Origin of the sequence: Streptomyces sp. NPDC059900 (assembly GCF_050270335.1) — a bacterium.
Taxonomy (GTDB): Bacteria; Actinomycetota; Actinomycetes; order Streptomycetales; family Streptomycetaceae; genus Streptomyces.
On record NZ_JBNNJZ010000010.1, the window covers coordinates 1 to 57,063 of the forward strand.

48 protein-coding genes (1 of these 48 only partly in view) are annotated in these 57,063 nt (G+C 71.2%); 34 read left to right on the forward strand and 14 right to left on the reverse strand.

Features of this window, described 5'->3' with window-relative positions; genetic code table 11:
- Positions 1–380: 380 nt before the first annotated feature.
- The 3 genes from alr to tsaE are packed head-to-tail and all read left to right on the forward strand — an operon-like array spanning position 381 to position 3,275.
- Positions 381–1,526: an alanine racemase gene (gene alr, locus ACQKIP_RS03285; protein ID WP_365862704.1), complete on the forward strand. Its 1,146-nt coding sequence runs from the start codon at positions 381–383 to the stop codon at positions 1,524–1,526.
- A 13-nt stretch (positions 1,527–1,539) separates the two neighbouring features.
- Positions 1,540–2,751, forward strand: a complete 1,212-nt coding sequence (locus tag ACQKIP_RS03290; protein ID WP_365862702.1) for an alpha/beta fold hydrolase — start codon at positions 1,540–1,542, stop codon at positions 2,749–2,751.
- 11 nt (positions 2,752–2,762) lie between these two features.
- Positions 2,763–3,275 carry a tRNA (adenosine(37)-N6)-threonylcarbamoyltransferase complex ATPase subunit type 1 TsaE gene (gene tsaE / locus ACQKIP_RS03295; RefSeq protein WP_361182302.1) on the forward strand — a complete coding sequence of 171 codons (513 nt, stop codon included), beginning with the start codon at positions 2,763–2,765 and terminating at the stop codon, positions 3,273–3,275.
- A gap of 338 nt (positions 3,276–3,613) precedes the next feature.
- Here the strand turns inward: tsaE and ACQKIP_RS03300 are convergent, their stop codons facing one another.
- The gene (locus ACQKIP_RS03300; RefSeq protein ID WP_361182300.1) at positions 3,614–4,165 is read right to left on the reverse strand and encodes a hypothetical protein; all 552 of its coding nucleotides are present in this window, start codon (positions 4,163–4,165) and stop codon (positions 3,614–3,616) included.
- 108 nt (positions 4,166–4,273) lie between these two features.
- Here ACQKIP_RS03300 and tsaB point away from each other — a divergent pair, with 108 nt between their 5' ends.
- Genes tsaB through ACQKIP_RS03320 form a run of 4 tightly spaced genes read left to right on the forward strand, consistent with a single transcriptional unit; the run spans position 4,274 to position 6,792 of the window.
- Positions 4,274–4,930 (forward strand): tRNA (adenosine(37)-N6)-threonylcarbamoyltransferase complex dimerization subunit type 1 TsaB, encoded by a 657-nt coding sequence (gene tsaB / locus ACQKIP_RS03305; protein WP_365862697.1) that lies wholly within the window; start codon positions 4,274–4,276, stop codon positions 4,928–4,930.
- Positions 4,931–4,959: 29 nt separating this feature from the next.
- A complete protein-coding gene (gene rimI, locus ACQKIP_RS03310; RefSeq protein ID WP_365862836.1) occupies positions 4,960–5,433 on the forward strand; it encodes a ribosomal protein S18-alanine N-acetyltransferase in 474 nt (157 codons plus the stop codon).
- The gene (gene tsaD, locus ACQKIP_RS03315) at positions 5,426–6,538 is read left to right on the forward strand and encodes a tRNA (adenosine(37)-N6)-threonylcarbamoyltransferase complex transferase subunit TsaD (protein ID WP_365862695.1); all 1,113 of its coding nucleotides are present in this window, start codon (positions 5,426–5,428) and stop codon (positions 6,536–6,538) included. The genes rimI and tsaD overlap by 8 nt, the downstream gene beginning before the upstream one ends.
- Positions 6,535–6,792, forward strand: coding sequence for a hypothetical protein (locus ACQKIP_RS03320; protein ID WP_365862693.1), 258 nt, complete (start codon positions 6,535–6,537; stop codon positions 6,790–6,792). The genes tsaD and ACQKIP_RS03320 overlap by 4 nt, the downstream gene beginning before the upstream one ends.
- 18 nt (positions 6,793–6,810) lie before the next feature.
- On the opposite strand, the gene ACQKIP_RS03325 is transcribed toward ACQKIP_RS03320, so the two are convergent.
- Complete coding sequence (locus ACQKIP_RS03325; protein ID WP_365862691.1) at positions 6,811–7,548, reverse strand: TetR/AcrR family transcriptional regulator; 738 nt, start codon at positions 7,546–7,548, stop codon at positions 6,811–6,813.
- 102 nt (positions 7,549–7,650) lie between these two features.
- Here ACQKIP_RS03325 and ACQKIP_RS03330 point away from each other — a divergent pair, with 102 nt between their 5' ends.
- From ACQKIP_RS03330 to ACQKIP_RS03340, 3 genes are all read left to right on the forward strand, one after another.
- Positions 7,651–9,180, forward strand: a complete 1,530-nt coding sequence (locus ACQKIP_RS03330) for an MFS transporter (RefSeq protein ID WP_365862689.1) — start codon at positions 7,651–7,653, stop codon at positions 9,178–9,180.
- Between the two features lie 68 nt (positions 9,181–9,248).
- Positions 9,249–9,605, forward strand: a complete 357-nt coding sequence (locus ACQKIP_RS03335; protein WP_361389630.1) for a YciI family protein — start codon at positions 9,249–9,251, stop codon at positions 9,603–9,605.
- Between the two features lie 49 nt (positions 9,606–9,654).
- Positions 9,655–10,938 carry an RNA polymerase sigma factor gene (locus tag ACQKIP_RS03340; protein ID WP_427742036.1) on the forward strand — a complete coding sequence of 428 codons (1,284 nt, stop codon included), beginning with the start codon at positions 9,655–9,657 and terminating at the stop codon, positions 10,936–10,938.
- Positions 10,939–10,986: 48 nt separating this feature from the next.
- Here ACQKIP_RS03340 and ACQKIP_RS03345 read toward each other — a convergent pair whose 3' ends face one another.
- A complete protein-coding gene (locus ACQKIP_RS03345) occupies positions 10,987–12,207 on the reverse strand; it encodes a THUMP-like domain-containing protein (protein ID WP_365862685.1) in 1,221 nt (406 codons plus the stop codon).
- 82 nt (positions 12,208–12,289) lie between these two features.
- On the opposite strand from ACQKIP_RS03345, the gene ACQKIP_RS03350 reads away from it, so the two are divergent.
- The 3 genes from ACQKIP_RS03350 to groL all read left to right on the forward strand — a co-directional run bounded on the left by ACQKIP_RS03350 (position 12,290) and on the right by groL (position 15,830).
- Positions 12,290–13,255: a polysaccharide deacetylase family protein gene (locus ACQKIP_RS03350; RefSeq protein ID WP_365862683.1), complete on the forward strand. Its 966-nt coding sequence runs from the start codon at positions 12,290–12,292 to the stop codon at positions 13,253–13,255.
- A 521-nt stretch (positions 13,256–13,776) separates the two neighbouring features.
- Entirely contained in the window at positions 13,777–14,085 is a 309-nt protein-coding gene (gene groES, locus ACQKIP_RS03355) for a co-chaperone GroES (protein ID WP_006347174.1), read from the forward strand.
- Between the two features lie 119 nt (positions 14,086–14,204).
- Positions 14,205–15,830 (forward strand): chaperonin GroEL, encoded by a 1,626-nt coding sequence (gene groL / locus ACQKIP_RS03360; RefSeq protein WP_365862681.1) that lies wholly within the window; start codon positions 14,205–14,207, stop codon positions 15,828–15,830.
- Between the two features lie 157 nt (positions 15,831–15,987).
- Here groL and ACQKIP_RS03365 read toward each other — a convergent pair whose 3' ends face one another.
- Both ACQKIP_RS03365 and ACQKIP_RS03370 read right to left on the reverse strand, forming a co-directional pair.
- Positions 15,988–16,761, reverse strand: coding sequence for an SDR family NAD(P)-dependent oxidoreductase (locus tag ACQKIP_RS03365; protein ID WP_365862679.1), 774 nt, complete (start codon positions 16,759–16,761; stop codon positions 15,988–15,990).
- A gap of 9 nt (positions 16,762–16,770) precedes the next feature.
- Positions 16,771–17,484, reverse strand: coding sequence for an MOSC domain-containing protein (locus ACQKIP_RS03370; protein ID WP_365862677.1), 714 nt, complete (start codon positions 17,482–17,484; stop codon positions 16,771–16,773).
- Between the two features lie 79 nt (positions 17,485–17,563).
- Here ACQKIP_RS03370 and ACQKIP_RS03375 point away from each other — a divergent pair, with 79 nt between their 5' ends.
- Positions 17,564–18,460 carry a LysR family transcriptional regulator gene (locus ACQKIP_RS03375; protein WP_361182283.1) on the forward strand — a complete coding sequence of 299 codons (897 nt, stop codon included), beginning with the start codon at positions 17,564–17,566 and terminating at the stop codon, positions 18,458–18,460.
- Between the two features lie 22 nt (positions 18,461–18,482).
- Here ACQKIP_RS03375 and ACQKIP_RS03380 read toward each other — a convergent pair whose 3' ends face one another.
- Positions 18,483–18,851 (reverse strand): WhiB family transcriptional regulator, encoded by a 369-nt coding sequence (locus ACQKIP_RS03380; RefSeq protein WP_365862674.1) that lies wholly within the window; start codon positions 18,849–18,851, stop codon positions 18,483–18,485.
- A gap of 389 nt (positions 18,852–19,240) precedes the next feature.
- On the opposite strand from ACQKIP_RS03380, the gene ACQKIP_RS03385 reads away from it, so the two are divergent.
- From ACQKIP_RS03385 to ACQKIP_RS03400, 4 genes are all read left to right on the forward strand, one after another.
- Positions 19,241–19,852: a response regulator transcription factor gene (locus tag ACQKIP_RS03385; RefSeq protein WP_003948568.1), complete on the forward strand. Its 612-nt coding sequence runs from the start codon at positions 19,241–19,243 to the stop codon at positions 19,850–19,852.
- Positions 19,853–20,118: 266 nt separating this feature from the next.
- Positions 20,119–20,694 carry a sigma-70 family RNA polymerase sigma factor gene (locus ACQKIP_RS03390; RefSeq protein ID WP_190084454.1) on the forward strand — a complete coding sequence of 192 codons (576 nt, stop codon included), beginning with the start codon at positions 20,119–20,121 and terminating at the stop codon, positions 20,692–20,694.
- Between the two features lie 176 nt (positions 20,695–20,870).
- Positions 20,871–22,379 carry an IMP dehydrogenase gene (guaB, locus tag ACQKIP_RS03395; RefSeq protein ID WP_365862672.1) on the forward strand — a complete coding sequence of 503 codons (1,509 nt, stop codon included), beginning with the start codon at positions 20,871–20,873 and terminating at the stop codon, positions 22,377–22,379.
- A gap of 159 nt (positions 22,380–22,538) precedes the next feature.
- Positions 22,539–23,663 (forward strand): GuaB3 family IMP dehydrogenase-related protein, encoded by a 1,125-nt coding sequence (locus tag ACQKIP_RS03400; protein ID WP_266870046.1) that lies wholly within the window; start codon positions 22,539–22,541, stop codon positions 23,661–23,663.
- Between the two features lie 91 nt (positions 23,664–23,754).
- Here ACQKIP_RS03400 and ACQKIP_RS03405 read toward each other — a convergent pair whose 3' ends face one another.
- Positions 23,755–25,011 carry a nucleotide sugar dehydrogenase gene (locus ACQKIP_RS03405; protein WP_365862670.1) on the reverse strand — a complete coding sequence of 419 codons (1,257 nt, stop codon included), beginning with the start codon at positions 25,009–25,011 and terminating at the stop codon, positions 23,755–23,757.
- 238 nt (positions 25,012–25,249) lie between these two features.
- Here ACQKIP_RS03405 and ACQKIP_RS03410 point away from each other — a divergent pair, with 238 nt between their 5' ends.
- From ACQKIP_RS03410 to ACQKIP_RS03445, 8 genes are all read left to right on the forward strand, one after another.
- Positions 25,250–26,956 (forward strand): glycerol-3-phosphate dehydrogenase/oxidase, encoded by a 1,707-nt coding sequence (locus tag ACQKIP_RS03410; protein WP_365862668.1) that lies wholly within the window; start codon positions 25,250–25,252, stop codon positions 26,954–26,956.
- Between the two features lie 267 nt (positions 26,957–27,223).
- Positions 27,224–29,428 carry a serine/threonine-protein kinase gene (locus ACQKIP_RS03415; RefSeq protein ID WP_365862666.1) on the forward strand — a complete coding sequence of 735 codons (2,205 nt, stop codon included), beginning with the start codon at positions 27,224–27,226 and terminating at the stop codon, positions 29,426–29,428.
- 188 nt (positions 29,429–29,616) lie between these two features.
- Positions 29,617–32,661 carry a protein kinase gene (locus tag ACQKIP_RS03420; protein ID WP_365862664.1) on the forward strand — a complete coding sequence of 1,015 codons (3,045 nt, stop codon included), beginning with the start codon at positions 29,617–29,619 and terminating at the stop codon, positions 32,659–32,661.
- A gap of 270 nt (positions 32,662–32,931) precedes the next feature.
- Positions 32,932–34,644 carry a serine/threonine-protein kinase gene (locus ACQKIP_RS03425; protein WP_365862834.1) on the forward strand — a complete coding sequence of 571 codons (1,713 nt, stop codon included), beginning with the start codon at positions 32,932–32,934 and terminating at the stop codon, positions 34,642–34,644.
- Positions 34,645–34,747: 103 nt separating this feature from the next.
- Positions 34,748–36,424 (forward strand): serine/threonine-protein kinase, encoded by a 1,677-nt coding sequence (locus ACQKIP_RS03430; protein ID WP_365862662.1) that lies wholly within the window; start codon positions 34,748–34,750, stop codon positions 36,422–36,424.
- A 103-nt stretch (positions 36,425–36,527) separates the two neighbouring features.
- Positions 36,528–38,285, forward strand: coding sequence for a serine/threonine-protein kinase (locus ACQKIP_RS03435; protein ID WP_365862660.1), 1,758 nt, complete (start codon positions 36,528–36,530; stop codon positions 38,283–38,285).
- Positions 38,286–38,435: 150 nt separating this feature from the next.
- A complete protein-coding gene (locus tag ACQKIP_RS03440) occupies positions 38,436–40,052 on the forward strand; it encodes a succinic semialdehyde dehydrogenase (RefSeq protein WP_365862658.1) in 1,617 nt (538 codons plus the stop codon).
- An 84-nt stretch (positions 40,053–40,136) separates the two neighbouring features.
- Entirely contained in the window at positions 40,137–41,972 is a 1,836-nt protein-coding gene (locus ACQKIP_RS03445; RefSeq protein ID WP_365862656.1) for a GMC family oxidoreductase, read from the forward strand.
- A gap of 144 nt (positions 41,973–42,116) precedes the next feature.
- Here ACQKIP_RS03445 and ACQKIP_RS03450 read toward each other — a convergent pair whose 3' ends face one another.
- Complete coding sequence (locus tag ACQKIP_RS03450; RefSeq protein WP_365862654.1) at positions 42,117–43,226, reverse strand: LPXTG cell wall anchor domain-containing protein; 1,110 nt, start codon at positions 43,224–43,226, stop codon at positions 42,117–42,119.
- A gap of 155 nt (positions 43,227–43,381) precedes the next feature.
- Between ACQKIP_RS03450 and ACQKIP_RS03455 the strand changes: the two genes are divergently transcribed.
- Positions 43,382–43,837: a hypothetical protein gene (locus ACQKIP_RS03455; RefSeq protein ID WP_365862652.1), complete on the forward strand. Its 456-nt coding sequence runs from the start codon at positions 43,382–43,384 to the stop codon at positions 43,835–43,837.
- Positions 43,838–44,008: 171 nt separating this feature from the next.
- Positions 44,009–44,785 (forward strand): hypothetical protein, encoded by a 777-nt coding sequence (locus ACQKIP_RS03460; RefSeq protein WP_365862650.1) that lies wholly within the window; start codon positions 44,009–44,011, stop codon positions 44,783–44,785.
- 754 nt (positions 44,786–45,539) lie between these two features.
- On the opposite strand, the gene ACQKIP_RS03465 is transcribed toward ACQKIP_RS03460, so the two are convergent.
- Positions 45,540–45,827, reverse strand: coding sequence for a chorismate mutase (locus ACQKIP_RS03465; protein ID WP_361389652.1), 288 nt, complete (start codon positions 45,825–45,827; stop codon positions 45,540–45,542).
- Between the two features lie 426 nt (positions 45,828–46,253).
- Between ACQKIP_RS03465 and guaA the strand changes: the two genes are divergently transcribed.
- Complete coding sequence (gene guaA, locus ACQKIP_RS03470) at positions 46,254–47,840, forward strand: glutamine-hydrolyzing GMP synthase (protein ID WP_365862647.1); 1,587 nt, start codon at positions 46,254–46,256, stop codon at positions 47,838–47,840.
- Positions 47,841–47,923: 83 nt separating this feature from the next.
- Here the strand turns inward: guaA and ACQKIP_RS03475 are convergent, their stop codons facing one another.
- Complete coding sequence (locus ACQKIP_RS03475; protein ID WP_365862645.1) at positions 47,924–48,403, reverse strand: pyridoxamine 5'-phosphate oxidase family protein; 480 nt, start codon at positions 48,401–48,403, stop codon at positions 47,924–47,926.
- A gap of 163 nt (positions 48,404–48,566) precedes the next feature.
- Here ACQKIP_RS03475 and ACQKIP_RS03480 point away from each other — a divergent pair, with 163 nt between their 5' ends.
- The 3 genes from ACQKIP_RS03480 to ACQKIP_RS03490 all read left to right on the forward strand — a co-directional run bounded on the left by ACQKIP_RS03480 (position 48,567) and on the right by ACQKIP_RS03490 (position 51,447).
- Positions 48,567–49,352: a class II aldolase/adducin family protein gene (locus ACQKIP_RS03480; RefSeq protein WP_365862643.1), complete on the forward strand. Its 786-nt coding sequence runs from the start codon at positions 48,567–48,569 to the stop codon at positions 49,350–49,352.
- A 172-nt stretch (positions 49,353–49,524) separates the two neighbouring features.
- A complete protein-coding gene (locus tag ACQKIP_RS03485) occupies positions 49,525–50,790 on the forward strand; it encodes a hypothetical protein (protein ID WP_365862832.1) in 1,266 nt (421 codons plus the stop codon).
- 132 nt (positions 50,791–50,922) lie between these two features.
- Positions 50,923–51,447, forward strand: coding sequence for a DoxX family protein (locus ACQKIP_RS03490; protein WP_365862641.1), 525 nt, complete (start codon positions 50,923–50,925; stop codon positions 51,445–51,447).
- Positions 51,448–51,524: 77 nt separating this feature from the next.
- Here the strand turns inward: ACQKIP_RS03490 and ACQKIP_RS03495 are convergent, their stop codons facing one another.
- Together ACQKIP_RS03495 and ACQKIP_RS03500 are read right to left on the reverse strand one after the other, a co-directional pair.
- Positions 51,525–51,785 (reverse strand): hypothetical protein, encoded by a 261-nt coding sequence (locus ACQKIP_RS03495; protein WP_365862639.1) that lies wholly within the window; start codon positions 51,783–51,785, stop codon positions 51,525–51,527.
- Entirely contained in the window at positions 51,772–53,109 is a 1,338-nt protein-coding gene (locus ACQKIP_RS03500) for a PspC domain-containing protein (protein ID WP_365862637.1), read from the reverse strand. Before ACQKIP_RS03500 ends, ACQKIP_RS03495 begins: the two co-directional genes overlap by 14 nt.
- Before the next feature lie 184 nt (positions 53,110–53,293).
- Here ACQKIP_RS03500 and ACQKIP_RS03505 point away from each other — a divergent pair, with 184 nt between their 5' ends.
- Both ACQKIP_RS03505 and ACQKIP_RS03510 read left to right on the forward strand, forming a co-directional pair.
- Positions 53,294–54,583 carry an ATP-binding protein gene (locus tag ACQKIP_RS03505; RefSeq protein ID WP_365862635.1) on the forward strand — a complete coding sequence of 430 codons (1,290 nt, stop codon included), beginning with the start codon at positions 53,294–53,296 and terminating at the stop codon, positions 54,581–54,583.
- A complete protein-coding gene (locus ACQKIP_RS03510) occupies positions 54,580–55,380 on the forward strand; it encodes a response regulator transcription factor (RefSeq protein ID WP_365862633.1) in 801 nt (266 codons plus the stop codon). Before ACQKIP_RS03505 ends, ACQKIP_RS03510 begins: the two co-directional genes overlap by 4 nt.
- A gap of 42 nt (positions 55,381–55,422) precedes the next feature.
- On the opposite strand, the gene ACQKIP_RS03515 is transcribed toward ACQKIP_RS03510, so the two are convergent.
- Together ACQKIP_RS03515 and ACQKIP_RS03520 are read right to left on the reverse strand one after the other, a co-directional pair.
- A complete protein-coding gene (locus tag ACQKIP_RS03515) occupies positions 55,423–56,061 on the reverse strand; it encodes a hypothetical protein (RefSeq protein ID WP_365862631.1) in 639 nt (212 codons plus the stop codon).
- Positions 56,062–56,115: 54 nt separating this feature from the next.
- Positions 56,116–57,063, reverse strand: the 3' portion of a protein-coding gene (locus ACQKIP_RS03520) for a C40 family peptidase (RefSeq protein WP_365862630.1). Its footprint extends 102 nt past the window's final position; the window shows 948 of its 1,050 coding nt (coding positions 103–1,050); its start codon lies beyond the right edge, outside the window; it ends in the stop codon at positions 56,116–56,118.

Genomic DNA, 57,063 nt, shown 5'->3' on the forward strand with positions numbered 1-57,063 from the left:
TGTTCGGGGGGAGTAGCGGCTGGTCCGGTTTGGGCGGGGGACTGGCGTCCGGCTTCAGCGGGGGAGTGTCGCTTGCCGTGCTCCGGGCGGAAATACCGACACGTCCCCTCGCGTCTCGATGCCGGGTGCGGGCGTACGGGGGTTGGGCTGCCACCTGCGCCTGCCGCCCCGCCGCCTGTCCGAGTCGCCCGCCCCACGCCTGTCCGCCGAAGCGCTTGGCTGCCCGCCCTGGCGCTGCGGGGTACTCGGGTGGGTGGGCGGGAAAGGCTTGTTCGTTGCGGGGTGGCTTCGGGGGATCCGGTGGGTGGGCAAGGGGGTTTGGGTAGGGCGGGGCGGCTGCTGACAGGGGGTGGGTGGGCTCTGAGAGACTGGGCGGCGATATGACTGAGACCTTGCGTGCCCGCGCCGAGATTGATCTGGCGGCTCTTCGGGCCAATGTGCGCTCCTTGCGTGCCCACGCGCCGGGCGCCGCCTTCATGGCCGTCGTGAAGGCGGACGCGTACGGGCACGGGATGGTGCCCTGCGCCCGTGCCGCCGTGGAGGCGGGAGCCACCTGGGTGGGCACCGCGACCCCCGAGGAGGCGCTCGCGCTGCGGGCCGCCGGGATCGGGGGCAGGGTCATGTGCTGGCTGTGGACCCCCGGCGGGCCCTGGCGCGAGGGCGTCGAGGCCGATCTCGATATGTCGGTCAGTGGTTTGTGGGCCCTGCGTGAGGTGGTGTCCGCCGCGCGGGACGCGGGGCGCACCGCTCGTATTCAGTTGAAGGCCGACACCGGGCTCGGACGCAACGGCTGCATGCCCGCCGACTGGCCGGAACTCGTCTCGCAGGCCCGGCAGGCCGAGGCCGAGGGCCTGGTCCGCGTCACCGGCATCTGGTCGCACTTCGCCTGTGCCGATGAGCCGGGGCACCCCTCCATCGCCGCTCAGCTCGTCCTTTTCCGGGAGATGGTCGCGGCTGCCGAGGAGCGCGGTATCCGGCCAGAGGTGCGGCACATCGCCAACTCGCCCGGCACGCTCACGCTTCCGGAGACGCACTTCGATCTCGTACGCCCCGGAATCGCGATGTACGGGATCTCGCCCGTCCCGGATGTCGGCACCCCGGAGGACTTCGGGCTGCGGCCCGTCATGACGCTCAGCGCGTCGCTGGCCCTCGTGAAGCACGCTCCGGGGGGTCACGGCGTCAGTTACGGGCATCAGTACGTCACACCCGGCGATACGACCCTCGGGCTCGTCCCGGTCGGGTACGGGGACGGGATCCCGCGCCACGCGTCAGGCACCGGGCCCGTCCTGGTGGGCGGCAAGCTGCGGAAGGTCGCGGGAAGGGTGGCGATGGACCAGTTCGTGGTCGACCTCGGCGGCGACGAGCCCCCGGTGGGCTCCGAAGCCGTCCTGTTCGGCCCCGGCGACCGGGGGGAGCCGACCGCCGAGGACTGGGCCAGGGCGGCTGGCACCATCGCGTACGAGATCGTCACCCGCATCGGTTCGCGTGTTCCGCGCGTCCATGTGAATGAGCGACCCGACGACTGAGTAGGAGCGGCACGTGAGCGAGACCAGCACGGGGGCGGCCGCGCAAGCGGTGACGGAAGCCGCCGCCGGGGCCGGGAACTGGCGCAGGGCCGGCCTCGCCGGTGCCGCGATAGGCGTCGTCGCCGCGGGCGCAGCCGCCGGTGTCGCCATCGAGCGGCTGACCGTCGGCCGCGGCATGCGCAAGAAGGCGCGGCTCGCACTCGACGCCTCGGGGCCGTACGGATCGCTGCGCGGCACGCCGGGCCAGGCGTACGCCGACGACGGCACGCAGCTCTCGTACGAGGTCGACGAGGTCGAGCAGGACACCGCGCAGGCACCGCGCCGCCGCAGGCTCTTCGGCCGCAAGGCACCCGCTCCCGTCACCGTCGTCTTCAGCCACGGCTACTGCCTGAGCCAGGACTCCTGGCACTTCCAGCGGGCGGCACTGCGCGGCGTCGTGCGCTGCGTGTACTGGGACCAGCGCAGCCACGGCCGCTCGGAGCGCGGCGCCGCGCAGCTGACGGACCGTACGCCGGTCTCCATCGACCAGCTGGGGCGCGACCTGAAGGCCGTCATCGACGCGGCGGCCCCCGAGGGGCCGATCGTCCTGGTCGGGCACTCCATGGGCGGCATGACGACGATGGCCCTCGCCGACCACTTCCCGGAGCTGATCCGTGAGCGCGTCGTCGGCGTAGCTCTTGTGGGTACGTCGTCCGGGCGTCTCGGCGAGGTCAACTTCGGGCTGCCGATCGCGGGGATGAACGCCGTCCGGCGTGTGCTTCCGGGTGTGCTCAAGGCGCTCGGCTCGCAGGCCGATCTCGTGGAGAAGGGGCGGCGGGCCACCGCGGACCTCTTCGCCGGGATCATCAAGCGCTACTCGTTCTCCTCGAAGGACGTGGATCCGGCCATCTCGCGCTTCGCCGAACGCATGATCGAGTCGACGCCCATCGACGTGGTCGCGGAGTTCTACCCGGCGTTCGCCGAGCACGACAAGACCAAGGCCCTGAAGCACTTCGCCGGGATGCCGGTGCTCGTACTCGCCGGGGACAAAGACCTGGTGACGCCGAGCGAGCACAGCGAGGTCATCGCCGATCTGCTGCCGGACGCCGAACTCGTGCTCGTACCGGACGCGGGGCACCTGGTCATGCTGGAGCACCCCGAAGTCGTCACGGACCGCCTCGCGGACCTCCTCGGGCGGGCGGGAGCGGTGCCGGAGGCGGCCGGGGCACGGACGTCCAGCGGCTAACGTGGGTGGGCATGGAAGCACCGCACAACCCGGCCCCCGTGAACTCCCTCGACCTCACCGTCACCTCGCCCGAACAGATGGGTGATCTGGGTCGCCGCCTGGCCAAGCTGCTGCGCCCCGGTGACCTCGTGATGCTCACCGGCGAGCTCGGCGCGGGCAAGACGACCCTGACCCGCGGCCTGGGCGAGGGCCTCGGCGTCCGGGGCGCCGTCACGTCCCCGACCTTCGTCATCGCCCGCGTCCACCCCTCCCTGTCCGACGGACCGCCCCTGGTGCACGTGGACGCGTACCGCCTGGGCGGCGGGCTCGACGAGATGGAGGACCTCGACCTGGACGTCTCGCTGCCCGAGTCGGTGATCGTCGTGGAGTGGGGCGACGGCAAGGTCGAGGACCTCTCGGACGAGCGGCTGCACGTCGTGATCGACCGGGCCGTCGGCGACACGACGGACGAGGTGCGCGAAGTGACGCTGACCGGCGTCGGGGAGCGGTGGACGCAGGCCGATCTCACGCTGCTCTCGGCCTGAATCCCCTCTCCTGGCCCGATCCCTCGTCTTTTCGCCCGAACATTCCGACAAGGCGTCGGCAAGATGTTGCGCGGCGCGCGTCCGGCATGGTCACATGGATGCCAGTACTGGTTAGGTCTACCTAACCACGTCTGCCCCCGGAGCCCAGGAGGCATCCATGTCGGCTGCAGAACGTGACGTAAAGCCCCGGCCGCACGGGCTGTCGGGGCCAGTGGGGTCAGCGGGGCCGGCGGGGATTTCCATGCGCGATCTGCTGGCGTCCTGCGCCGCCGCGAGCGAGGTCTCGACACCGCCGCGTGATCCCGCGCCCGCGGGAAACCGTCCCGCGGACCGACGGCCTACGGAACGACGACGACCTTCTTGCTGATCGTCGCGAACTCCCACATCGCGTTGCCGTCCTTGCGCGACTCGCGGATGCCGCCGGTCTTCTTCGACGGGTCCGGCTTCGGCGTCGAGCCGTCCGTGGCGGCGCTGAAGCCGATCGCGATGCCGTCGACGTTCGCGAAGCGCACGACGTGCTCGATCGCGACGCCGTCCGTTCCGGTGACAGTGCCCGAGCGCGAGGTGACGGCGTACGTACCGGGGGCCGGGTCCACCGTGCTCGGCGTGACCTTGAAGGTGCGCTGCGCCTTGCCCGCGGCGCCGACCAGCCAGACGCGGTCCTCGCCCACGGAGTAGACGACCCGCTCGCCCGTACCGGACTGCGCCGGGACCGTCGTCGGGTCGGCCTTGTCCTTGGGGGAACGCGAGGCCGACGCGGAGGGGGACTTGTCTGGCTTCTTGCCCAGGTCGTCCGGCGCGCTCGCCGACGCCTGGTAGGCGAGGAAGCCGACCGCGGCGATGGCGGCGGCGGTGAGCCCGGCCACGAATCCCGAGCTGCTCCTGGACAACTGCGCCACCCTCTTCGTACTCCGTACGGCTATGGGGTGACGTTAGCAGCAGGTGTGCGGCATCCCCGGTCGGCCGTGCGCCGGGCGCCGGAGCCGTAGGCTATTCGCGTGCTCTTGCTCGCTCTGGATACCGCCACCCCCGCCGTCACCGTCGCGCTGCACGACGGCTCCTCCGTCGTCGCAGCCTCCAGCCAGGTGGACGCCCGCCGTCACGGCGAGCTGCTCCTGCCCGCCGTCGACCGGGTACTCGCCGAGGCAGGGCTGAGACTCGACGCCGTGACCGGCATCGTCGTCGGCGTGGGCCCCGGCCCCTACACCGGTCTGCGCGTCGGTCTGATGACCGCCGACACCTTCGGGCTCGCGCTCGGCGTGCCCGTGCACGGGATCTGCACGCTCGACGGCCTGGCGCACGAGTCCGGCATCGAGAGCGGCCCCTTCGTCGTCGCCACGGACGCGCGCCGCAAGGAGGTCTACTGGGCGCGGTACGCCGACCCGCGCACCCGCCTCACCGAGGCCGCCGTGGACCGCCCCGCCGACATCGCCGACGAGGTGGCGGGCCTGCCCGCCGTCGGCGCGGGCGCGGTGCTCTACCCCGAGACCTTCCCGGACGCCCGCGCCCCCGAGAACGTGTCGGCGGCCTCGCTCGCGTCCCTCGCCGCCGGGAAGCTCGCCGCCGGGGAGGAGCTGCTGCCCCCCAGGCCGCTGTACCTGCGCCGGCCCGACGCGCAGGTGCCCAAGAACTACAAGGTGGTCACCCCCAAGTGACATCCGTGACGACAGCGGTCCTGCGCGAGATGCGCTGGTGGGACATCGAACCGGTCTTCGTCCTGGAGAAGGAGCTCTTCCCGGACGACGCGTGGTCGCGCGGCATGTTCTGGTCCGAGCTCTCCCACGCGCGCGGGCCGCAGGCCACCCGCCGCTATGTGGTGGCCATGGACGGGGACCGCCTCGTCGGGTACGCGGGGCTCGCGTCGGGCGGCGACCAAGCCGACGTACAGACCATCGCGGTGGCCCCGAGCCACTGGGGCACGGGGCTGGGCTCCGCGCTCCTGGCCGACCTGCTGAGCGCGGCGACCGCCTTCGAGTGCGCCGAGGTCATGCTCGAGGTGCGGGTCGACAACACCTGGGCACAGAAGCTGTACGAGCGCTTCGGCTTCGAGCCCATCGGCTTCAGGCGCGGCTACTACCAGCCGGGCAACGTGGACGCCCTGGTGATGCGTCTGACCGATCCATCGACATCCGTACAAGGAACCGACACCCATGGCTGACTCGCGCGACCAACCTCTCGTCCTCGGCATCGAGACCTCCTGCGACGAGACCGGCGTCGGCATCGTCCACGGCACCACCCTGCTCGCCGACGCCATCGCCTCCAGCGTCGACGAGCACGCCCGCTTCGGCGGCGTCGTCCCCGAGGTCGCCTCGCGCGCGCATCTGGAGGCGATGGTGCCGACCATCGACCGCGCCCTGAAGGAAGCGGGCGTCACGGCGAAGGACCTGGACGGCATCGCGGTGACCGCGGGCCCCGGTCTCGCGGGCGCGCTGCTCGTGGGCGTCTCGGCGGCCAAGGCGCTCGCGTACGCCTACGGAAAGCCCCTCTACGGCGTGAACCACCTGGCCTCGCACATCTGCGTCGACCAGCTGGAGCACGGCACGCTGCCCGAGCCGACGATGGCGCTCCTCGTCTCCGGCGGCCACTCCTCGCTGCTGCTCTCCGCCGACATCACCTCGGACGTGCGGCCCCTGGGTGCGACCATCGACGACGCGGCGGGCGAGGCCTTCGACAAGATCGCGCGAGTCCTGAACCTCGGCTTCCCCGGCGGTCCCGTCATCGACCGGTACGCGAAGGAGGGCGACCCGAACGCGATCGCCTTCCCGCGCGGCCTCACCGGGCCCCGCGACCCGGCGTACGACTTCTCCTTCTCCGGCCTGAAGACGTCCGTCGCGCGCTGGATCGAGGCGAAGCGGGCCGCGGGCGAGGAGGTGCCCGTCCGTGATGTGTCGGCGTCCTTCCAGGAGGCGGTCGTCGACGTCCTGACCCGCAAGGCCGTGCGGGCCTGCAAGGACGAGGGCGTGGACCATCTGATGATCGGCGGCGGCGTGGCCGCCAACACGCGGCTGCGCGCCCTTGCGCAGGAGCGGTGCGACGCGGCCGGGATCCGGCTGCGGGTGCCGCGGCCGAAGCTGTGCACGGACAACGGCGCGATGGTGGCGGCGCTCGGCGCGGAGATGGTGGCGCGTAACCGCTCGGCGTCCGACTGGGACCTGTCGGCGGACTCCTCGCTCCCGGTGACGGAGCCGCACGTCCCCGGCCACTCCCACGCCCACGACCACGATCACGTCCACGAGGTCAGCAAGGAGAACCTGTACTCGTGACCGTCGCGCTGATGTGGGAGGCCCGCGCCGCCGAAGGGCGGGGCGGGGACCTGCTCGCCTGGGCCCGCGCGCAGATCCTGGACGGCGAGCCCGTCCGGCGGGAGAGCTTCCGCGCCCCGCAGGACCGGGTACTCGTCCTGACCTGGTGGGACGCCCCTTACGACGCCGAACTGCCCGAACTCCCGGAGCCCGCACCGGATTTGGTGACGCGGGCGGTACACCGGTGGCGCTTCGAGTCGCTCGGCACGGACTGACGCGGGGGCGGGGGTACGTCAGTCGCGTTCCCCGGCCCGCAGGAGTCCGTCGATGACCGCGCCCAGCTGCACGGACATGTCGAAGTCCGCCGTCAGTTCCAGCCAGTGCCCCGCGAGCGCGGTCATGTGGGGCAGCTCCTCGGCGTCCGCCTCGTCGAGCAGGTCGGGGAAGTGGCGCTTGCGGTCCGGTTCCTCGGCGCGGCGTGCCATCGCCTGACGGAAGACCAGATCGCCGTAGACGCAGTGCCAGATCGTGCGGTACGCGGCGACCGCCTGTGCCGGGGCGAGGCCGCGGGCCAGGCAGCAGTCGATGATCTCCTCGACCATCCACAGGGCGCCCTTGTCGGTGAGGTCGCCGAGGCTGAGCACCTCGACCACCCAGGGCATCCGCGCCAGCGTGCCGTGCATGTGTACGGAGACCGCGAGCATCCGGTCGCGCGGATCGTCGGGGAGCTCGGGGCGCGGGACCGAGTCCGCGGTCCCTGCCAGGGTGAGCATCAGGAGCTCGTCCTTGTCGCGTACGTGGTGGTAGAGCGCCATCGGGGTCGTGCCGACCTCCTTGGCGACCCGGCGCATGCTCAGGGCGGCCACGCCCTCCTCCTGGAGGATGCGGCGCGCGATGCCGACGATCGTGTCGAGGTCGATGCGGCTGGGGCGGCCGCGTTTCCTCTTCTTCTCCGCGGCCGGCTCCGGCGCTTCCTGCGCTTCCGCCGCTTTCGGCGCTGTTTTCTCCGCTGCCGCTTTCTCTGCTTCCACGTGGCTCATTGTCGCGCCCGCGAGGGGCGGGCGGAGGACGCGAGCATGCACCGGGACGCACTCCGCTGCATTTTCTATACGCGTATAGTAATATCTGTGGGCATGGTGAATCCCGTCGACTCGAAACCCTCGGGGACCCGTTGGCTGCTGCCGGTGCTGCTCACCGTGCAGTTCCTGGTCTCCCTCGACATGTCCGTCGTGAACATCGCGCTGCCCGACATCGGGGACGACCTCGGCTTCGGGGCCGATTCGCTGCTCTGGGTCGTCAACGCCTACGCACTCGCCTTCGGCGGACTCCTCATGCTGGGCGGGCGCCTCGCCGACGTGGTGGGTCGGCGGCGCACCCTGCTCGCCGGGTTCGCGGTCTTCGGCATCGCGAGCCTCGCGGGCGGGCTCGCGCAGACGCCGGGGCAACTCGTCGCGGCGCGGGCCGTGCAGGGCGCGGGGGCGGCGGCGCTCGCCCCCGTCGCGCTCGCGCTGATCACCGTCAACTACGCCGCAGGGCCCGCGCGTTCACGGGCGCTCGGGCTCTGGGGAGCGGCGGGCGCGCTCGGCGGTGCGGTCGGCGTGATGGCGGGCGGGCTGCTCACCGACTGGGCGGGCTGGCGCTCGGTGATGCTGATCAACGTCCCGGTGGTGCTCGCGGTGCTGCTCCTCTCCCGGCGCGGCGTGCCCGCCGACAGGCGCACCGGGCCCGCGCCGCGCCTCGACGTGGTGGGCGCACTCCTCGTCACGGGCGGTATGGCGGTACTCGTCCTCGGCCTCGTCCGCACGGATACCTACGCGTGGGGGTCCGGCACGACGCTCGGCACTCTCGCGGCCGCGGCCGTGCTGCTTGCCGCGTTCGCCGTCGTCGAGTCCCGGCAGCGCCAGCCGCTGCTCCGGCTCGGCCTGCTCGGGAACCGGCCGGTGCTCTCCGCGAACGCGTTCGCGCTGCTGATGTCGTCGGGGCAGTTCGCCGCCTTCTACTTCACCTCGCTCTACTTGCAGGAGGTTCTGTCGTACGGATCGACGCAGGCGGGGGCGGCCTTCCTGCCGTTCTGTGCGGGCGTCGTCGCCGGATCGGTGATCTCGACGCGTAACGCCGGGCGCTTCGGGGAGCGGGCGACGCTGGTGACCGGGGGGCTGCTCGGGGCGGCGGGGTTCGCGTGGTTCGCGCTCACGGTCGGGTCCGACGGCACCTTCCTCGGGTCTGTCCTGGGACCCTCGCTGGTGGCGAGCGTCGGCATCGGCATGTGCTTCGTGCCGCTGGGGACGGCGGCGACCTCCGGTGTGGCGGCCGGGGAGACCGGGATGGCTTCGGGGCTGCTCAACAGCTCGCGGCAGCTGGGGGGTTCGCTGGGGCTCGCGGTCCTGGTGACGGTGGCGTCGGGCGTTACGGGGAGCGCGGGGCCCGCGGGGGACGGCCGGGGGCCCGGCGCGCTCGCGGACGGGTACGCGACCGCCTTCGGGGTCGCCGCGGCGCTGCTCGTGGCGGCAGCGGCGGCCACGGCGGTGCTGCATCCGGCGCGTACACCTTCGCGACCTGCGGAAACGTCCGCGGAGGAGTCCGACGCAGCCGCATCTGAAAAAAGTCCGGAGAATCTCGCAGACGATGTCGATCCGCGCCCCTACCGTTCGACGCAGAGGTGAGAGGCGGGGAAAAGCCCCGCCCGTCGCCCGGCCCGCAGGGCATGCGACAGCCGAACGGAGACATGACCATGCCGCGCTTTCTGACGATGATCCGCGTCAACGAGAAGAACTCCCCCGAGGGCGGCCCCAGCCCCGAGATGGGCGAGCGCATGGGTGCGCTGCTCGAAGAGATCACCAAGGCGGGGGTCATGCTCGACACCGCGGGCCTCACCCCGAGCGCCCAGACCACGCAGGTGCACTTCGAGGGCGGCAAGCTGTCCGTCACGGACGGCCCGTTCACCGAGGCCAAGGAGGTCGTCGGCGGCTACTCGATCACGCAGTGCAAGGACAAGGCCGAGGCGGTCGAGTGGGCGAGCCGGTTCCTGAAGACCCACGACGAGCACTGGACCGTGACCGCTGAGGTCCGGGAGATCATCGAGGGCTGAGCGGCCGGCGCAGGCCCTTTGCGGTGACGGCGCGGGGGTGCTCTGATGGGTGGCCGTGACGGCCCACTCCTCAGAGCCCCCGCGCCCGGACACCCCCCGCGCCGCCATCGAGACCGTCTTCCGCATCGAGTCGCCGCGCCTCATCGCCGGTGTCGCACGGATCGTGCGCGACGTCGGCATCGCGGAGGAACTCGCGCAGGACGCGCTGGTCGCGGCGCTCGAACAGTGGCCGCGCAGCGGCGTCCCCGACAACCCCGGCGCCTGGCTGATGACCACCGCCAAGCGCCGCGCCATCGACCTCGTACGCCGCAGGGAACGCTACGCGCGCAAGCTGGCGGAGATGGGCCGCGACCTGGAGGCCGCCCCGCCCCACGTGGATGAACCCGTCGACCCCGACGACATCGACGACGACCTCCTGCGCCTCGTCTTCACCGCCTGCCACCCGGTCCTCTCCGCCGAGGCCCGCATCGCGCTCACGCTGCGGCTGCTCGGCGGCCTGACGACCACGGAGATCGCCCGCGCGATGCTGGCCCCCGAACCGACGGTGGCCCAGCGCATCGTGCGCGCCAAGCGCACCCTCGCCGCGAAGGGGGTGCCCTTCGAAGTGCCGTACGGCGCCGAACGCGAGGCCCGGCTCGGGTCGGTGCTCGAAGTCATCTACCTCATCTTCAACGAGGGGTACGCGGCCACGGCGGGCGACGACTGGCTGCGGCCGTCCCTGTGCGAGGACGCCCTGCGCCTGGCCCGCGTCCTTGCCGGGCTCATGCCGCAGGAAGCGGAAGTGCACGGCCTCGCGGCGCTCCTCGAACTCCAGGCGTCCCGCGCGGCGGCGCGTACGGGCCCGCAGGGCGAGCTGGTGCTCCTCGCCGACCAGGACCGGCGCCACTGGAACCGGCTCCTGATCCGGCGGGGCTTCGCCGCCCTCGCCCGCGCGCACTCGGCGGCTCCGGGCGCGTCGGGACCGTACGCGCTCCAGGCCGCGATCGCCGCCTGCCACGCGAACGCCGCTTCCTACGAGGAGACGGACTGGCCCCGGATCGTCGCCCTGTACGAACTGCTCGCCGCCCGCGCTCCCTCACCGGTGATCGAGCTGAACCGCGCGGTCGCAGTGTCGATGGCCTCGGGTCCGGCGCAGGCACTGCACCTCGTGGACGCGCTCGCCGGGGAACCGGCCCTGAAGGACTATCACCTGCTGCCGAGCGTGCGGGGCGACCTGCTGCTGCGTCTGGGCCGTGCGGCGGAGGCGCGGGCGGAGTTCGAGCGGGCGGCGGGGCTCACGCGCAATGAGCGGGAGCGGGAGTTGTTGCGGGGACGGGCGGACGAGTGCGGCTAGGCGGCGGCCCTGCGGTGCCTGATTCCGTCCGGGGCCCCGGGGGCTGAACTATCCGACCGGCTGCCCGATCAGCATCGCGGGCGCCCCCGCGACCCGGGTGAGGAAAACCGTCGCGGAGTTCTTGCCCTGCGGCTTCACCTTGCGCCGCAGCTCCTCCGGCTCCACCGCCGACCCCCGCTTCTTCACCGTCAGGATCCCGACCTCACGCTCCCGCAGCAGCGCCTTCAACTTCTTCACGCCGAAGGGCAGTTGATCGGTGATCTCGTACGCCACGGCGTACGGCGTCGCGTGCAGCGCGTCGGAGGTGACGTAGGCGATGGTCTCGTCGATGAGCCCGCCCTCCACCCGCGCGGCCACCTCCGCCACCAGATGCGCACGGATGACGGCACCGTCCGGCTCGTAGAGGTAGCGGCCCACCGCCCGCACCTCCGGGTCCGGCAGCATCGCGTCGAGCGGGGACGACAGCCTGGCGCCCGAGGGCAGCAGCGTCGCGCGGTGCGACGACGGGGCGTCCGTGCCGAACCACAGCACGGCCTCCTTCACGTCACCGCCGTCCGAGATCCACTCCGCGGCGGCCTCCGCGGGCACCGCCTCGTGCGGAATGCCGGGAGCGATCTTCAGCGCCGCGTGCGGGGCCTTGCGGGCGGCGCCGACGGCCCAGGAGAGCGGCGGGGAGTAGGCCTCGGGGTCGAAGATGCGGCCACGGCCGCCGCGCCGCGCCGGGTCCACGAAGACGGCGTCGTACGCGGAGGTGTCGACCTCGGTGACATCGGCCTCGCGCACCTCGATGAGGTCGGCGAGCCCGAGCGCTTCCGCGTTCGCGCGCGCCACCGCGCAGGTCAGCGGGTCACGGTCGACGGCGAGTACGGCGATACCGGCCCGGGCGAGGGCGATCGCGTCGCCGCCGATGCCGCAGCAGAGATCGGCCACGCTGCGCACGCCCAGGGCCTTGAAGCTCTCGGCGCGGTGCACGGCCACGCTGGTGCGTGTCGCCTGCTCGACGCCGTTGGGGGTGAAGAACATCCGCCCCGCGTCATCGGCGCCGAACTTCGCCACCGCGCGCCGCCGCAGCCGCGCCTGCGCGAGCACCGCCGTGACCAGCTCCGCCGGGTGCTCGCGGCGCAGGCGGGTGGCGACGGCGAGCTCCCGTGCCGGATCGGCCTCGCGCACCTCGTCGAGATCGAGCAGCGACCGGCCTTCGGCGGTGAGCAGCGCGGAGAAGGAGGTCAGGGCGGTCGGGGCGCGGTCGAGGTCGTTCACCCGGCCCATTGTGGGCCAGTCGGTGGATGGTGCGCGCCCGGCGGCGGTGTCGGCCCCGCAACAGGGCCGTGAGCTGCAAAGATCCGGCGCCATGCAACTAGTACGACAAAAAGATGAATTCAGGGCAAAACGGGAGAGCCGGGGGCGGGGCTCCGCGCGGCGCAGGCGTCGCGCGGTGAGCCGGGCGCGGACCGGGGCCGCCGTGCTCACCGTCGCCGCGATCGCCTCCGGATGTGCCTCGGGCGCCGACGGCGGAGCGAAGCCCGCACCCGGTCAGCAGCGCCTGGACGCGCCGCCCGCCCGCGCCCTCGACACCTACGCCCAGAAGCTCCGCGTCACCCAGGTCGCGCGCGCCGCCGCCGCGAAACGCTGGGGCCTGGCGAAGACCCCGCTGGCCGCGCCCGAGCCGCCCGCGCAGAAGCCGAAGATCACCACGCGCAAGGGCTTCGAGGTCAAGGGCCAGGAGAACCTGCCGCCCGTCTTCACGACGATCCCCACGAAGAAGAAGGTCGTCTTCCTGACCATGGACGACGGCGCCGAGAAGGACCCGGCGCTGCTCAAGATGATGAGCGAGCTCCAGATCCCGTACACCGCGTTCCTCAGCGACTACCTGGTCAAGGAGGACTACGGCTACTTCAAGAAGATGCAGTCGCGCGGCGTCGAGCTCAACAACCACACGCTGCACCACCGCTACCTGCCGGGGCTCTCGTACGCGGGCCAGCGGCGCGAGATCTGCGGCATGCAGGACATCATCCACCAGCGCTACGGCAAGCGCCCCGAGCTCTTCCGCCCGCCGTACGGCAACTACAACGCGGACACGCTGCGCGCGGCCAAGTCCTGCGGGATCAAGGCCGTGCCGCTGTGGGCGTCCGAGGCCTTCGCCGACCACATGGAGTGGCGCGAATGGGACCGGGACCTGCATCCCGGCGACATCATCCTCACGCACTTCCGGGGGCGCGAGGACTGGAAGGGCACGATGCCCGACATGATCCGCAAGGTCATGAAGACGGTCACCGACAAGGGGTACGCGGTGGCCAGGCTGGAGGACTACCTGTGACGGGGCGGGCGCGGGCGCGGCGGTTCCTTGTCGGAGTACTCGCGACAGGCGTGCTCGCGCCCGCACTGCTCACTGGGTGCGCACAGTCGGTGGACCCGATCGAAAGGCTGGGCAGAAAGGCGGCGGAGAAGGTTCCCAAGCGGAAACCGGAGGCCGACCGCTGCGGGCAGGCGTTCCGCACGGCGGAGCCGGTGGGCACAGCCACCCCGCCTGCCGGGCCACCGGAAACAGGGCAGAGCCCGGACGCCGGAAAGGAACCCCCGCCCCCCGGAAAGCGTTGCCCGGAAGGGCGGCGGGGCGTCCCCGCGCCGCCGCGGAGCACCCCAGTCGGTTAAGACCCACGTCAGTGAATTAGCAGTCCGCTTGACCGAGTGCTAATCGCCGTCCTAGTCTCACCCTTGGCACTCACCACTGGAGAGTGCCAACAGCGACGGGCAGGTCCGGCACCCGCGACGACGGATCCACCTGGTCGCCACCCCAGACTGTTAACCCCGTAGATCTCCGAAGGGGGAGACCGGATCGTGACGACCGCCAGCTCCAAGGTTGCCATCAAGCCGCTCGAGGACCGCATTGTGGTCCAGCCGCTCGACGCCGAGCAGACCACGGCCTCTGGCCTGGTCATTCCGGACACCGCGAAGGAGAAGCCCCAGGAGGGTGCTGTCCTCGCCGTGGGCCCGGGCCGCTTCGAGAACGGCGAGCGCCTGCCGCTCGACGTGAAGGTCGGCGATGTCGTGCTGTACAGCAAGTACGGCGGCACCGAGGTGAAGTACAACGGCGACGAGTACCTCGTCCTCTCGGCTCGCGACGTGCTCGCGATCGTCGAGAAGTAATTCACCTGCTTCACCAGCAGATTTGCTTTTGAGCTGCGCCCCTGGTCACCCCGCTGATTGCCGGGCGGCGAGGGGCGCAGTTCGTTCACCCGAGTTTTCGAGAGGGCTGAATCGCTCCCATGGCGAAGATCCTGAAGTTCGACGAGGACGCCCGTCGCGCCCTTGAGCGCGGCGTCAACAAGCTTGCCGACACGGTGAAGGTGACGATCGGCCCCCGCGGCCGCAACGTCGTCATCGACAAGAAGTTCGGCGCCCCGACCATCACCAACGACGGCGTCACCATCGCCCGTGAGGTCGAGGTCGAGGACCCGTACGAGAACCTCGGCGCCCAGCTCGTCAAGGAGGTGGCGACCAAGACCAACGACATCGCGGGTGACGGCACCACCACCGCGACCGTGCTCGCCCAGGCCCTGGTCAAGGAAGGCCTGCGCAACGTAGCCGCCGGCGCCTCCCCGGCCGCCCTGAAGAAGGGCATCGACGCCGCCGTCAAGGCCGTCTCCGAGGAGCTCCTCGCGACCGCGCGCCCGATCGACGACAAGGCCGACATCGCGGCCGTCGCCGGTCTGTCCGCCCAGGACCCGCAGGTCGGCGAGCTCATCGCCGAGGCGATGGACAAGGTCGGCAAGGACGGTGTCATCACCGTCGAGGAGTCCAACACCTTCGGGCTCGAGCTGGACTTCACCGAGGGCATGGCCTTCGACAAGGGCTACCTGTCGCCGTACTTCGTGACGGACCAGGAGCGCATGGAGGCGGTGCTCGAGGACCCGTACATCCTCATCCACCAGGGCAAGATCTCCTCGATCCAGGACCTGCTCCCGCTGCTCGAGAAGGTCATCCAGGCCAACGCCTCGAAGCCGCTCCTGATCATCGCCGAGGACGTCGAGGGCGAGGCCCTGTCGACCCTGGTCGTGAACAAGATCCGCGGCACCTTCAACGCCGTCGCGGTGAAGGCCCCCGGCTTCGGCGACCGCCGCAAGGCCATGCTCGGTGACCTCGCCACCCTCACCGGCGGCACCGTCATCGCCGAAGAGGTCGGCCTCAAGCTCGACCAGGTCGGTCTCGACGTGCTCGGCACCGCGCGCCGCGTGACCATCACCAAGGACGACACCACGGTCGTCGACGGCGGCGGCAACGCCTCCGAGGTCGAGGGTCGCGTCAACCAGATCAAGGCCGAGATCGAGGCCACGGACTCCGACTGGGACCGCGAGAAGCTCCAGGAGCGCCTCGCGAAGCTGGCCGGCGGCGTCTGCGTGATCAAGGTCGGCGCCGCCACCGAGGTGGAGCTCAAGGAGAAGAAGCACCGTCTGGAGGACGCCATCTCCGCGACCCGCGCCGCGGTCGAGGAGGGCATCGTCTCCGGTGGTGGCTCCGCTCTGGTGCACGCCGCCAAGGTGCTCGGCGACTCGCTCGGCAAGGAGGGCGACGAGGCCACCGGTGTCGCCGTCGTCCGCCGCGCCGCCGTCGAGCCGCTGCGCTGGATCGCCGAGAACGCCGGCCTCGAGGGCTACGTCATCACCTCGAAGGTCGCCGAGCTCGACAAGGGCTTCGGCTTCAACGCCGCCACCGGCGAGTACGGCGACCTGGTCAAGGCCGGCGTCATCGACCCGGTCAAGGTCACGCGCTCCGCGCTGGAGAACGCCGCGTCGATCGCCTCCCTGCTGCTCACGACCGAGACCCTGGTCGTCGAGAAGCCGGCCGAGGAGGAGGCCGAGGCCGCGGGCCACGGCCACGGTCACTCGCACTGACCTGAGTTTGTGACTGAGGCCCGGCTCCCCACGGGGGAGCCGGGCCTCAGCGTGTTCGGGAGCGCCCCGAAGGGGCGCGGGGAACTGCGCGAGGACGGACCACCACCCGCAGTCGGCGACTGACGGGTTCCGGCAGACGCGATCCCGCCCTCCAGGGTTACTGCGGGCCGTACTTCCTGCCCGTCCGTGACGTGACCCCGCTCAGCAGCGCCCTCGGCGTCACCTTCACCACGCCCATCAGTGCCTTGTACTTCGGGTCCGGGATGGAGAGGGTCCTGCCCCGCGCCAAGTCGGAAAGCGCCGCAGCGACCAGCTTGTCCGCGTCCAGCCACATCCACTTGGGGATGTTGGACGTCCCCATCCCGGCACGCTCGTGGAACTCGGTCCGTACGAATCCGGGGCACAGGGCCATCAGCCGCACCCCGGATCCCGCCAGGTCCTTCGCCGCGCCCTGCGTGAACTGCACGACCCACGCCTTCGAAGCGCCGTACGTCCCGCGCGGTACGAACGCCGCCACCGACGCGACGTTGACGACGCCCCCGCGGCCCCGCTCCCGCATCGACTCCGTCGCCGCCGACGTGAGGCGGAGCACCGCCTCGCAGTGCACCTTGAGCATCGTCAGCTCATCCTCGATCGGCACTTCCAGGTACTGGCCCTTGTTGCCGAACCCGGCGTTGTTCACCAGGAGATCGACCGGGTTCCTGGGGTCAGCGAGCCGCTTCTCGACGGTGGTGATCCCGTCGTCCGTCGCGAGGTCCGCGGTCAGGACCTCCGCCTCGATGCCGTGCCGGTCGTGCAGTTCGGTCGCCTGTTCCCGCAGCCGCTCGGTGTTCCGTGCCACAAGGACCAGGTTGTGGCCGTCACCGGCGAGCCGCCGGGCGAAGGCCGAGCCGATACCGGCGGTCGATCCCGTAATCAGAGCCGTAGTCATGGACCAAGGCTAGTGAGATCCCGGGGCGGCCGTGTCGCCCGGACGGCCCTCGGACCCCGCCCCGTACTTCTGCGCGTACGTGCGCGCCGTCTTGATCGTCTCGGAGTGCAGCGCGTCCCCCGCGGCGAGCAGGCCCGGCAGCAGCTTCCGCTCGGTCGTCACGGCCCTGAACTGGAGGGACACGGTGATGTCGTGCTCCGGGCTGTGCACGATCTCGATGGTGTCCCCGGCCCGGATCTCGCCCGGTTCGATCACCCGCAGATAGGCGCCGGGAGCGCCCTGCTGCGTGAAGCGCCTGACCCACTTCGTCTCGCCGAGGTGGCCCTGGAACGTCTGGCAGGGGATGCGGCCCGAGGTCACTTCGAGGAGCAGATCGGGGCCGACGCGCCAGCGCTCGCCGATCTTCGCGCCGTTGACGTCGAGGCCGGACGTCGTGAGGTTCTCGCCGAAGGAGCCGCCCGGCAGCGGACGGCCGAGCAGCCGCTCCCACTCGTCGAGGTCCTCGCGCGCGTAGGCGTACACCGCCTGGTCGTTCCCGCCGTGGTGCCGCAGATCGCAGACCTCGTCCCCGGCGAGCCCGCTCCCCGCGGTGCCCTTCGCGCCGGGAGCCGCCACCCGCACGGCCCCGTCGGCGGGCTTCTTGTCGATGCCCGTGCCGCCCGAGGGCGCGTCGGTGTAGTCCACGGCTTTGAACCGGCCCAGATTCACGGAGAGAAGCTTCATGACAAAAGGCTAGGCGAGGCAGCTCAAAGCGGCTACGCATTATTGGGCGCCTGATCCAAGCGTCACTTATGCTTGAGTCATGATCGAGGCCCGTCATCTCCGCGTACTGCGCGCCGTCGCCGCCACCGGCTCCTTCTCCGCCGCGGCGCGCGACCTCGGCTGTACGCAGCCGGCCGTCAGCCAGCAGATGAAGGCCCTCGAAGCCTCCGCGGGCACGCCGCTCCTCATCCGCACGGGCCGCGAGATGCGCCTGACCCAGGCTGGCGAGTCCCTGGTCCGGCATGCCGCCGGGATCCTGGCCGGTCTTACCGCCGCCGAGGAGGAGGTCGCCGCCATCGCGGGCCTGCGGGCGGGCCGGGTCCGCCTCGTCTCCTTCCCCAGCGGCAGCTCGACGCTGGTGCCGAGCGCCCTGGCCGCCCTGCGCGCGGCGCACCCCGGCACGCGCGTCTCGCTGGAGGAGGCCGAACCGCCGCGCTCGGTGGAGATGCTGCGCGAGGGCGACTGCGACGTGGCGCTCGCCTTCCGCTATGACGGCGCCACCGCCGCCGAGGAGTGGGACGACCTGGTCGTACGGCCGCTTCTCGCCGACCGGCTCGTCGGCCTGGTGCCGGAAGGACACCGGCTCGCCAAGGCGGACGCGGTCGCCATCGGGGAACTGGCCGACGAGCCGTGGATCGCGGGCTGTCCGCGCTGTCGCAGGCAGCTGGTGGAGGTGTGCGAGGGAGCGGGTTTCGTGCCCCGCATCGATTTCGCGACCGACGACTATCCGGCGGTGATCGGCCTGGTCGGCGCCGGCCTCGGAGTCGCGGTCCTGCCGGAGCTCGCCATCGAGTCCGTACGCCCCAAAGGTGCACGCACAGTGACGGTGGAGCCTGCCGTCCAGCGCGAAATCGTCGCGCTCACCCTGCCTGATCTGGCGCAGGTGCCCGCAGTGGCGGCCACCCTTGATCACCTTGCGCGGGCCGCAGAGCGCTGAGCGCCTACGAAGAAACGTTCCTTCAGGTGTGCGTGACCATGTCGCCGCGTGCCGTCGAGGTCGCGGCCGCTGCGGCCGCCGAGGCCGACGGTGCGGATGTCGTGACGAGGCGGTTGCGTGCCCGGCCCATGAGTTCTTCGCGCTCGTCCTCGGTCAGTCCGCCCCACACGCCGTACGGCTCGCGTACCGCCAGGGCGTGAGCAGCGCACTCCGCGCGCACGGGGCATCTCATGCAGACCTCCTTGGCGGAGTTCTCACGTGCGCTGCGCGCCGCGCCCCGCTCGCCCTCCGGGTGGAAGAAGAGCGAGCTGTCGACCCCGCGGCAAGCGGCGAGGAGCTGCCAGTCCCAGAGATCTGCGTTCGGTCCGGGAAGGCGGGAGAAATCTGCCATTGCGTGTCTCCTGGTGGCCGTTCTGCGCGGATACGGTGCCCACGACCGTACATCTACTGTCTAAGGAGATGAAAATATGACTCATTGGAAAATCTAGTCACAGACACCAGGAAAAGGGAAGGAAAGCGGCTAAATGGGGCATGGGTTGTGATGAAAGGTTGAGGGTCTCTTGCGCCGTCTGCTCTGTGTCCGCGCCCTCACGTAGAGTGCCGAACGAGGCCGACCGCCCCGTAACTCTTTCGGGTGACCGTCGTTGAGAGTGCGAGGCGGTTGAAAGAACAAGCGCTGGGGCAGATGTCCGAGAGCGTCAACCGCACAGGTGACGAATATGTACCAGCCTGGAGGCTCAAGGTGACGCGCAGCAGCTGTGAGAGCCGCGGAGGACAGTCATGACATCCGTCCTCGTCTGCGACGACTCCCCGCTCGCCCGAGAGGCGCTCCGCCGCGCGGTCGCGACCGTGCCCGGCGTAGAGCGCGTGACGACAGCGGCCAACGGCGAGGAAGTCCTCCGCCGCTGGGGCGCCGACCGCTCGGACCTGATTCTGATGGACGTACGCATGCCCGGTCTGGGCGGCGTCGAGACGGTGCGGCGGCTGCTGTCCGCCGACCCCGGTGCGCGCATCATCATGCTCACCGTCGCCGAGGATCTGGACGGTGTCGCGCTCGCGGTCGCCGCCGGTGCCCGCGGCTATCTGCACAAGGACGCCTCGCGCGCCGAACTGCGCGCGACCGTCACGCAGGCGCTCGCCGACCCGACGTGGCGGCTCGCTCCGCGCAGACTGCGCTCGGCCGAGATGGGCGCGGCGCCCACCCTCACCGCGCGTGAGATCCAGGTCCTCGAAGGCATGAGCCACGGCCGGTCGAACGCCGAGATCGGACGTGAGCTTTTTCTCTCCGAGGACACGGTCAAGACCCACGCCCGCCGGTTGTTCAAGAAGCTCGGCGCCTCGGACCGCGCGCACGCCGTGGCGCTCGGTTTCCGCTGGGGCCTGGTCCGATAGGTGTGTCGCCGTGCGGGCACGGCGATCCCCGCCCGCCGAGTGGTGGGCGGGGTCACGGACGCCCGTCGCTCCCTCACCCGGGAGCGATTGCCGCCGCTTCGCCGCCGATGCCGCATCCTTGAGGTGTGGAGTTCCTCGGGGACAGGTCGGTCGAGCGGGAGGGGAGGGCGCACGAGATGAGTTCCGGCGCACCTGCTCATAACGCTTCGGTGCACAACTACGGACGTGGTGCCACGGATCAATCAGCGCCAAGGCACCATGGACCGATGCGCGATGACAAGACGACGGTGATCGGTGCCCTCGTCCTTCGCGCGGTCGAGGGTGACGAACAGGCCACGCACGATTTGCTGGCCCATGTGCACCCCCTGGCGCTGCGGTACTGCCGCACACGGCTCTCTCGACTGCCCGGCGACGCAAGGCACTTCGTGGAGGACCTGGCGCAGGAAGTATGCGTCGCGGTCCTCCTCGCCCTGCCGCGCTACAAGGACACGGGACGCCCCTTCGAAGCGTTCGTCTTCGCGATCGCCGCGCACAAGGTCGCCGATCTCCAGCGCGCGGCGATGCGCCATCCCGGATCCACGGCGGTGCCGTCGGACGAGATGCCCGAGCGGCCGGACGATTCCCTCGGGCCCGAGGAGCGCGCCCTTCTCAGCAGCGATGCCGAGTGGGCCAAGAAGCTCATGGCCAATCTCTCGGAGAACCAGCGCGAGCTGCTGCTCCTGAGGATCGCGGTCGGGCTCACGGCCGAGGAGACCGGGCAGATGCTGGGCATGTCCCCCGGCGCCGTGCGGGTCGCGCAGCATCGCGCGCTGAGTCGGTTGCGGGCATTGGCCGAGCAGTAGCGGTCACCGGCTTGCGCGTGTGGTCACCTTGGATGCCCGTTCGGCATCGGTTCGGCGTCTGTACGTGCCGTATGAACGTACAAATCTGATCGATGATCTTGATCGTGGAATGAGACACCCTCGGTTCCCGTTAGCATGGACATCCGCACCGATCAAGGCCATTTGGGGAAGGTGTCATGACTGCAAACGTCGACGGAGTGCCCGAGAAATTCGCGACACTCGGGCTGACCTACGACGACGTGCTGTTGCTGCCCGGTGCGTCGGACATGGCGCCGGACCAGATCGACACTTCCTCGCTCATCTCGAAGAACGTGCGTGTGAACGTCCCGCTGCTCTCCGCGGCGATGGACAAGGTCACCGAGTCCCGCATGGCGATCGCCATGGCGCGGCAGGGCGGCGTCGGCGTACTGCACCGCAACCTCTCCATCGCGGACCAGGCCAACCAGGTCGACCTCGTGAAGCGCTCCGAGTCCGGCATGGTCTCCGACCCGATCACGGTGCACCCGGACGCGACGCTCGCCGAGGCCGACGCGATCTGCGCCAAGTTCCGCATCAGCGGCGTCCCGGTGACCGACCCGGCGGGCAAGCTGCTCGGCATCGTCACCAACCGCGACATGGCCTTCGAGTCGGACCGCACGCGCCAGGTGCGCGAGGTCATGACGCCGATGCCGCTGGTCACCGGCAAGGTCGGCATCTCCGGCGTGGACGCCATGGAGCTGCTGCGCCGCCACAAGATCGAGAAGCTTCCGCTCGTCGACGACAGCGGTGTCCTCAAGGGCCTCATCACGGTCAAGGACTTCGTCAAGGCCGAGAAGTACCCCGGTGCCGCCAAGGACAGCGAAGGCCGCCTCCTGGTGGGCGCCGCCGTCGGCGTCGCGGGCGACGCCTTCGAGCGTGCCCAGGCCCTGATCGAGGCGGGCGTCGACTTCATCGTCGTCGACACCGCGCACGGCCACTCCCGCCTGGTCGGCGACATGGTCGCCAAGATCAAGTCCAACGCCTCGGGCGTGGACGTCATCGGCGGCAACATCGCCACGCGTGACGGCGCCCAGTCCCTCATCGACGCCGGTGTCGACGGCATCAAGGTCGGCGTCGGACCCGGCTCCATCTGTACGACGCGTGTCGTCGCCGGCATCGGCGTCCCGCAGGTGACGGCCATCTACGAAGCGTCGCTCGCCGCCAAGGAGGCCGGTGTCCCGGTCATCGGCGACGGCGGCCTGCAGTACTCGGGCGACATCGCCAAGGCGCTCGTCGCCGGCGCGGACACGGTCATGCTGGGCTCGCTGCTCGCCGGCTGCGAGGAGTCCCCCGGTGAGCTGATGTTCATCAACGGCAAGCAGTTCAAGTCGTACCGCGGCATGGGCTCGCTCGGCGCGATGCAGACCCGCGGCGACCGCAAGTCCTTCTCCAAGGACCGCTACTTCCAGGAGGGCGTCGCCTCCGACGAGAAGCTGGTGCCCGAGGGCATCGAGGGCCAGGTGCCCTACCGCGGCCCGCTCTCCTCGGTCGTGCACCAGCTGGTCGGCGGTCTGCGTCAGTCGATGTTCTACGTAGGCGGCCAGACCGTTCCGGAGCTCCAGAGGAACGGCCGTTTCGTACGGATCACCTCCGCGGGCCTCAAGGAGAGCCACCCGCACGACATCCAGATGACGGTCGAGGCGCCGAACTACACGAACAAGCGCTGACGCCCCGTGCGGCGCTGACAGCGCTCCACGCGCGCGTGGGGGCGGTCCGGATTCCCCGGGCCGCCCCTCTTCGTGCGCGTCGGGGATACTGGAACGGCAGACCAGTGCCGAAGTGCCGAAGAAGTGCGAAGTACCGAAGAAAGCTGAAGGGCCACCCACGTGACTGAGATCGAGATCGGACGCGGCAAGCGCGGCCGCCGGGCGTACGCCTTCGACGACATCGCCGTCGTCCCGAGCCGCCGTACCCGCGACCCGAAGGAGGTCTCGATCGCCTGGCAGATCGACGCCTACCGCTTCGAGCTGCCCTTCCTGGCGGCCCCCATGGACTCGGTCGTCTCGCCGCAGACCGCGATCCGCATCGGTGAGCTGGGCGGTCTCGGCGTCCTGAACCTCGAAGGCCTGTGGACGCGGTACGAGGACCCGCAGCCGCTGCTCGACGAGATCGCGGAGCTGGACACCGACAACGCCACCCGCCGGCTCCAGGAGATCTACTCCGCGCCGATCCAGGCCGATCTGATCGGGCAGCGCATCAAGGAGGTGCGCGACTCGGGCGTCGTCACCGCCGCCGCGCTCTCCCCGCAGCGCACCGCGGAGTTCTCCAAGGCCGTCGTGGACGCCGGTGTCGACATCTTCGTCATCCGCGGGACCACCGTCTCCGCCGAGCACGTCTCCGGCGCGGCCGAGCCGCTGAACCTGAAGCAGTTCATCTACGAACTCGACGTGCCGGTGATCGTCGGCGGCTGCGCCACGTACACCGCTGCCCTGCACCTGATGCGCACGGGCGCGGCCGGTGTCCTGGTCGGCTTCGGCGGCGGCGCCGCGCACACCACGCGCAACGTCCTGGGCATCCAGGTGCCGATGGCCACCGCCGTCGCGGACGTCGCTGCGGCCCGCCGTGACTACATGGACGAGTCCGGCGGCCGGTACGTACACGTCATCGCGGACGGCGGCGTGGGCTGGTCCGGCGACCTGCCCAAGGCCATCGCCTGCGGCGCCGACTCGGTGATGATGGGCTCCCCGCTGGCGCGCGCCACGGACGCGCCCGGCAAGGGCCACCACTGGGGCATGGAGGCCGTCCACGAGGACGTGCCGCGCGGCAAGCGCGTCGACCTCGGTGTGGTCGGCACGACCGAGGAGATCCTCACCGGTCCCTCGCACATCCCGGACGGCTCGATGAACTTCTTCGGGGCGCTGCGCCGCGCGATGGCGACGACGGGCTACAGCGAGCTCAAGGAGTTCCAGCGCGTCGAGGTGACGGTCGCGGACTCGCAGCACAAGCGCTGATCGTCTGCTCCTGAGTTCGACTGCTTCTTAAAGAAGGGCCCCGGTACTCGTACCGGGGCCCTTCTTGCGTGCCGTGTGGGCCGAGGCCGCGTCAGAGGCGGTGGGCCGCGCCCGCCGGGGTCGCGCCCCTGGTGTCCAGGAGCAGCTGGGCCTTCACGGCGAGACCTTGCAGGTCGTACGTGCGGTGGTGCTGGAGCAGGATCGTGAGGTCGGCGTCCGCGGCGGCTTCGTAGAGGGAGTCCGCGCGGGGGACGGGGTGGCCGAGCACGCTCCAGCTGGGGACGTAGGGGTCGTGGTAGCTGACGGACGCGCCCATCTCCATCAGGCGGGTCGCGACCTCCCTGGCGGGGGAGCCCTGCTGGTCGGCGAGGTCGGGCTTGTAGGTGACGCCCAGGAGCAGGACGCGGGCGCCGCGGGCGGACTTGCCGTGTTCGTTGAGCAGCGTCGCCGAGCGCTGGATCACGTAGCGGGGCATGCGGTCGTTGACCTGCTGGGCCAGTTCGACCATGCGCAGGGGGCGGGCGCCGCGGCTGCCGGGGCCCGGGATATCCAGGGGGACGCCGTGGCCGCCGACCCCGGGTCCGGGGCGGAAGGCCTGGAAGCCGAAGGGCTTGGTCTCGGCGCAGCGGATGACGTCCCACAGGTCGATGTTCAGGTCGTGGCAGAGCACGGCCATCTCATTGACCAGAGCCATGTTCACGTGCCGGTAGTTGGTCTCCAGGAGGTGCACGGTCTCGGCTTCTCGCGGGCCACGCGCGCGTACGACCTTGTCGGTGAGGCGGCCGTAGAAGGCGGCGGCCGATTCGGTGCAGGCCGGGGTGAGGCCGCCGATGACCTTGGGCGTGCCCGCGTAGCCGTGGGTGCGGTTGCCGGGATCGAGGCGGCCGGGCGAGTGGGCCAGATGGAAGTCGCGGCCCGCGCGCAGGCCGGAGCCCTCTTCGAGGATGGGGCGGAGGAATTCCTCCGTGGTTCCGGGGTATGCGGGTGACTCGAGGATGACCGTGGTGTGCGGGCGCAGGCGCGCGGCCAGGGCGCGGGCGGCGTCTGCCACCTGGCTCAGGTCGAGGGTGCGGTCCGCTGCCGGAGGAGTGGGAGCACAGATGACCGCGGTGCGGACCCGGCCGAGCTGGGCCGGGTCGGTGGTCGGCCGGAAGCCCCCCGAGAGCATCCGGCGGACATCGGCGGCGGTCAGGGTGCCCTCGGCGCCGTCGCAGGGCAGGCGGCCGCTTGCCAGATCGACGGCGCGGGCGGGGTCATAGCCGATGGTGGCGATGCCACGGGAGACGGCGGCCCTGGCGAGGGGCAGGCCGAGGTGGCCGAGACCGATGACTGCGAGATCTGCGGGCATGGCGGTGGGCCGTCCTCCTAATAGCCGGAGCGGGACGAGCGCGCAAGTCCTGTGGACAAGGTGGACCAGCGCAATGTCAGACTAGGAGTAAATATGACCGTTATGTGGCATTGCTCGGTGTCAGGTGTCGGAGTGTTGGCCGTGTTGTCCACAGGCGGCGGCCGAACTCAGCGGACCTGAGCAGAATCTGGGCATGATGTGAGCGCGACCACACCCGACAAAGCAACGGGAGGCAGCGGTGAGGACAGCGACCTTGGGGCCGGCGGAGCGTGCCGAGTCACTTGCGGGAATGGCCGAGCGGGAGCTGGATGTCCTGGTCGTGGGCGCGGGAGTGGTCGGTGCGGGCACTGCACTTGACGCCGTGACCCGCGGTCTGTCCACCGGCCTGGTCGAGGCGCGGGACTGGGCGTCGGGCACGTCGAGCCGTTCGAGCAAGCTGATCCACGGCGGTCTGCGCTATCTGGAGATGCTGGACTTCGCGCTGGTGCGGGAGGCGCTGAAGGAGCGCGGCCTGCTCCTGGAGCGGCTCGCCCCGCATCTCGTGAAGCCGGTGCCGTTCCTCTACCCCTTGCAGCACAAGGGCTGGGAGCGGATCTATGCGGGCTCGGGCGTCGCGTTGTACGACGCCATGTCGATGTCGAAGGGACACGGCCGCGGTCTCCCGATGCACCGCCACCTGACCCGGCGTCACGCCCTGCGCGTCGCACCCTGCCTGAAGAAGGACGCCCTGGTGGGCGCCATGCAGTACTACGACGCGCAGATGGACGACGCTCGCTACGTGGCCACGCTGGTGCGCACGGCGGCGGCCTATGGGGCCAAGGTCGCCAACCGGGCGCGCGTGACCGGCTTCCTGCGCGAGGGAGAGCGGGTCGTCGGCGCCCGGGTGCAGGACGTCGAGGGCGGCGGGGAGTACGAGGTCCGGGCCAAGCAGGTCGTGAACGCCACCGGCGTGTGGACGGACGACACACAAGCGATGGTCGGGGAGCGGGGCCAGTTCCACGTCCGTGCGTCCAAGGGCATCCATCTGGTCGTACCGAAGGACCGGATCAACTCGACGACCGGTCTCATCCTGCGGACGGAGAAGAGCGTCCTCTTCGTCATTCCGTGGGGGCGGCACTGGATCGTGGGGACCACCGACACCGAGTGGGACCTGGACAAGGCGCACCCCGCCGCCTCCAGCGCCGACATCGACTATCTGCTCGAGCACGTGAACTCGGTCCTCGCGGTGCCCCTTTCCCGGGACGACGTCCAAGGGGTGTACGCAGGACTGAGGCCGCTGCTCGCCGGGGAGTCGGACGCCACGAGCAAGTTGTCGCGCGAGCACACGGTGGCGCATCCGGCGCCGGGCCTCGTGGTCATCGCGGGCGGCAAGTACACGACGTACCGCGTCATGGCGAAGGACGCCGTGGACGAGGCGGTGCACGCCCTCGACCAGCGGGTCGCCGACTGCGTCACCGAGGACATCCCGCTGGTCGGCGCCGAGGGGTACAAGGCCCTGTGGAACGCGCGCGCCAGGATCGCGGCACGCACCGGCCTCCATGTGGTGCGCGTGGAACACCTGTTGAACCGGTACGGCTCACTCGCCGAAGAGGTCCTCGCCCTCATCACCGCCGACCCCAAGCTGGGCGAGCCGCTGCCGGCCGCCGACGACTATCTGCGCGCCGAGATCGTCTATGCCGCTTCGCACGAGGGGGCGCGGCATCTGGACGACGTGCTGACCAGGCGCACGCGCATCTCGATCGAGACGTTCGACCGGGGCACGCGCAGCGCGCGGGTGTGCGCGGAGCTGATGGCGTCGGTCCTCGGCTGGGACAAGGACCAGGTGGAGCGGGAGGTACAGCACTACGAGAAGCGGGTGGAGGCGGAGCGCGAGTCGCAGCGGCAGCCGGACGACCTGACGGCGGACGCGGCGCGGCTGGGGGCGCCGGATATCGTGCCGCTGTAGCGCTCCGCACACCCTTGCAGGACCCCGCGCGGCCCGTTCGGCGTGAACCCCGCGGGTCGGCGGGGCTGTTGGGGCGCCGACTCCTCGCGGCCGACGGCGTCGCGGCGGGGCCTTGCCCCGGGTGCCGAGCACCGGAAGAGTTCCATGTGCGGAGCCCGTCATGAGAGACGTTGGACCCTGGGCGTAGACCGGTCCCGAAGTAAGGGACAATGAAGGCTCTGTCAGGGCGGGTTGCGCGGGTAGCAGCGGTAGCAGCAGAGGGGACGCATGTCGGACGCGGAGAAGACGGGTCAGTCCCGTCAGGACCAGAGCGAACGTCTCCTCTCCGGGCGCTACCGGCTGGGAGAAGTGCTCGGCCGCGGCGGAATGGGAACCGTCTGGCGCGCCAAGGACGAGACACTCGGCCGGACGGTCGCGGTGAAGGAGCTTCGCTTTCCCTCCAGCATCGACGAGGAGGAGAAGCGCCGGCTCATCACGCGTACGTTGCGTGAGGCCAAGGCGATCGCGCGGATCCGCAACACCAGTGCGGTGACCGTGTACGACGTGGTCGACGAGGACGACCGGCCGTGGATCGTGATGGAGCTGGTCGAGGGCAAGTCCCTCGCCGAGGCCATCCGCGAGGACGGGCTGCTCACGCCGAGGCGCGCGGCCGAGGTCGGCCTCGCGGTGCTCGACGTGCTGCGCTCCGCGCACCGCGAGGGAATCCTGCACCGCGACGTGAAGCCGTCCAACGTGCTGATCGCCGAGGACGGGCGGGTCGTTCTCACGGACTTCGGCATCGCACAGGTCGAGGGCGACCCGTCGATCACCTCCACCGGCATGCTCGTCGGCGCTCCTTCGTACATCTCGCCCGAGCGGGCCCGCGGGCACAAGCCGGGACCGGCGGCCGACCTGTGGTCGCTGGGCGGTCTGCTGTACGCGGCAGTTGAGGGCGTTCCTCCGTACGACAAGGGGTCGGCGATCGCGACCCTCACCGCGGTGATGACCGAGGACGTCGAACAGCCGACGAACGCCGGGCCGTTGGAGAAGGTCATCTACGGCCTGCTGGCCAAGGACCCCGAGCAGCGGCTCGACGACGCCGCGGCGCGTGCGCTCCTGATCGACGTGATCCACGCGCCCGAGGCCAAGGACGAGCCGGAGCCGGTCGACGCGACGAAGGTCGTGCCGCTGCCGCCCGTGCCGCCCTCCTTGGGCAAGCGGTTCGGCAAGGGCAAGGGCCGCGCGGCCGGGGCGGGAGCGGCCGGTGCGGGCGTCGCGGGTGCCGCGGGTGCCGCAGGGGCCGCGGCGGACACGTCCGGGTCCGGCTCCGGCTCAGGGGCCGCAGGGTCCACCGGGACCGCTGGTGCCGCCGGGTCCTCCGCGGACTCCGGTGGCCGTAAGGGCGAGGAGGCCGGTGAGCGGCTGAAGGGCGCGCTCAGGTCGGTGCGGAAGGCCGCGGCTGCGGCGACCGCTCGGGGGGCGGGTGCCGGGGCGGCTGCTTCCGGTGCTGATGCGGCTTCCGGGTCCGGGGCCGGTGCCGCTGACTCCGCCTCTGGTGCGGTGGCGGAGAAGCCGGCGCGGTCCGGGGCTGCCGGTGCGGCGACCGGGGCTGCTGCCTCTTCCTCCGCCGTCACCTCTGCTTCGTCTGCTCCCGCGTCGGGGGCGTCGGCTTCCGGGACGCCGCCGCGTGCGACGCCGCCCAAGGCCTCGCTCACCGACGTGGTGCCCCGGCGCACGCTCGTCATCTTCTCGGTGGCCCTCGCGATCGCGGTGCTCGGGACCGTGCTCGCCTTCGCGTTCAGCGGCGGGGACGAGGACAACGGGCAGGACAGCAAGAACGGCAGCGACAAGGCCGCGTCCAGCGGGGCGACCGCGGGCGGCGGCGACAAGGGCAAGGAGCCGGACAAGGGCGCCGGGCAGGACGACGGCGCCGAGAAGGGCGAAGGCAAGGACGAGACGGGCAAGGACGCGGGTTCGGGGGCGAGCCCGGGTTCGGACGAGAGCCCGGATCCGGGTGAGAGCGACGACGACGGCGACGACTCCGGCAAGGAGCCGGGTGACGGCGCCGAGTCGACGTACAAGCACTCCCAGGGGTTCTCGGTCGGCCTGCCCAAGGGCTGGAAGTACCAGACCACGGCTGCCGCCGGCGCGCGTTTCACCGGGCCCGACGGGCAGAAGCTGCTCATCGGCTGGACCAACACCCCCAAGTCCGACCCCGTGGGCGACTGGAAGAGCCAGGAGTCGTACATGGTCCGGTCGCAGTACAAGCGCATCCGGATAGAGAAGGTCGACTACCGGGACTACAACACCGCCGACTGGGAGTTCACGTACGTCGACGGCGGCACGAAGTACCGCTCGATAGACCGCGGCTTCGTCGTCAACGGCAGTCTGGGCTACGGAATGATGTACACGGCCAAGGACGCCAAGTGGGGCAGTGACGAGCGCAAGGACGCCTGGCAGACCTTCACGAAGACGTTCAAGCCGAAGAAGTAGCCAGGAGCGGGGCCGGGGCGCCGCGGACCACGGAATGGGAGAGTCCGCGGCAATGGCCCCAGTGAGATCTGGAATCCCCTCAATGCGGTTTGCCTCGGGCACGTATCGTGAGTGTCTGCGGACCGTACGCAGCCGCAACAGTGCACAACACGAACGGATTTGACCACCGGGCGGACGCGGGAGGCGGCGTGGACGAATACGCGGGGCGGGTACTCGCCGACCGCTATCGCCTGCCGCTGCCTCCGGCGGATGAGTACGAACTCGCGGAGACACGGGCCTTCGACACGTACAGCGGGCAGGAAGTCCTGGTCAGGCAGGTGCCGTTGCCCGAGGTCGTCGACGCCGAAGTGCTCGAACTCGATGAGCGCGACCTCCCGGACGGCGAGCTGCCCGCGGGGTTCGTGAGCGCGGGTGCGGTCCGGCGGCCGTCGGCGCGTACGACGCGCAGGCCGTCTGATCCGGCGGTGCGGCGCGCGATAGAGGCGGCGCAGGCCGCCGCGCAGATACCCGACCACCCGCGGCTCGACCAGGTCTTCGACGTGTTCGCCGAGGGCGGTTCGCTGTGGATAGTGAGCGAGTTGGTGGCGGCGAGGTCGCTGGCCGCGCTGCTCGCGGACCGGCCGCTGAGTCCCTACCGCGCGGCGGAGATCGCCTCGGACGTGGTGACGGCGCTGCGGGTGCTGCACGCGCACGGCTGGGTCCACCGGAACATCACCGCGCGTACGGTCCTGGTCTGCGACGACGGCCGGGTGGTCCTCACGGGCCTCGCGGCGGGCGCGGCGGAAGAGGCGTTGTGCGGGTACGACCCGCGGCCCGAGGAGCTTCTCGCGGGGTTCGAGGCGGGGGGCGGGGCCGGGAGCGGGGCTGACGCCGGTGCGGAGACGGACTCCTCCGGTGCGGATGAGGCTGAGGGGGCCTACGGGGCGCACGAGGCTGGCGGGGCTTATGGGGCGCGCGAGGTTGATGAGGCCGGCGATTCGCGTGGGCATGCCGCGATCGAGGCCGCCCCGCCCGCGGAGCCCGGCGGTGACGCCAGGGCGGCCCGGCCCAGCGCCATAGCGGCCTACCGCGCCGGGACGCGGGCCGCGGCGCGGGTGAGCGAGGACGCGGAGCTGCCGGGGCCGAGGAGCGGCGGGTACGACGACGATGCCCCGGAGGGCCGGGGGAGTGGTGAAGCCGGAACTGCCGGAACTGCCGGAACTGCCGGGCTGATCCTGGACCCGTACGGCGTCGGCGGCAAGAAGCAGTGGCACGGGGCCGTGCCGAGGGCCGGCGGGGGCGCGGGGGCGTCCGGGGCCGACGCGGGCAAGGGCATCGGCGGGTTCTCCGGTGCGGTTCCGGACCAGCGAGGGGCCGTGGAGCCGGGCGGCTTCGGCCGGTCCGGGCGCGGGGCCGACGAGCTGGGCCCGGCCGGAACGGGCTATGACGGCCGGGGCTCCACAAGCCGGGGCTCGGACGGACCGGCCTACGACGATCAGGGCTTAGACAGTCAGGGCCATGACGAGCGGGGCCTTGAGGAGCGGGGTCTTGAGGGGCGGGGCTTCGGCGGCGGTCAGGGACGAGGCCCCGGCCGTACGGGGCAGGGCCTCGCGGCCACCCGAGGCGAAGGCGGGCCGGGTTCCGCAGTCACCCGAGGCGGACCGGGCTCAACCCCCGGCCGAGGCGGACCGGGATCAGAGCCTGCCAACGCCGCTTCCACCCCCGCCGCTTCCACCCCCGCCACGACCACCCCCGCCACGACCGGCCACAGCTACTGGGACTCCCTCGTCGCCGAGCGCAGCGGTGTGCGGCGCGGGCCCGCCACCGCCCTTGCCGCGGAGCGGGCCCGGCATGCCCGGATGACCGTGGTCGGCGGTGTGACCGAGCGGTGGGCGCCCGAGCAGGCCGGTCCCGTGCACGAGAACTGGCGGCTCGCCCCGCCCATCGGGCCCGCAACCGACCTCTGGGCCCTGGGCGCCCTGCTGTTCAGGGCCGTGCAGGGCCACGCACCGTACCCGGAGGAGAGCACCTTCGAGCTCGTCCAGCTGGTGTGCGCCGAGCCGCCCGCCTTCGCGGAGGAGTGCGGTCCGCTCAGGCCCGTGGTCGAGTCGTTGCTGCGACAGGACCCCACGGAGCGGCTCGACTTCGAGGAGCTGAACGGCTGGCTGCGTTCGCTGGTCCGTTCGGCGCCCGAGCCGGAAGCCGGTACGAACGTCGTGCCCGCACCGCCGTTCGACGCCAGGCGCCTGCCCGTCGTACGCCGCCGCGGTGATCTCGTACGCCGGAAGAAGCGGCGTGCGCCGGAGAAGCGACGCGCCCCTGAGAAGCGGCGCAAACCCGAGAAGCAGCGCGCCGCCGCGCCCCCGCCCGCCCCGGCGTCGGACCGGCAGAACGGGCGGCACAAGCACAAGCAGCCAAAGCGGCCAAAGCAGCCCGGGCAGCAGAAGCGGGCGAGGGAAACCGGACTGTCGGCCTCCGCGCCTGCGGCGGCCCCCCGCCGGAGCAGCGCGCCCCGGCAGAGCGGTACGGGACAACCGCGCTCCCTGGGGCGCCTCCTGCTCCTGCTCGTCCTGGTCGGCCTCGTCGCAGCGGTCGCGTACGCCGTGGCCTTCATGCCCAAGTCGGGGGAGAACGAAGGCAGTGAGCGGGCCGGCTCCGTCGGGGACCCCGGCACCAGCCAGGGACCCGAGCCCGGCAGCAGCTCCAGCGCCCGGCCCAGCGAGGACGGCAAGTCCGACCGGCCGAGCGACAAGCCGGAGAAGAGCACCGACGAGGAGCAGCCGCAGACCAGCGGCCCCGAGCTGCCGCAGGGCTTCACGCTCCGCAAGGATGCCGAAGGCTTCCGGGTCGCCGTCGCGAGCGGCTGGGACCGGCAGCCCAAGAACGGGCGGGGTCAGGTCCGTTACACGCACGGCGATTTCGAGCTGATCGTCGTGCCGGGGCGGGACGGCACGGACGAGTACGGCAAGGACCCCATGAAGTACCAGCGCGAGCACGAGCGCGAACTGCAGCCGTTCCGCGACTCGACCTGGGCCACGTCCAGCGGGATGCGCACGGTGGAGGTCGGCGGGCGGACCACGGCCGAGGGGCAGTTCACCTGGCAGGACGCGGAGGGGCGTGAGACCTTCGTGCGCAATCTGGCGATGGCCGTCGGCGGCAAGTACCACGTCGTGCAGATCCGGGGCCCCGAGGCCGAGCGTGACGAGGTGTCGCGGCTCTTCGAGCAGGCTTCGGCGACGTATCAGGCCGATTGAAATCGTTCGCCCGCGCTCCCGGACGGTCACGGATATTCAGGGACCGGACATTCAGCGACGCGGACGTTCGGAGATGTGCATAAAACTTCACAGACCTTCACCGTAGCTGCATCAGCCCTGTACCCGGCGGGAGTTGACGTCCCGAAAGGCGCCGAATTGCTGCGTCACGCGTCACAGTGAGGTCTCCGTGCACCCCCCGGAGGTTCCGCGCGCGCCCCCCGCTCCCTAATCTGGGGCATGTCAGAACCAATGCGGGGGATCGTGAATCAGATGCAGGGCCTGCTCCTCGCGGGCCGCTACCGGCTCGGAGAGTCCATAGGCCGCGGTGGCATGGGCCGGGTATGGCGAGCACACGACGAGGTGCTGCACCGGACCGTCGCCGTCAAGGAGCTGACGGCGGCCCAGTTCGTGGCGGAGGCCGACCGCGCGGTCCTGTTCGCGCGTACGCACGCAGAGGCGCGGGCCGCGGCCCGGATCAACCACCCCGCGGTCGTCACCGTCCACGACGTCCTGGAGTACGACGCCAGGCCCTGGATCGTGATGGAGCTCGTCGAGGGCTGTTCGCTCGCGGACGCCGTCAAGGACAAGGGCCGCATCGAACCCGTGGAGGCCGCCCGCATCGGCCTGTGGACCCTCAAGGCCCTGCGCGCCGCGCACGCCGCCGGGGTCCTGCACCGCGACGTCAAACCCGGCAACGTACTTCTGGCGAACGACGGCCGCATCCTGCTCACCGACTTCGGGATCGCCGCGATCGAGGGGGACTCGACGATCACGCGGACCGGTGAGGTCGTCGGTTCCGTCGACTATCTGGCGCCCGAGCGGGTCAGCGGCGCCAACCCCGGCCCCGCGTCCGACCTCTGGGCGCTCGGCGCCACGCTGTACACGGCGGTCGAGGGCAACTCCCCGTTCCGGCGCACGTCCCCGCTGGGCACCATGCAGGCCGTGGTCACGGAGGAACCCGCGCCGCCGGAGTACGCGGGGGCGCTCGGCACCATCATCGGCGCGCTCCTGCGCAAGGAGCCGGACTCCCGGCCGACCGCGGAAGCGGCCGAGCTGATGCTCGCCGAGGCGGCGGAGGGGCGCAGCCCGAGCGCCGGGCCCGCGTACGTGCCGACGCAGGTCCACGCCACGTCCCAGCAGCCGCAGGCACATGCGCAGCCGCATCCGCAGTCACAGCCCCAGCCGCATCCGCAGGACCCGCACCAGCACACGCCGCAGTCCGGCACGGTCGCCCCCGGATACGGGTACGGGTACGGCAGCGGAGACAGCACCAGGATCGGCACCGGCGCCGACTCCGGCCCCAACTCAGCCCCGCACCACTCCGGCACCGTCGTCCACGGCGCCCACCCGTCCTCGTACGACCCTGCTCGCCCCGCGAAGCGCCGCAAGTGGCCCGCGGTCGTCGCGGCCGTCGCGGCGGTGGTGCTGTTCGGCGGTGGTGGCCTCGGCGGCTATCTGTACTTCCAGGACGGCGACGACGGCGGCACTTCGCAGTCCAATGACGGGAAGCCGGGCAAGTCCGTCGGCGGCATCCCCGCCAACTGGCACCGGGTGAACGACGCCGAGGGCTTCAGCCTCATGCTGCCCAAGGGCTGGGAGCGCGAGGTCGACGGCAGCCAGATCGACTACACCCCGGACCACGGGCGGCACTTCCTCCGCATCAGCACCGACCGCCACACGACGTTCGAGAGCCCCTACACGCACCAGGTGCAGCTCGAGAAGAACCTGAGTCCCAAGCTGCCCGACTACAAGCGGTTGCAGCTGGACCAGAACACCTTCCGCGACCAGCAGGGCGCGCTCTGGGAGTTCAGCTGGACGGCGGGAGCGAACGACACGACCGCGGGCCCACGCCGCGCCATCTCACAGAGCTATATCAGCCGTGACGGCGTCGAGTACGTGCTGTACATGTCGTCCCCCGCTGGCGACTGGAGCAAGACGCGCACTCAGTTCGACGCGATACTCCGGGGCTGGCGAGAGGGCTGAACGCACTCGTCCGCAGCCGGGATGGCTGGGACGAGCGGCCGGAACCAGCCCGCCGCACAGGCCGACAGGGTCCGTCCGCACACGGGTGGGGCATGATGGCCGCATGGGGAGCGTGGGGGACAACCCCCGGGTCATAGCCGGTCGTTACCGCCTGGACGTGCGGCTCGGCAGGGGTGGCATGGGCGTGGTCTGGCAGGCCACGGATCAGTTCCTCGGCCGCAGGGTCGCCGTCAAGGAACTCGCCCTCGACGAAACGCTCTCCGAGTCCGACGCCATGCAGCAGGTCGAACGCACCCTGCGCGAGGCGCGGGCGGCGGCGCAGCTGCGCCATCCGCACATCATCGTCGTCCACGACGTCGTCGTGCAGAGCGACCACCCTTACATCGTCATGGAGTTGATCGAGGGCGGTTCGCTCGCCGGGCGGATAGCGCGGTCGGGTCCGATGCCGGCGCGGACGGTGGCCCGGATGGGCATCGATCTGCTCGGCGCGCTGCGGGTCGCGCACGCCGCCGGAGTCTTGCATCGCGACATCAAGCCCGCGAACGTCCTCATGGAGGAGGCGACCGGGCGTGTCGTCCTCACCGACTTCGGGATCGCGCAGGTCAGCGGCGCGACGACGCTCACGGAGATCGGGTCCTTCGTGGGCTCTCCGGAGTACACCGCGCCCGAGCGGATGTCGGGCGAGCGGACGGGGCCCGAGTCCGACCTCTGGTCGCTCGGCGCGCTCCTCGTCGCGGCGCTGACCGGCGAGTCGCCCTTCCGCCGGGAAACGATCAGCGGGGTCCTGCACGCCGTCGTCTTCGACGAGATCCGGCCGCCGCCCGCCGCCGCACCGCTGCTGCCCGTCGTCCTCGGCCTCCTCGAACGCGACCCGGAACGGCGCCTCGGCGTGGCGGAGGCGGAGCGGCTCCTGCGGATGTACGTGGAGACGGGGCGGATGCCGTCGACGCCCGCGGGCCGGGCCGGCGGGCAGCCGTCGGCGCTGCCGGGCGGGAGGCCGGGCGGGAGATCAGGGGGGAGACCGGGCGGAAGGCCGGGGGGCTATACGCCCACCTACCGTGACCTGCCCTCCCGTCCGCCCGTGCAGCCGGAGGGGCCTTCCCGCCGCCGCCGTCGCGCCATGCTGCTCGCCGCCGCCCTGGTGGCCGCCGTGGCCGGGGCCGCGGTCTCCGCCGCGCTCCTGCTGGGCAGGGACGGCGACGGGAACGGCCGTACGCCATCGACGCCGGCCTCGACGGGCCAGAGCGTACCGACGCGGACGGTGACCCCGTCGCCTTCGCCGACCCCGACGGTGACGGTGACGCGCAGTTCCGGCAACCCCAAGCCCTCGACGCCCGAAGCCCCCGAGGGCTACCGCGTCACGAAGGACGTCCGGGGCTTCACGCTCGCCGTGCCGGATGGTTTCAGGCGTGAGGTGGACGGGCCCCGCGTCTTCTACAAGTCGCCGGGCGGAACGTTCCGCATAGGCATCAAGGAGTCGGACCCGGAGCCGGGCGGGCCGCTCGCCGTGCAGCGCCGCTCCGACGCGGACGGGCCGGAGAAGAACCCCGGTTACCGGGACGGCGAGGTCACCGAGACCTCGCACAACGGACGGCCCGCCGCGCTCTGGCAGTTCACCTGGGACGGCTTCACGGCGGCGGAGGGCGACCGGCACACGTACGACCTGTGCTGGCAGGAGGGCGACCGGATGTACGAGGTCTGGGTCTCGGCGCCGGTCGGCAGGGCCAAGGAGGCCAGGCGGTACTTCGACACGGCGGTGGACTCCTTCGTGCGCCGCTGAAGCCCGGTCGTACGCCGCTGAGGCCCCGCCCCGCGCCCCGCCCCTGTCACAAGTCGGTGACCCCAGTGGAACCGGATGCCTCCGGCAAGGTAGTGATGTGGCCATGAGCAATGACGGGGGAGCCTCCTACGGCCCGTACGAACCAACCAGCTATGGCCTGCAGCCACCACAGCCGCAGCCGCCGCAGCAACAACCGCCGCAGCAGCCGCCGCACCAGCAGCGGGCCGAGCACCCGGCCGCGCCGACCCCGCCCCCGTCGCCGTACGCCCAGCCCACCCAGGCGGTGCCGAACCAGCCGAACCAGCCGAGCCCCCCGAACCACCCGAACCACCCGAACCAGCCGAGCCACCCTTCCGAGCCGGACCCCGGCGCGGGCCGCCTGATCGCGGGCCGCTACCGCCTCCTCTCCAAGCTCGGCCACGGCGGCATGGGCACGGTCTGGCGCGCGAAGGACGAGACGGTGGACCGCGAGGTCGCCGTCAAGGAACCCCGGATCCCCGACCACCTGCCCGAGCGCGAGCGCGCCAACGCCTTCGAGCGGATGCGCCGCGAGGCACGCGCCGCGGCCCGCCTCGACCACCCGGCCGTGGTCAACGTCCACGACGTGGCGGTGGAGGACGGCCAGCCCTGGATCGTCATGGAGCTGGTGCAGGGCCGCTCGCTGGGCGCCGCGCTCCAGGAGGGCACCCTGGGCGCCCGGGACGCCGCCCGCATCGGCCTTGAGGTGCTCGGCGCGCTGGACGCCGCCCACCAGGCGGGCATCCTGCACCGTGACGTCAAGCCGGACAACGTGATGCTGGGCCAGCACGACCGGGTCGTCCTCACCGACTTCGGCATCGCCCAGATCGAGGGCGAGACGAACCTGACGGACACCGGCGGCTTCGTCGGTTCGCCCGAGTTCATCGCCCCGGAGCGGGTCCTGGGCCAGCGCCCCGGCCCGGCGTCGGACCTCTGGTCGCTCGGCGTGGTCCTCTACGCCGCCACGGAGGGCGTCTCGCCGTTCCGGCGCAACAACACCCCCGCGACGCTCCAGTCCGTCCTGAACGCGACGCCCGCGGCGCCCGCTTCGGCCTCGGGCCCGCTCGCGCAGGCGATCAACGGCCTCCTGATCAAGGAGCCGGGCCAGCGTCCGCGCGCCGCGCAGGTCCGCGCCCTCCTGGAGGAAGCGGCCCAGCCTCCGCGGCCGGCGCCGACGCAGGTCGTCCATACCGGTGGCGGTGGCGCCTCGGACCGCAAGGGCGTCACCATCGGCCGCAAGGGACTCATGGGCATTGGCGCGGTGGTCGTCGCAGCCGTGGTCGCGGGCGTCCTCGTGGTCATGAACCCGTTCGCGGCGGACGAGGCGGACAGCTGGAAGCAGCACCAGGAGAAGACGCTCGGTGCGACGATGGCGGCGCCCCCGGACTACGTGAAGTCCGTCCCGGACGGGATCACCAAGACGGAGCACTGGGTCAGTTATACCGACCCGAGCACCGCCGTCTCGATCACTCTGCACCTCGCGAAGAAGTCCGAGGACAGCACCGGCGAGATCGCGGGGTCCGCTGCCGCGCAGGCGTACAGCGACAGTGACGCGATCGAGGGCGGCGACGAGAGCAGCATGGCCGAGACGCCCGCTCCCCGGAGCAAGACGGCGAAGACCTCGTACAAGGACCGGGAGTCCGCCGAGAACACGGTCACCTACGTCGACGACTCGGACTCGGAGCGACTGAAGCCGCGCGAGGCGAAGGTCTTCTACTACAAGGCCAAGTCCGGCGACATGTACAAGCTCTGGATCGACTACCCCGGCAAGGGTGATTTCACCGAGCGCGGCCGCGAGGTGGCGAGGACGGCCATCGACAACCTGGAGATCGACGAACTCTGATCCGCACGGAGTCGCCAAGGCCCTGCGAGTCCCACTAAGCCCCTGATCAGGCCCTTTACCGCCAGCAATCGCTGGCAACGTGTGTGCGCCCGGTGAAAGCTGATTACCGACGGGTACCCAAATCCCTGACCTGGGCCTACGCTCACCACCATGACGGACTCGCAGGCCACCGCAGCGGCCATCGGAACCAACCCGACAGCCACCGCTCCCGACGGCGCGCGCACCACCGCCGACGTGGTGACTCCCGAGCTGATCGCGCAGCTCACCCGGGACGTGATCGGCTCGGGACGGACCGCCAACCACACGCCGTTCACCGGCGAGAAGCTGGCCGACCTGCCCGAGTCCACCCCCGAGGACGTGGCCACCGCCTTCGAGCGCGCCAGGGTCGCCCAGGTCGCCTGGGAACGCACCCCGGTCCGCCGCCGCGCGGCGGTCCTGCTCCGCTTCCACGACCTGGTCCTCCAGCGCCAGGCCGAGGTTCTCGACCTCATCCAGCTGGAGACCGGCAAGGCCAGGCTGCACGCGCACGAGGAGCTCCAGGCCGTCGCCGTCGCCGCGCGGCACTACGGCCGCAAGGCCCCCGCGTACCTGAACCCCAAGCGGCACACCGGCGTCGTACCGACCCTCACGAAGGTCACCGAGAACCGGCAGCCGCGCGGTGTGGTCGGCCAGATCGCGCCCTGGAACTACCCCTTCGAGCTGTCCATCGGCGACGCCCTCCCCGCGCTCGTGGCGGGCAACGCCCTGGTGATGAAGCCCGACACGGAGACCTGCCTGACCGCCCTGTGGGCCCGTGACCTCATCATCGAGGCAGGTCTGCCCGCCGAGGTCTTCCAGGTCGTCATCGGAGACGGCCCCGTCATCGGCCCCGAGATCGTCAAGCACGCCGACTACGTCTCCTTCACCGGCTCCACGCGCACCGGCCGCGAGGTCGCGCAGGGCGCGGCAGGCCGGCTCGTCGGCGTCTCGCTCGAACTCGGCGGCAAGAACGCCATGCTGGTCCTGCACGACGCCGACATCGACAAGGCGGCGGCCGGCGCGGTGCGGGCCTGCTTCTCGTCCGCGGGCCAGCTGTGCATTTCCATCGAGCGGTTGTACGTCCACGAGTCGATCGCCGAGGAGTTCGTGGAGCGCTTCGCGGCGCGGACGAAGGCGATGCGCCTGGGCCGTTCCCTCGCGTACGGCGCGGAGATGGGCTCGCTGGTCGGCGAGCGGCAGCTGGAGACCACCAAGCGGCACGTCGACGAGGCCGTCGCCAAGGGTGCCAAGCTGATCGCGGGCGGCGTCGCCCGGCCCGACATCGGCCCGTACTTCTTCGAGCCGACCATCCTGGACGGCGTCGAGTCCCCGATGGCGGTGTGCGGCGAGGAGACCTTCGGCCCGGTCGTCTCCATCTACCGCTTCACCGACGAGAACGAAGCGGTCGACCTCGCCAATTCCACGTCGTACGGACTGAACTCCTCGGTGTGGACGAAGGACGGCAGCCGTGGCCGCAAGATAGCGGCCCGCCTGCGCACCGGCACGGTCAACGTGAACGAGGGCTTCGCGCCCGCCTACGGCAGCGTGCAGTCGCCGATGGGCGGCATGAAGGACTCGGGCCTGGGCCGCAGGCACGGCTCCGAGGGCATCCTGAAGTACACCGAGGCGCAGACCGTCGCGCACCAGCGTCTTATGCCGCTCGCGCCGTCCTTCGGCATGGACGACGAGAAGTACGCGGCGTTCATGAGCCTGAGCCTGAAGGTCATGAAGTCCCTGCGCCTCCGGTAGGCGCGGCGCCGGTCCCAGGACCGAGTCCGGCCTCAGGGCCTCAAGAGCCTTTCTCTAGAGGTTAGTTCTCAACGAGGAGAGTCAATGTCACAGGAGAGCTCTGTCCAGAAACAGCCGGACAGTGAGGCGGGCGGTCACGACGAAGCGTCGTACGACTACGACGTCATCGTGGTCGGATCGGGATTCGGCGGCTCCGTCTCCGCCCTGCGCCTGACGGAGAAGGGTTACCGCGTCGGCGTGCTCGAAGCGGGGCGCCGCTTCACCCGTGAGTCGCTCCCGAAGAACTCCTGGGACCTCAAGAACTACCTCTGGGCACCCGCCCTCGGCCTCTACGGCATCCAGCGCATCCACCTGCTCGGGAATGTGATGGTGCTCGCGGGGGCGGGCGTCGGCGGAGGTTCGCTCAACTACGCGAACACGCTCTACGTGCCCCCCGAGCCGTTCTTCAACGACCCGCAATGGAAGGACATCACGGACTGGCAGGACGAGCTCGGCCCCTACTACGAGCAGGCCAAACGCATGCTCGGGGTGCGGCTCAACCCGACCACGACTCCGTCCGACGTCCACCTGAAGGCGACCGCCGAGGCCATGGGAGTGGGCGACAGCTTCCACATGGCGCCGGTCGGCGTCTTCTTCGGCGACGAGCAGGACGCCTCGGGTACTTCAACGGCCAACCCCGGCCAGGAAGTTCCCGACCCCTACTTCGGAGGTGCGGGCCCCTCCCGCAGGGCTTGCAGCGAATGCGGCGAGTGCATGACGGGCTGCCGGCACGGCGCGAAGAACACCCTCAACGAGAACTACCTCTACCTGGCGGAGAAGGCGGGCGCCGTCATCCACCCGATGACGTCCGTCGTCACCCTCACCGAGGACTCGCGGGGCGGGTACGCCGCCGCCACCCTGCCCACCGACGGCAAGCGCAAGGGCGGACGCACCTTCACGGCACGCCACGTCGTCGTCGCCGCGGGCACCTACGGCACGCAGACGCTGCTGCACCGCATGAAGGACACCGGCCTGCTCCCGCGGATCTCCGGACGGCTCGGCGCGCTGACCCGCACCAACTCCGAGGCCCTGGTCGGCTCGCAGACCACCGACCGCCGCTACCGCAAGCAGCACGGCATCGAGAAGGCCGACTTCACCAAGGGCGTCGCGATCACCTCGTCGATCCACCCGAACGCCACCACGCACATCGAGCCGGTCCGCTACGGCAAGAAGTCCAACGCCATGGGCGGCATGACGATCCTCCAGGTGCCGTACAGCATCAAGGGCGGCGGCAGGGCGCGCGTCACGGGATGGCTCGGCAATGTCGCCAAGCACCCGTGGCTGATGGTCCGCTCGCTCTCCAACCGGCGCTGGTCGGAGCGGACGATCATCGGCCTGGTCATGCAGACGCTCGACAACTCCCTGACCACATACCGCAAGGAGAAGGGCATCGGAAAGGGCCTGCTGACCGCCCGCCAGGGCCACGGTGCGCCCAACCCGACGCAGATCCCCGAGGCCACCGAGGCCGCGACGCTGCTCGCCAAGGAGATCAACGGCTTCGCGGGGTCGAACATCGGCGAGCTGATGGGCACCCCGCTGACCGCGCACTTCCTCGGCGGCTGCCCGATCGGCGACTCCGCGGAGGCCGGGGTCATCGACCCCTACCACCGCCTCTACGGCCACCCCGGCATCTCGGTCGTCGACGGCGCCGCGGTCTCCGCGAACCTGGGCGTGAACCCCTCCCTCACGATCACCGCGCAGGCCGAGCGCGCGATGTCGTTCTGGCCCAACAAGGGCGGCGAGGACACGCGTCCCGCGCAGGGCACGCAGTACGTACGTCTCGCTGCCGTCGAGCCGAAGACCCCGGCGGTACCGGCGGACGCGTTCGGCGCACTGAAGCTGCCCTTCCTGGGGATGCCGGCCGTGCCGGCCAAGAAGTAACTCGTGCCGGCCAAGAAGTAACTCCGGCCGCTCACAGCCCGTACATACGCGAAAGGACCTGCTCCCCCCTCCGAGAGCAGGTCCTTTCGCGTGCTTCAGGTGCCGCTGGGCGGCGTGCCGTTACCGGCGGGCTGACGCACGTGCTTACACGCCGGCGTCGGCCTTCTTGCGACGGACGACGAAGACCGCGCCCGCACCGGCGATGACGGCGACACCGCCGACGAGGCCGATGGTCGGCAGCGCGGAGCTGGAGCCGGTCTCGGCGAGGCTGCCGGTGGTCGGGATCTTGTTGGCGCCGCCCTGGGGGGACTTGGCGCCGGACGGCTTCTTGCCGTCCTTGTTCTCCTCGGCCTTGCCCGGGTTCTCGTTGTTGCTGCCGGCCTTCAGGACGGTGAACTCGTAGAACGAGAACGACTCGTGCACGCAGTTCTGCTCGGAGTCGAGGTAGCCGCCGAGGCCGAGTGCGTAGCCGTCACCGGCCGGTGCCTTGGCGCTGATGTTGAGGCGCAGCTTGATGTCGACCTTCTCCTTGGCACCCAGCTCGGTGGTGCCGAAGTAGATGCCGCCCGTGACCTCGTCCGCGATGGACTCCCAGGCCTTGGTCTCGGGGTTGAGGTACTGGATCTGCGCGTAGTTGGCGAGCCAGTCCTTCTCCTTCTCGCTGTCCGTGAAGTTGTTCACGGCGGCGAGCCACTGGACCTCACCGAGGTCCTCGTCGGTCGGGTTGGCGGCGGTCAGCTTGAACTGGTGCCAGCCGCTGCCCGCGACGATCTTGCCGGGCAGGCCCGAGATGCCGAGCTCCAGCTTCGAGTCGACGTCGTTGCCGTCCTCGTCGACCTCGCACTGCGTGGGCTCGTCGGAGGGCTCGTCGGTCGGGTCCTCGGTCTCGGCCGGCGGGGTCGTCGCGGGAGGCGTGGTCGGCGGCGTCTCGCCCGGCTTCGTGGGCGGCGTCTCGCCGGGCGTGGTCGGCGGCGTCTCGCCCGGCGTGGTGGGCGGCGTCTCACCGGGTGTGGTCGGCGGCGTCTCGGACGCGGGGGCCGACGTGCTCGGAGGCGCGGTGGTGGGTTCGTCGGTCGCGAAGGCGGCCGGGGCCGACAGCAGCGCGAGCGGGGCTATGGCAGCGGTCGCGGCCGCGGCGGCCATGACACGGCGGAGCTTCATGAAGACCTCAGTCAGTCCGGCGTACCGCCTGGTGGGCGATACGGAGGTGGAGGCCTCCGCGGTGGGGACGCGGGTGTGGCCGTTGTTACGCATGCATGACCTGCGTCGGCTGTGAATGGTTGTCCTTTACCTCACAGAATTCTTATGTGGCTTGGATCACACAGCTTGTGCCGTCATCGCCGGGTGCCGTAGAAATTCCCCCGCTCTACGGTGATCCGCCGGGAGCAAGGGCATCAGGAGGGGGCGTCGTGGCGGAGCCGGACGAAAGACCGGACCGAATACCGGACGAGATCGAGATGACTGACCGGTCGCCGGGCGAGATGCCTGACCGGCTGCCGGACGACGTGTGGGAGCGGTTCGAGCGCGACAGCCTGCGCGACATCCGTACCTCGGCGCCGAAGGAGCCGTCCGCGCGGGCGCGCATGGTGGCCGAGCGGCTGCGGCGCCTCGACGAGGAGGAGGCGATCCGGCAGGCCGCGGAGTCGCGGGCACTGGGCCGCAGGCGCCGGAAGCGCAAGGCGGCGCAGGGGGAGGGCGTCGCCGGGGCGTGGCGTCCCGACGAGTGGCGGGCCACGCCGACCGGCCCGCGCGGGAACGGGCGTTCGGAGCGCAGCCGCCGGGTGTGGAGCGTGGTGATCGTGGTGGGCGGCATGGCGCTGGCGATCGTGCTGCTGAGCCCGTTCCGGTTCTGGATCTGGCGGTAGCGGGCGAGATGTGGCGGTAGTGCGGGGCTGGCGGTAGCGCGGGTCCGGCGGGGGCGTTGGGCCGGACGGGTGGTGGCGCGGCCCTGGTGGAACCGTCCGTAACGATCTTCCGTCGTAGGAGGAGTGCGGGTGACTCCGCATGTTGCAAGGCGAAAGTGGGGGAGCGGGGACGTGAAGTCAGCTGTGTCACGCGGAGTGGTGGCCGTTTCGGTGGTGGCGGTGCTCGGTCTTACGGCAGGGTGCAGCGGGAGCGGTGAGGGTGATGGCGCCGGCGACGGAGGCGGGAAGCCGTCGAAGTCCGCGCAGGCGCCCGACGGGTCCTCCGGTGCCTCTTCCGCCGTGGCGAAGCTCCAGAAGGCGGCACTCGCCTCGGGCGACGTCAAGAAGTACGAGGTCGAGAAGGCGCCCGCGAAGGCGGCGGGGCAGGGTCGCGTGACCCCGGCGGAGTGCCGCCCGCTGTCCGACTGGCTCGACGCCAACGCCCCGCAGAAGTCGACGGCTCACGTCAGCCGCACGCTGACCAGCACCGATGTCTCGGACGGCACGGCGACCGAGGTCGTGCTCTTCGCGTACGACCGGGCGGACGCCGAGAAGGCCATGGACACGCTGCGGGCGGCGACGAAGTCGAAGAAGTGCGCCACGTTCGGGGACGGCAGCCACCGCTACTTCGGCACCAGGCCGCAGCCCGCGCCCGTCGGGGGCGACGAGGCCGTCTCGTACAAGCTCGCGAACCGTGCCGATGAGTTCCTCGAACGGCACCGCGTCTCGGTCGTACGCAGCGGCTCGACGGTGATCGCTTTCCGCGCCGTGAACATCTTCGACCCGGAGTCGGTCGGGGAGGACGCGGGCGGGGACAAGGGCAGGGGCGGGGGCGGGGCGACGGCCGACCCGGAGGTTGCCGAGGCGATCGTCGACGCGCAGCTCGCGAAGCTGGCGGGAACGAAGTAGGCACGGCAGCCGGTCACGACGGCTGGTTGCGACGGCTGGTCACGACGGCTGGTCACGACATTCGGCCACGGCAGACCGAAGGGCCCCGCGGGACGGATCCGCGGGGCCCTTTGGCTGTCAGCACCGACGTCAGGGCAGCGTCGGTGCCACGGAGCGGCGCCGGGGGAGTGCGCCGCGAGTCGGGAGGGCGCTGGTGGCCGCCCCGGCGCACGGGGGGCGCACTAGTGGTCTCGACCAATGGCAATTGAGTTGTGCACTGCCGTACTTGCGACCTGTCCTGCTAGGCATCGTGCTGGATGCGCCGTGACCCGCGCAACCGGTTCGACGTGATCCAGACGAACAGGGACAGCTGGGGCGTTGCGAGGGGACGGACAAGCCCAAGAGGTGAGGGACCGGGGACTTGCAAGCGGTGGGGGGCGCTCGGGGGGGCGCTTGGGGAGGACGCCTCGGGGGACGGAGGCCGGTCGGCTCCGGGCGTCCCCGAAGCCGACCGTTCCCTGGGTGACCGGGCATGCTGTCCCCTGCCGTCCGGTCACGTCTCTGGAGCGAGGTCCCACGGCACACACGAGGTATGTGCCTCATCGCTCCAGCGGAGCCACGCGTGGTTTTTCCGTGCCCGCCCCTGGCTGGCACGGACATCGGGACCAACGAAGCCCCGCCGGGCCCGGTCACGCGCCGTACGGGTGAGAGCGGACCCGAACTCAGATCCGGTGAAACCGGCGGCGCGAGCGGCAGGGTTCAGACCCGGCAGGTTTCAGACCCGGCCCCTGCACAGTTCGAGGAGCGTCATCGCGAGCGACGTGCCGGGCTTGCCGAGCGCGTCCCTGTAGTGGCCGAGGACCTCCATCTCGCGGGAGAGGTTGACGCGCCGGCCGCCCGAGCCGATGCGGGCCTCCTGGATGACGGCCGACACGGCCATCCGTTCTTGTACGAGACCGATGATGCGGTCGTCGAGTGCGTCGATGCGGTCGCGCGCGCCCTCGATCACGTCGGCGGCCTCGGGGGTGCGGGCGCCGGTCTTGTCGGTCGTGGCGATGGTCATCTGGGGGCTCCTCGTCGATGGAGTGCCCCGGAGCGACATGGTCCGGAGATGACAGAACGCCCCGGGCCTTGTCGGCCCGGGGCGCCTGGGAAGTCGCTTGTCAGTGGATCAAGCAGCTCGACCATGGCAGCCGGCGGGCCGGTTGCCATAGGTAAAGAGGAAGCTGAGGTGCTTGGTCACGGGGCCAGTATGCCCCCACGCGCGCCTGCCCGGTCAACACGGGCTGCGGCGCGGCCCGGATGCTGAGACGCCCGGCGCCGCCGCCCGGCGCCCTGCGCGGCTCCGTGGGGGCGAGGCGGCGGGCTCCGTCGGATGCGACGAAGGGGGTGTCCGCGGGCCCGTTAGAATCGACAAAACAGACCCCCTGCTCACGCACGAGCCTCAGCTCACGCGAAAGCTCAAGCTCAACGCCGGAAGGCCGCCGCCGTGCCATCAGCGTCCCCCGCTGCCGCCGCCCCCGACACCGTTCTGGTCGTCGACTTCGGAGCGCAGTACGCCCAGCTCATCGCCCGCCGCGTCCGCGAGGCCCGGGTCTACAGCGAGATCGTGCCGAGCACCATGCCGGTCGCCGAGATGCTCGCGAAGAAGCCCGCCGCGATCATCCTCTCCGGCGGCCCCTCGTCGGTGTACGCGGACGAGGCCCCGCGCCTGGACCGCGCGATCTTCGAGGCCGGCATCCCCGTCTTCGGCATGTGCTACGGCTTCCAGCTGATGGCGACCACCCTCGGCGGCACCGTCGACAACACGGGCGCGCGTGAGTACGGCCGCACGCCCCTGGCCGTCTCCAAGCCCGGCTCGACGCTCTTCGAGGGCACGCCGTCCGAGCAGTCCGTGTGGATGTCGCACGGCGACGCGTGCAGCGCGGCGCCCGAGGGCTTCTCCGTCACCGCGTCCACGGACGTCGTACCGGTCGCGGCCTTCGAGGACGACGAGAAGAAGCTGTACGGCGTGCAGTACCACCCCGAGGTCATGCACTCCACGCACGGCCAGCAGGTGCTCGAGCACTTCCTCTACCGGGGCGCGGGCCTGAAGCCCGACTGGACCACCGGCAACATCGTCGAGGAGCAGCTCGCCGCGATCCGCGAGCAGGTCGGCAACAAGCGCGCGATCTGCGGTCTGTCCGGCGGCGTCGACTCCGCCGTGGCCGCTGCCCTCGTGCAGAAGGCCATCGGTTCGCAGCTGACCTGCGTGTATGTCGACCACGGCCTGATGCGCAAGGGCGAGACCGAGCAGGTCGAGAAGGACTTCGTCGCGGCCACGGGCGTCAAGCTCAAGGTCGTCGACGCGCAGGAGCGCTTCCTGACCGCCCTTGCCGGGGTCTCGGACCCCGAGCAGAAGCGGAAGATCATCGGCCGCGAGTTCATCCGCGTCTTCGAGCAGGCCCAGGCGGAGATCGTCGCTGAGGCGCCCGGTGACCAGCCCGTCGAGTTCCTGGTCCAGGGCACGCTCTACCCCGACGTCGTGGAGTCCGGCGGCGGCACCGGCACCGCGAACATCAAGTCCCACCACAACGTGGGCGGCCTCCCCGAGGACATCGAGTTCCAGCTGATCGAGCCGCTGCGCCAGCTCTTCAAGGACGAGGTGCGCATGGTCGGGCAGGAGCTCGGCCTGCCGGACGAGATCGTCCAGCGCCAGCCCTTCCCCGGCCCCGGCCTCGGTATCCGCATCGTCGGCGACGTCACCAAGGAGCGCCTCGACCTGCTCCGTGAGGCCGACGCGATCGCCCGTGAGGAGCTGACGGCGGCGGGTCTCGACCGCGAGATCTGGCAGTGCCCCGTCGTGCTGCTCGCGGACGTGCGCAGCGTGGGCGTGCAGGGCGACGGCCGGACGTACGGCCACCCGATCGTGCTGCGGCCCGTCTCCTCCGAGGACGCCATGACGGCCGACTGGACGCGCATGCCGTACGACGTCCTCGCGAAGATCTCGACGCGCATCACGAACGAGGTCGCCGACGTGAACCGCGTCGTCCTCGACGTGACGAGCAAGCCGCCGGGCACCATCGAGTGGGAGTAGTCGCCGGGGCCCGCTGAGGGCCCGGACTCGAACGCCGGTGCCGCCGTCCCTCGAAGCAGGGCGGCGGCACCGGCGTTTTCTCCTCAGGTCCGCCTGGTCGTCCGCGCCGGCGCACCCGGCTTCCACAGCTGCACCGCCAGGTACTTCCCGTCCTCGATGTACGTCCGCACCACCTCCGTCAGCTCCGTGCGGAAGAGGTGGAACGCGTCCGGGTCCGGCGGGTTCACGTCGCCCGCGTACCGCGCGATGACCTCGGGGTCCTCGACCTCGATCGCCCGACCGGAGATCCGGACGTCGCCGCCGGCCATCTCCGTGCCCGGCCCCGGGTTCGCCTGGATCGAGAAGCGCGGATCGCGGCGCAGGTCGAGCGCCTTCAGCGAGTCCGGCATCATGCCGAGCCACAACTCCCCGTACAGGAAGCGGACCTCGAGCCCGGTCGTGCGCGGTGATCCGTCCTTGCGGAGCGTGGCCAGGACGTGGTGCGTGAACAGGCCGAACCGCTCCTCCGCGGTCCGTGCGAAGTCGGGTTCTGCCGCGCCGAAGGCTGCCCAGTTCGTCGTCATACGGAGAGTGTCGCGCCGATACCCGACACCTTCCGTCTGGTTTGCCGCACCGATTTCTGCCGGGCGCCGCGCCCCGCGTGCGCACTCTCTTCACAGGCGACCCCTGTCTTCCTGCGCTGACCGGCGGTAACTTCCGCTCCGTACAGCCAGGGATGGAGGACACATGCAGGCGCCCACACCGATACCCGTCGAGCGGTTGCAGTTCGCGATGCCGCCGGTGCACGAGTCGTTGGCGGACGAACGCCGCTACCGCAAGGAACGGCTCGCGGGGGCGCTGCGGATCTTCGGGCGGCTCGGATACGAGGACGGGGTGTCCGGGCACATCACCGCGCGGGACCCGGAGCTCGAGGACTGCTTCTGGGTGAACCCCTTCGGGATGCCCTTCAAGCACGTCACCGTGGGCGATCTGGTCCTCGCCAACGCGCAGGGGCAGGTCGTCGAGGGGCGCCACCACGTCAATCAGGCCGCCTTCACCGTCCACGCGCAGGCGCACCTGGCGCGGCCCGACGTCGTCGCCGTCGCGCACTGCCACTCGCTGTACGGCCGGGCCCTGTCCACACTCGGCGAACTCCTCGACCCGATCACCCAGGAGTCCTGCGCCTTCTACGAGAGCCACGCGCTGTACGACGGCTACACGGGCGTCGTCGTGGACTCCGACGAGGGACGGCGGATCGCCACCGCGCTCGGCGGCCACAAGGCCGTCATCCTGCGCAACCACGGGCTGCTCACCGTCGGCGATTCCGTCGATGCCGCCGCCTGGTGGTTCCTCACGATGGAGCGCTCCTGCCAGGTCCAGCTGAGCGCGCGGGCCGCGGGCCGCCCGATCCTCATCGGCCACAAGCAGGCGGTGGCCACGCGAGAGCAACTCGGCAGCGATCTCGTCGCGTGGATCAACTACCAGTCCCTGTGGCAGGACATCAGCCGCAGCGAACCGGATCTCCTGGCCTGAGCCCGATCCTGCGCCGGTGGCCCCCGCCGTCAACACGAGCGCGCGGAAATCACCCTCGCTGACCTGACCCCGGTCATCTGATCGTCTTCCAGTACGGCACAATCCCCTTTCATCGCAAGGAAGTTCACGTTTCGGTGCTCGTAAGAGGGCGGGGAAGGCGGCGTACGCGGTGGTGGTGGTGCAGGAGGCGCGGCAGGGCGCACACGGGGGCGGCTGCACATGTGGTGACTGCCCGCACGGTGCGCGGGAAGGGCACCGGCGTGCCGTGGCCGCGTTTCTCGCCAAGCGCGACGAGCTAGCGGCCGGGCAGGGGCTGCCCGCGGCGGTCGCCCACTCGGCGGGCGCTTCCCGGCAGTGGGTGTCGGACGAGCTGACCCAGTCGGCGCGCGACGTCGCCGAGCGCGGGCGGGCCGAGGGCGAGGCCTGGCTCGGCCACCTGTGGCGGCGCACCGTCGGCGTGGTCTGGGCGGCGGTGGGGCTGCTGCTCCTGGTCCAGGCGCTCACCGCGATCGGCACCGGGTGGACCCTCGCCCGGACCGGCGGAGTACTCGCGGCCGTGGTCGTCGGCGGGCTGCTGACCGGCGCCGGATACGCGCACCGGGCGCGCGGCGGCATCATCGCCCCGCTGCTCGGCGAGGACAACCGCCTCTCCACCTCACGCGCGGTGGCCGCCTGTTGGGTCCTGCTCGTCGTGTTCGCCGTGCTCGTCCTCGCGGGCCAGCTCGCCGGGGCTTCGGGGCACCGCGAGCGGGACGAACTGATCACCGGGCTCGACCTCGCCCGCGCCGCCGGCGCCGTGACCGTCCTCGCCGTGGTCTGCGGGATCGCCGTGCTCGTACGCCGTGTGGTGGGCCTGAGGGTGCTCGGCCAGCGGCTGCAGAAGGTGCCCGCCGACCGGCCGCGGGCCGCCGATCTCCTCACCGACGACGCGGGCCGCGGCAGCTTCACTGACGCGCAGTACGTCCTGGTCAGTGCCGTCGCCATGGTCTTCGCCGCCGTACGCCTGGCGCGCCGCCCCGAACAATTGCCCGACCTGCCGTGGGGGCTCGCCGTCCTCGTCCTGGTGTCGGCGGCTACATACGTCACGGGCAAGTACACCGAGGGCGGCCGTCCCGTGATCCTCTCCGTGGTGCGCGCCCGCGAGGCCGGTGATCTCGACGGCCCCATCCGTACGGGCGACGACATCGAGATCCGCGGCGCCGGATTCGTGCCCCCGGGCGCGCAGACCGCCGATCGCCTCGCCCGTATGGCCGTTCGCATCGGAACCGTGCACGTCCATGTGCCGCTCGTCCCCGTGCCGGGCGGCTTCACAAACCCGACCGACACGGCCCTGACCGTCCCCGTCCCGGTCGACGTGGAGCCCGGGCGCGTCGACGTCCAGGTGATCACGGCCGCGGGCGTGGAGACGAACCGCTGCACGATCGACGTGACGGACTGACCACTCCGGCCCGCTGCCGGACCGGTCCTCGCGAATTCGATGCAAGCCACTGAGCAGGCCCCCCTGTTCGTACGTATCGTCAGATGACGGGTCCATGGGCGAAGCGGGTCAACGGGAGAGGCGGCGAGAGCTATGGCTCACGGCATGCGCACCGACAGCCACACCAGCTACGTCAGAAGCAGCGGCTGGCGGGAGAGCGCTTCCCGGTACGCCCTGCTCCCGCTCCGGATCTTCCTCGGCGTCACCTTCATCTACGCCGGCCTGGACAAGCTCACCGACAGCGCCTTCATGTCCGCCGGGGGCGCTGGTTCCATCGGCGAGATGATGGAAGGCGTCCGCGACATCTCCGCCTTCCCCGGCCTCGTCGACCTCTCCCTGAAGAACCCCGTCGGCTTCGGCTACGCCATCGCCTTCGGTGAACTGGCCGTCGGCATCGGCACCCTCGTCGGCCTGTTCGCCCGGATCGCCGCGCTCGGCGGTGCCCTGATCTCGCTCAGCCTCTGGCTGACCGTGAGCTGGTCCACCGAGCCCTACTACTACGGCAACGACCTCGCTTACCTGATGGCCTGGCTCCCGCTGATCCTCGCCGGGGCCGCCGTCTTCTCGCTCGACGCGATGATCGCCAACCGACGCAGGCACACCGCGGGACTCGACTGAGCCGCTGGTCGCGCCCGGAGCGTGCCCAGGCCAGGTCCGGCCGGGGTGATTCGGCCGGGCCGGGCCGCCCGGATCGGCTAGGCGTCCGGGGTGTCGTCGGCCGAGCGGTCCGGCGTGCGGTCGGCGGGACGGCCGGGGCGAGCGGCGGGGCGGCCGCGTATGCCGTAGGACACGGCTGCCGCGGCTCCTCCGAGCAGCAGACCTGCAAGGAGGAGCGGGAACGCCACGAACCACGGCGTGTCCCAGACGCCGCCCGCGTCACCCGCGTAGGCGATGGCCGCTATCAGCAGGAACAGGCCCAGGACCAGCTTGCCGGGATGGAACTCATGACGTAGCACGGGTCACCTCCACCTGTCCGATGCCTACCTCGACGTGCACCTCGAGCGTGCCGCCGTCCTTGCTGCCCGCGGGCGGGTCCAGCGTCACCGACTTCTCCTTGCCCGGAGCGATGTCCACGTCCCCCTTGCGGTCGTCCGGCAGCTGGATGTCGCCGACTCCCACCTCGATGTCCAGCTTCACCGTGCCGGTCTTCGGCACGATCACCTTCAGCTGTCCCGCTCCCACCTCGGCGCCCGTGCTCAGCGTCCGGCCCTTGCCCGGTCCCGCACGGGTCAGGTCGAGTGTGCCGACGCCCGTCCCCAGTTCGTACCGGGGTTTCACCTGGTCCGCCGCGGTCGGCCGCCACTCCGTATCCGCCCAGCTGGTGCTGATGTCCTTGGGCAGCGCGGCCGAGCCGGCGAGCAGCCCGGCCGTGATCACCGCGAGCACGATCGAGCCCACTCCCGTGCGCCCGAGGAAGGCGCTGACGGCGATGCCGATGCCGAACACGGCGAGCGCGAGGGCGAGGCCGGTCTGCAGGCTGGTGCCCAGCGACTGCTCCTCCCACGTGAGGCCGGTGCCCAGACCTCCGGCGAGCAGCGCTCCCAGGAAGACGAAGCCGCCGATCCAGCGCGGACCGCGCGGCTTGGGGCGCGGGGCGGGCTTGGGTGCCCGCTGCGGTATCCGCCCGTGCGGGGGATCGGGCACATATTCGACGGCCACTCCCTCGGGCCCCCAGAAATAGCCCGAGATCCCGTCGTGCGTGCCGTCCTTGATGATCGGGTCCCGCCACCACGAAGGGGCACCGGCCACCGGCGGCGCCTTCGCCTCGGGCGGGGCGTCCGCCGCGGCTTGCGCCGCCACCGGGTCGGGGTCGGTCGTGCCGCGCTGCTGCGACCAGTACCCCGCGCCCGCGAGGAGCAGGGCGAGGACCGCGGCGAAGGTGAGCGCCCCGCCGTTGTTCAGCAGGGAGAGAAAGACGCCGCAGCCGACGAGCGCGAAGAGCACGGCGGTCAGGGCCTGGCCGTCCACCCGGCCGGAGAGGAGCCTGCGCGCCTCGTTCTCCTCCTCGTCCTCGAAGGGAACGAACAGCCATGCGAAGCCGTAAAAGACAAGTCCGAGCCCGCTGGTGACGGAGAGGAGCGCGAGCCCGATCCGGAAGATGACCGGGTCCATGTCGCAGTGCTGACCGAGCCCCGCGCACACCCCGCCCAGCTTCTTGTGCCGCCGGTCGCGGCGGAAGGCCCGCACGACCAGCGGCCCGCCCGGCTCCTGCGCCGTGGCGTCGAAAGGATCGCGCGGCGCGGCCTGCGGGCCCGTCCCGGCGGGCTGCTCGTCTGTCATGTGTCCATGGTGACGGGCGGGAGGCCGCCGCGGCAGTCGGGACAACCCTGGCCGAACCCTGAGATCGCCCCTGACACGCCCCTGCCCCGACCGCCGCGCCCCGGCCGTCGGGGTCGGAGATCAGGGACGTCTCGGGGGTCGACCCTGATGTCCGCGCCCGCGTACGCGTGTGAATATCGGAGGCATGCCGGAAGCCGCAGCACTACCCATCGAAGACGAGCGGCCGCTGCGAAAGCTCTACCGCAGCGGTGACGGCCGGTGGCTCGGCGGTGTCGCTCGCGGCCTCGCCGGTCATCTCGGGCTGCCCGTCATCTGGGTGCGGTTGATCTTCGCGGGCCTGTTCATGGCGGACGGGCTCGGCGCCCTGCTGTATGCGGCGTTCTGGTTCTTCGTGCCGCTGGGCGTGGGCGGGGTCGACGCCCAGCGCCCGCCGTCCGCGGTGACCAGCGAGACGGCGCCCGACGGGCGCCGCAGACTCGTGGCCCGCAAACCCGACAAGGGCCAGCTCGTCGCGCTTCTCGCGATGGTCGTCGTCGCCATGGTCTTCGTCGGCAACGTGGACCTGGGCAGCTCCACCAAGGCCTATCTCTGGCCGACACTGCTCGTCGCCGCCGGTGTCGCCCTGGTCTGGCGGCAGGCGGACAACGCCCGCCGGGCCCGCTGGATGGCCGTCGGCCGCCGCAGGCGCACCCTGACCATCGCCCGTGCGGCGGCCGGAGTGCTGCTCGTCGGTGCCGGGGTCAGCGGCATCGTCGTGCTCCAGGGCTCCACCTCGCACCTCAGCTCCGTGCTGCAGGCCGCGCTCGCCGTGCTCGTCGGCGTCGCCCTCCTCGCCGGCCCCTATCTCGTGCGCATGATGCAGGACCTCTCCGAGGAGCGGCTGATGCGCATCCGCGCCCAGGAGCGGGCGGAGGTCGCCGCCCATGTGCACGACTCGGTCCTGCACACCCTGACCCTGATCCAGCGCAACGCCGAGAACGCCGGAGAGGTGCGCCGCCTGGCCCGCGCCCAGGAGCGCGACCTGCGGCAATGGCTCTACAAACCGGAGGGCACCGGCAAGGACGAGGCGGATGAGCCCGACACCCTCGCCGAAGCGGTCCGGCGCAACGCCGCGGAGGTGGAGGACAAGCACGGCGTCCCCATCGAGGTCGTCATAGTCGGGGACTGCCCGCTCGACGACCGGCTCACGGCGCAGATGCAGGCCGCGCGGGAAGCAATGGTGAACGCCGCCAAGTACGGTGGCGAGGGCGGTGCGGTGCAGGTCTTCGCCGAAGTCGAGGGGGAGACGGTGTTCGTGTCCGTCCGGGACCGTGGGCCCGGCTTCGATCTGGATTCCGTGCCGGACGACCGCATGGGCGTACGAGAATCGATCATCGGCCGTATGCAGCGCAACGGCGGCACGGCGCGGCTGCGCGCGGTGCCGGGGGGCGGCACGGAAGTCGAGCTGGAGATGGAGAGGACGGCGACGACATGAGCGACGCGAGCGAGCCCACGGGGGCCAGGGGCGGGTCGGAAGGCGCGGACGGGCCGATCACGCCGGCCGGGGCGGCTCAGCCCGGCGACGAGACGGCCGGTGCGGCCGGTGCCGCCGTCGGCGGTGATCAGGAGGGCCGCCGGGCACGTGTAGTCCTCGTCGACGATCACCGGATGTTCCGTACGGGCGTCCAGGCGGAGATCGGCAGGACCGCGATCACCGGCGTCGAGGTCGTCGGCGAGGCCGCGGACGTCGACCAGGCGGTCACGGTCATCACGACGACACGCCCCGAGGTCGTGCTCCTCGACGTGCACCTGCCGGGCGGCGGCGGTGTCGAAGTGCTGCGCCGCTGCGCGCCGTTGATGTCCGATGCCGAGAGCCCCGTGCGGTTCCTCGCGCTCTCCGTCTCGGACGCCGCCGAGGACGTCATCGGAGTCATCCGCGGTGGTGCCCGCGGCTATGTCACCAAGACGATCACCGGTACCGACCTGGTCGACTCCATCTTCCGGGTGCAGGACGGCGACGCGGTCTTCTCGCCGCGCCTCGCCGGGTTCGTTCTCGACGCCTTCGCGTCGACCGACGCGCCGCCGGTCGACGAGGACCTGGACCGCCTCACGCAGCGCGAGCGCGAGGTCCTTCGGCTCATCGCGCGCGGGTACGCGTACAAGGAGATCGCCAAGCAGCTCTTCATCTCCGTGAAGACGGTCGAGTCGCATGTGTCGGCGGTGCTGCGCAAGCTCCAGCTCTCCAACCGGCACGAGCTGACGCGGTGGGCGACGGCACGGCGGCTGGTCTGACGGGCAGGTCGACGCCGTCCGCGGCGGGGGCCCGGCCCGGGGTCAGCGGTGCGCGCCGGCCGCGGCAGGGGCGGGGCCCAGCTTGCGTATCGCCCAGCGGTAGTGGCCCACCGCCTTGGTGGCGCCGATGAGGCCCGCCAGCCACAGGATGAGGCCCGTGCCCATGCCGAGCACGACGTCGCTGTAGGAGTCCCGCCCCGGCTCGGCGTAGGCGGCGGCAGCGAAGGACGCCCACAGGCCGAGCGCGCAGCCCAGGAGGGACGTCAGGAGCCAGCAGAGGCTGAGGCCGGGGGAGCGCAGAGCGGAGTCCGATGCCGGGTTGCTGTCCAGGGCCAGCCAGCTGTCGGTGAGTTCGCGGGCCTTCCGGTCGCTGCGGATGCCGACGACGATGCCGAACACCGAAGGGGCGAGGGCCCCCAGGCCCAGGACCGCGCACAGCGGGCCCACGAAGACCGCCATCGGGTCGTGGTCCTCGATCAACTCCAACGGCACCGTCAGAAGCGCCCAGCCGATGACGCAGCCGAGCGCGAACAGCCAGAGCAGCAGGATCCGGTGCACCCCCAGGGTCCGCCGGCGCAGCTCCTCGAGCGCCGTGCCGCGGTCGTGCAGCAGTGCGTTGCGGTCCGGCCAGGTGCGCAGGTAGGCAGGCGGCGGAGGCGGGGGGAGCGTGCGACGGGGCATGACCCTGACAGTACTCGCGGGGCTGCGGCCCTCCGTACGCCACCTGGACGGACCTCACGCCACCCGCGAGGCCCCCGCGAACGGCATCTGGCTGATCGGCGCGAGGCGTACCGGCGCGCTCGGGTTCGGGGCGTGGATCATCTGGCCGTTGCCGACGTAGATCCCGACGTGGCTGATGCCCTGGTAGAAGAAGACCAGGTCTCCGGGCTGCAGTTGGGAGCGCGGGACCCGCTCGCCCTCGGCGATCTGCGCGTACGTCGTGCGCGGCAGGGCGACCCCCGCGGACCGGTAGGCGGCCTGGGTGAGCCCCGAGCAGTCGAAGGCGTCCGGGCCGGTGGCGCCCCATACGTACGGGCTGCCGAGCGCCTTGTAGGCGTACGAGACGGCCGCTGCGGCGCGGGCGTTGGGAGCCTTGCCGGGGACGTTCGAGGAACCGTCGCGGCCGGCCGCGCGGGAGGCCCTGTCCTGGTCGCCGCCCGCGAGTTCCGCGCGCTGGTCGCCGGTGAGCTGCGCCAGGAGCCCCTTGGCCTCGTCGAGCTTTCCGTTGACGGTCTTCTTGTGCTTCTTCAGCTCCGCCTGGCGGGACTTGAGGTCCGCGAGCGTGTCGTCGGCCTCGGTGTGCAGCTGGTCGAGTTCCTGGATCTGCTTCCGCACGCCGGAGACGGCCGAGGCCTGGCGGCTGCCCGCCCGGTCGGCGAGGGCGGTGCGTTCGAGGTACTGGTCGGGGTCGGAGGAGAGAGCGAGCTGGACGGCAGGATCGATTCCGCCGCTGCGGTACTGAGCGGCGGCCATCGAACCGAGGCCCTTGCGGGCGGAGTTGAGCTTCTCCGTCTTGCGGGCGGCCTCGTCGCGCAGCTCGCCCAGGGACTTCTCGGCGTTCTCGGACGTCTCCTTGGCGCCGTTGTACTTCTCGGTGGCGATCTCCGCCTCGCGGTACAGCGCGTCGACCCTGGACTTGACCTCGGCCGGGCCGATCCGTGGATCCGCGTGTCCCGTGCCGTC

What these genes read in the sequence shown, in the direction of transcription:
- ACQKIP_RS03440 (WP_365862658.1), top strand. Translation starts at nt 38,436, where the DNA reads ATGACGGACTCGCAGGCCACCGCAGCGGCCATCGGAACCAACCCGACA.
- ACQKIP_RS03370 (WP_365862677.1), bottom strand. Translation starts at nt 17,484, where the DNA reads ATGAAGCTTCTCTCCGTGAATCTGGGCCGGTTCAAAGCCGTGGACTAC.
- ACQKIP_RS03430 (WP_365862662.1), top strand. Translation starts at nt 34,748, where the DNA reads ATGGGGAGCGTGGGGGACAACCCCCGGGTCATAGCCGGTCGTTACCGC.
- ACQKIP_RS03490 (WP_365862641.1), top strand. Translation starts at nt 50,923, where the DNA reads ATGGCTCACGGCATGCGCACCGACAGCCACACCAGCTACGTCAGAAGC.
- ACQKIP_RS03435 (WP_365862660.1), top strand. Translation starts at nt 36,528, where the DNA reads ATGAGCAATGACGGGGGAGCCTCCTACGGCCCGTACGAACCAACCAGC.
- ACQKIP_RS03405 (WP_365862670.1), bottom strand. Translation starts at nt 25,011, where the DNA reads ATGCCCGCAGATCTCGCAGTCATCGGTCTCGGCCACCTCGGCCTGCCC.
- ACQKIP_RS03330 (WP_365862689.1), top strand. Translation starts at nt 7,651, where the DNA reads ATGGTGAATCCCGTCGACTCGAAACCCTCGGGGACCCGTTGGCTGCTG.
- ACQKIP_RS03415 (WP_365862666.1), top strand. Translation starts at nt 27,224, where the DNA reads ATGTCGGACGCGGAGAAGACGGGTCAGTCCCGTCAGGACCAGAGCGAA.
- ACQKIP_RS03345 (WP_365862685.1), bottom strand. Translation starts at nt 12,207, where the DNA reads ATGGGCCGGGTGAACGACCTCGACCGCGCCCCGACCGCCCTGACCTCC.
- ACQKIP_RS03505 (WP_365862635.1), top strand. Translation starts at nt 53,294, where the DNA reads ATGCCGGAAGCCGCAGCACTACCCATCGAAGACGAGCGGCCGCTGCGA.
- ACQKIP_RS03465 (WP_361389652.1), bottom strand. Translation starts at nt 45,827, where the DNA reads ATGACCATCGCCACGACCGACAAGACCGGCGCCCGCACCCCCGAGGCC.
- tsaD (WP_365862695.1), top strand. Translation starts at nt 5,426, where the DNA reads ATGGCTGACTCGCGCGACCAACCTCTCGTCCTCGGCATCGAGACCTCC.
- ACQKIP_RS03350 (WP_365862683.1), top strand. Translation starts at nt 12,290, where the DNA reads ATGCAACTAGTACGACAAAAAGATGAATTCAGGGCAAAACGGGAGAGC.
- ACQKIP_RS03515 (WP_365862631.1), bottom strand. Translation starts at nt 56,061, where the DNA reads ATGCCCCGTCGCACGCTCCCCCCGCCTCCGCCGCCTGCCTACCTGCGC.
- ACQKIP_RS03500 (WP_365862637.1), bottom strand. Translation starts at nt 53,109, where the DNA reads ATGACAGACGAGCAGCCCGCCGGGACGGGCCCGCAGGCCGCGCCGCGC.
- ACQKIP_RS03335 (WP_361389630.1), top strand. Translation starts at nt 9,249, where the DNA reads ATGCCGCGCTTTCTGACGATGATCCGCGTCAACGAGAAGAACTCCCCC.
- tsaE (WP_361182302.1), top strand. Translation starts at nt 2,763, where the DNA reads ATGGAAGCACCGCACAACCCGGCCCCCGTGAACTCCCTCGACCTCACC.
- groL (WP_365862681.1), top strand. Translation starts at nt 14,205, where the DNA reads ATGGCGAAGATCCTGAAGTTCGACGAGGACGCCCGTCGCGCCCTTGAG.
- ACQKIP_RS03380 (WP_365862674.1), bottom strand. Translation starts at nt 18,851, where the DNA reads ATGGCAGATTTCTCCCGCCTTCCCGGACCGAACGCAGATCTCTGGGAC.
- ACQKIP_RS03365 (WP_365862679.1), bottom strand. Translation starts at nt 16,761, where the DNA reads ATGACTACGGCTCTGATTACGGGATCGACCGCCGGTATCGGCTCGGCC.
- alr (WP_365862704.1), top strand. Translation starts at nt 381, where the DNA reads ATGACTGAGACCTTGCGTGCCCGCGCCGAGATTGATCTGGCGGCTCTT.
- ACQKIP_RS03390 (WP_190084454.1), top strand. Translation starts at nt 20,119, where the DNA reads ATGCGCGATGACAAGACGACGGTGATCGGTGCCCTCGTCCTTCGCGCG.
- ACQKIP_RS03425 (WP_365862834.1), top strand. Translation starts at nt 32,932, where the DNA reads ATGCAGGGCCTGCTCCTCGCGGGCCGCTACCGGCTCGGAGAGTCCATA.
- ACQKIP_RS03510 (WP_365862633.1), top strand. Translation starts at nt 54,580, where the DNA reads ATGAGCGACGCGAGCGAGCCCACGGGGGCCAGGGGCGGGTCGGAAGGC.
- rimI (WP_365862836.1), top strand. Translation starts at nt 4,960, where the DNA reads ATGCGCTGGTGGGACATCGAACCGGTCTTCGTCCTGGAGAAGGAGCTC.
- ACQKIP_RS03445 (WP_365862656.1), top strand. Translation starts at nt 40,137, where the DNA reads ATGTCACAGGAGAGCTCTGTCCAGAAACAGCCGGACAGTGAGGCGGGC.
- guaB (WP_365862672.1), top strand. Translation starts at nt 20,871, where the DNA reads ATGACTGCAAACGTCGACGGAGTGCCCGAGAAATTCGCGACACTCGGG.
- ACQKIP_RS03450 (WP_365862654.1), bottom strand. Translation starts at nt 43,226, where the DNA reads ATGCGTAACAACGGCCACACCCGCGTCCCCACCGCGGAGGCCTCCACC.
- ACQKIP_RS03375 (WP_361182283.1), top strand. Translation starts at nt 17,564, where the DNA reads ATGATCGAGGCCCGTCATCTCCGCGTACTGCGCGCCGTCGCCGCCACC.
- ACQKIP_RS03475 (WP_365862645.1), bottom strand. Translation starts at nt 48,403, where the DNA reads ATGACGACGAACTGGGCAGCCTTCGGCGCGGCAGAACCCGACTTCGCA.
- ACQKIP_RS03385 (WP_003948568.1), top strand. Translation starts at nt 19,241, where the DNA reads ATGACATCCGTCCTCGTCTGCGACGACTCCCCGCTCGCCCGAGAGGCG.
- ACQKIP_RS03480 (WP_365862643.1), top strand. Translation starts at nt 48,567, where the DNA reads ATGCAGGCGCCCACACCGATACCCGTCGAGCGGTTGCAGTTCGCGATG.